59 protein-coding genes (2 of these 59 cut by a window edge) are annotated in these 57,671 nt (G+C 34.2%); 33 read left to right on the plus strand and 26 right to left on the minus strand.

The window, feature by feature from the left end:
• On the minus strand, positions 1-651 hold the start of the coding sequence (locus DDD_RS11470) for a DUF5723 family protein (RefSeq protein ID WP_015363028.1). 786 nt of this gene lie to the left of the window's left edge; 651 of the gene's 1,437 nt are visible here — the first part of the coding sequence; its start codon is at positions 649-651; the stop codon falls past the left edge of the window.
• A 145-nt stretch (positions 652-796) separates the two neighbouring features.
• Between DDD_RS11470 and DDD_RS11475 the strand changes: the two genes are divergently transcribed.
• Positions 797-2,443, plus strand: a complete 1,647-nt coding sequence (locus DDD_RS11475; protein ID WP_015363029.1) for a SulP family inorganic anion transporter — start codon at positions 797-799, stop codon at positions 2,441-2,443.
• Positions 2,444-2,563: 120 nt separating this feature from the next.
• Positions 2,564-4,192: an acyl-CoA carboxylase subunit beta gene (locus tag DDD_RS11480; protein ID WP_015363031.1), complete on the plus strand. Its 1,629-nt coding sequence runs from the start codon at positions 2,564-2,566 to the stop codon at positions 4,190-4,192.
• A 244-nt stretch (positions 4,193-4,436) separates the two neighbouring features.
• Here the strand turns inward: DDD_RS11480 and DDD_RS11485 are convergent, their stop codons facing one another.
• Entirely contained in the window at positions 4,437-5,903 is a 1,467-nt protein-coding gene (locus DDD_RS11485; protein WP_015363032.1) for a T9SS type A sorting domain-containing protein, read from the minus strand.
• Between the two features lie 93 nt (positions 5,904-5,996).
• Complete coding sequence (locus DDD_RS11490; RefSeq protein WP_015363033.1) at positions 5,997-6,797, minus strand: hypothetical protein; 801 nt, start codon at positions 6,795-6,797, stop codon at positions 5,997-5,999.
• Positions 6,798-6,970: 173 nt separating this feature from the next.
• Between DDD_RS11490 and DDD_RS11495 the strand changes: the two genes are divergently transcribed.
• Genes DDD_RS11495 through DDD_RS11525 form a run of 7 tightly spaced genes read left to right on the plus strand, consistent with a single transcriptional unit; the run spans position 6,971 to position 12,440 of the window.
• Positions 6,971-7,582, plus strand: a complete 612-nt coding sequence (locus DDD_RS11495) for a hypothetical protein (RefSeq protein ID WP_015363034.1) — start codon at positions 6,971-6,973, stop codon at positions 7,580-7,582.
• The gene (locus DDD_RS11500) at positions 7,582-8,208 is read left to right on the plus strand and encodes a hypothetical protein (protein ID WP_015363035.1); all 627 of its coding nucleotides are present in this window, start codon (positions 7,582-7,584) and stop codon (positions 8,206-8,208) included. The genes DDD_RS11495 and DDD_RS11500 overlap by 1 nt, the downstream gene beginning before the upstream one ends.
• A gap of 10 nt (positions 8,209-8,218) precedes the next feature.
• On the plus strand, positions 8,219-8,977 hold the full coding sequence (locus DDD_RS11505) for a sensor histidine kinase (RefSeq protein WP_015363036.1): 759 nt from the start codon (positions 8,219-8,221) through the stop codon (positions 8,975-8,977).
• 16 nt (positions 8,978-8,993) lie between these two features.
• Complete coding sequence (locus DDD_RS11510; protein WP_015363037.1) at positions 8,994-9,659, plus strand: response regulator transcription factor; 666 nt, start codon at positions 8,994-8,996, stop codon at positions 9,657-9,659.
• A 3-nt stretch (positions 9,660-9,662) separates the two neighbouring features.
• A complete protein-coding gene (locus DDD_RS11515) occupies positions 9,663-10,463 on the plus strand; it encodes an alpha/beta hydrolase (protein ID WP_015363038.1) in 801 nt (266 codons plus the stop codon).
• Entirely contained in the window at positions 10,456-10,707 is a 252-nt protein-coding gene (locus DDD_RS11520; RefSeq protein ID WP_015363039.1) for a hypothetical protein, read from the plus strand. The genes DDD_RS11515 and DDD_RS11520 overlap by 8 nt, the downstream gene beginning before the upstream one ends.
• Positions 10,708-10,766: 59 nt before the next feature.
• Entirely contained in the window at positions 10,767-12,440 is a 1,674-nt protein-coding gene (locus DDD_RS11525; protein WP_015363040.1) for a DUF3352 domain-containing protein, read from the plus strand.
• Between the two features lie 351 nt (positions 12,441-12,791).
• On the opposite strand, the gene DDD_RS18020 is transcribed toward DDD_RS11525, so the two are convergent.
• The 4 genes from DDD_RS18020 to DDD_RS11540 form a co-directional block, all read right to left on the minus strand.
• Positions 12,792-12,956: a hypothetical protein gene (locus DDD_RS18020; RefSeq protein ID WP_015363041.1), complete on the minus strand. Its 165-nt coding sequence runs from the start codon at positions 12,954-12,956 to the stop codon at positions 12,792-12,794.
• Positions 12,944-13,645, minus strand: coding sequence for an ABC transporter ATP-binding protein (locus DDD_RS11530; RefSeq protein WP_015363042.1), 702 nt, complete (start codon positions 13,643-13,645; stop codon positions 12,944-12,946). The genes DDD_RS18020 and DDD_RS11530 overlap by 13 nt, the downstream gene beginning before the upstream one ends.
• A 253-nt stretch (positions 13,646-13,898) precedes the next feature.
• Entirely contained in the window at positions 13,899-14,675 is a 777-nt protein-coding gene (locus DDD_RS11535; RefSeq protein ID WP_015363043.1) for an O-methyltransferase, read from the minus strand.
• 36 nt (positions 14,676-14,711) lie between these two features.
• A complete protein-coding gene (locus DDD_RS11540) occupies positions 14,712-15,467 on the minus strand; it encodes a thioredoxin family protein (protein WP_015363044.1) in 756 nt (251 codons plus the stop codon).
• Positions 15,468-16,036: 569 nt separating this feature from the next.
• Here DDD_RS11540 and mazG point away from each other — a divergent pair.
• Genes mazG through DDD_RS11555 form a run of 3 tightly spaced genes read left to right on the plus strand, consistent with a single transcriptional unit; the run spans position 16,037 to position 18,241 of the window.
• Positions 16,037-16,810: a nucleoside triphosphate pyrophosphohydrolase gene (mazG, locus tag DDD_RS11545; protein ID WP_015363046.1), complete on the plus strand. Its 774-nt coding sequence runs from the start codon at positions 16,037-16,039 to the stop codon at positions 16,808-16,810.
• Between the two features lies 1 nt (position 16,811).
• On the plus strand, positions 16,812-17,591 hold the full coding sequence (locus DDD_RS11550; RefSeq protein ID WP_015363047.1) for a hypothetical protein: 780 nt from the start codon (positions 16,812-16,814) through the stop codon (positions 17,589-17,591).
• A gap of 50 nt (positions 17,592-17,641) precedes the next feature.
• The gene (locus DDD_RS11555) at positions 17,642-18,241 is read left to right on the plus strand and encodes a hypothetical protein (protein ID WP_015363048.1); all 600 of its coding nucleotides are present in this window, start codon (positions 17,642-17,644) and stop codon (positions 18,239-18,241) included.
• Between the two features lie 23 nt (positions 18,242-18,264).
• On the opposite strand, the gene DDD_RS11560 is transcribed toward DDD_RS11555, so the two are convergent.
• Both DDD_RS11560 and DDD_RS17295 read right to left on the minus strand, forming a co-directional pair.
• The gene (locus tag DDD_RS11560; RefSeq protein WP_015363049.1) at positions 18,265-19,038 is read right to left on the minus strand and encodes a class I SAM-dependent methyltransferase; all 774 of its coding nucleotides are present in this window, start codon (positions 19,036-19,038) and stop codon (positions 18,265-18,267) included.
• A 110-nt stretch (positions 19,039-19,148) separates the two neighbouring features.
• Positions 19,149-19,319, minus strand: a complete 171-nt coding sequence (locus tag DDD_RS17295) for a YqaE/Pmp3 family membrane protein (protein WP_052329266.1) — start codon at positions 19,317-19,319, stop codon at positions 19,149-19,151.
• A 283-nt stretch (positions 19,320-19,602) separates the two neighbouring features.
• On the opposite strand from DDD_RS17295, the gene DDD_RS11565 reads away from it, so the two are divergent.
• Positions 19,603-20,304, plus strand: coding sequence for a hypothetical protein (locus tag DDD_RS11565; RefSeq protein ID WP_015363052.1), 702 nt, complete (start codon positions 19,603-19,605; stop codon positions 20,302-20,304).
• Positions 20,305-20,383: 79 nt separating this feature from the next.
• On the opposite strand, the gene DDD_RS11570 is transcribed toward DDD_RS11565, so the two are convergent.
• The 7 genes from DDD_RS11570 to DDD_RS11600 all read right to left on the minus strand — a co-directional run bounded on the left by DDD_RS11570 (position 20,384) and on the right by DDD_RS11600 (position 25,219).
• On the minus strand, positions 20,384-20,950 hold the full coding sequence (locus tag DDD_RS11570; RefSeq protein ID WP_236613376.1) for a hypothetical protein: 567 nt from the start codon (positions 20,948-20,950) through the stop codon (positions 20,384-20,386).
• A 44-nt stretch (positions 20,951-20,994) separates the two neighbouring features.
• Positions 20,995-21,150 carry a YqaE/Pmp3 family membrane protein gene (locus DDD_RS11575; RefSeq protein ID WP_015363054.1) on the minus strand — a complete coding sequence of 52 codons (156 nt, stop codon included), beginning with the start codon at positions 21,148-21,150 and terminating at the stop codon, positions 20,995-20,997.
• A gap of 261 nt (positions 21,151-21,411) precedes the next feature.
• Entirely contained in the window at positions 21,412-22,752 is a 1,341-nt protein-coding gene (gene purB / locus DDD_RS11580) for an adenylosuccinate lyase (RefSeq protein ID WP_015363055.1), read from the minus strand.
• A gap of 56 nt (positions 22,753-22,808) precedes the next feature.
• The gene (locus DDD_RS11585) at positions 22,809-23,369 is read right to left on the minus strand and encodes a hypothetical protein (RefSeq protein WP_015363056.1); all 561 of its coding nucleotides are present in this window, start codon (positions 23,367-23,369) and stop codon (positions 22,809-22,811) included.
• A gap of 31 nt (positions 23,370-23,400) precedes the next feature.
• Positions 23,401-23,871 carry a hypothetical protein gene (locus tag DDD_RS11590; RefSeq protein WP_015363057.1) on the minus strand — a complete coding sequence of 157 codons (471 nt, stop codon included), beginning with the start codon at positions 23,869-23,871 and terminating at the stop codon, positions 23,401-23,403.
• A 35-nt stretch (positions 23,872-23,906) separates the two neighbouring features.
• Positions 23,907-24,539 carry a hypothetical protein gene (locus DDD_RS11595; protein WP_015363058.1) on the minus strand — a complete coding sequence of 211 codons (633 nt, stop codon included), beginning with the start codon at positions 24,537-24,539 and terminating at the stop codon, positions 23,907-23,909.
• A gap of 2 nt (positions 24,540-24,541) precedes the next feature.
• Positions 24,542-25,219 carry an SIR2 family NAD-dependent protein deacylase gene (locus tag DDD_RS11600; RefSeq protein ID WP_015363059.1) on the minus strand — a complete coding sequence of 226 codons (678 nt, stop codon included), beginning with the start codon at positions 25,217-25,219 and terminating at the stop codon, positions 24,542-24,544.
• Positions 25,220-25,417: 198 nt separating this feature from the next.
• On the opposite strand from DDD_RS11600, the gene pheT reads away from it, so the two are divergent.
• From pheT to DDD_RS11630, 6 genes are all read left to right on the plus strand, one after another.
• Entirely contained in the window at positions 25,418-27,841 is a 2,424-nt protein-coding gene (gene pheT / locus DDD_RS11605; RefSeq protein ID WP_041567125.1) for a phenylalanine--tRNA ligase subunit beta, read from the plus strand.
• 63 nt (positions 27,842-27,904) lie between these two features.
• The gene (locus DDD_RS11610; protein ID WP_015363061.1) at positions 27,905-28,321 is read left to right on the plus strand and encodes a hypothetical protein; all 417 of its coding nucleotides are present in this window, start codon (positions 27,905-27,907) and stop codon (positions 28,319-28,321) included.
• A gap of 147 nt (positions 28,322-28,468) precedes the next feature.
• The gene (locus DDD_RS11615) at positions 28,469-29,188 is read left to right on the plus strand and encodes a hypothetical protein (RefSeq protein ID WP_015363063.1); all 720 of its coding nucleotides are present in this window, start codon (positions 28,469-28,471) and stop codon (positions 29,186-29,188) included.
• Between the two features lie 145 nt (positions 29,189-29,333).
• The gene (locus DDD_RS11620) at positions 29,334-29,516 is read left to right on the plus strand and encodes a hypothetical protein (protein ID WP_015363064.1); all 183 of its coding nucleotides are present in this window, start codon (positions 29,334-29,336) and stop codon (positions 29,514-29,516) included.
• Between the two features lie 93 nt (positions 29,517-29,609).
• A complete protein-coding gene (locus DDD_RS11625) occupies positions 29,610-29,804 on the plus strand; it encodes a hypothetical protein (protein ID WP_015363065.1) in 195 nt (64 codons plus the stop codon).
• Positions 29,797-29,985, plus strand: a complete 189-nt coding sequence (locus DDD_RS11630; protein WP_015363066.1) for a hypothetical protein — start codon at positions 29,797-29,799, stop codon at positions 29,983-29,985. Before DDD_RS11625 ends, DDD_RS11630 begins: the two co-directional genes overlap by 8 nt.
• 180 nt (positions 29,986-30,165) lie before the next feature.
• Here DDD_RS11630 and ribH read toward each other — a convergent pair whose 3' ends face one another.
• Together ribH and DDD_RS11640 are read right to left on the minus strand one after the other, a co-directional pair.
• On the minus strand, positions 30,166-30,687 hold the full coding sequence (ribH, locus tag DDD_RS11635; protein ID WP_015363067.1) for a 6,7-dimethyl-8-ribityllumazine synthase: 522 nt from the start codon (positions 30,685-30,687) through the stop codon (positions 30,166-30,168).
• Between the two features lie 6 nt (positions 30,688-30,693).
• Positions 30,694-31,485: a tetratricopeptide repeat protein gene (locus tag DDD_RS11640; RefSeq protein ID WP_015363068.1), complete on the minus strand. Its 792-nt coding sequence runs from the start codon at positions 31,483-31,485 to the stop codon at positions 30,694-30,696.
• A 185-nt stretch (positions 31,486-31,670) separates the two neighbouring features.
• Between DDD_RS11640 and recF the strand changes: the two genes are divergently transcribed.
• Genes recF through DDD_RS11660 form a run of 4 tightly spaced genes read left to right on the plus strand, consistent with a single transcriptional unit; the run spans position 31,671 to position 33,993 of the window.
• Complete coding sequence (gene recF / locus DDD_RS11645; protein WP_015363069.1) at positions 31,671-32,750, plus strand: DNA replication/repair protein RecF; 1,080 nt, start codon at positions 31,671-31,673, stop codon at positions 32,748-32,750.
• The gene (locus DDD_RS11650) at positions 32,747-33,292 is read left to right on the plus strand and encodes a hypothetical protein (RefSeq protein ID WP_015363071.1); all 546 of its coding nucleotides are present in this window, start codon (positions 32,747-32,749) and stop codon (positions 33,290-33,292) included. Before recF ends, DDD_RS11650 begins: the two co-directional genes overlap by 4 nt.
• A gap of 4 nt (positions 33,293-33,296) precedes the next feature.
• Positions 33,297-33,707, plus strand: a complete 411-nt coding sequence (locus DDD_RS11655) for a lipocalin-like domain-containing protein (RefSeq protein WP_015363072.1) — start codon at positions 33,297-33,299, stop codon at positions 33,705-33,707.
• Positions 33,694-33,993: a DUF721 domain-containing protein gene (locus tag DDD_RS11660; protein WP_015363073.1), complete on the plus strand. Its 300-nt coding sequence runs from the start codon at positions 33,694-33,696 to the stop codon at positions 33,991-33,993. The genes DDD_RS11655 and DDD_RS11660 overlap by 14 nt, the downstream gene beginning before the upstream one ends.
• A 36-nt stretch (positions 33,994-34,029) precedes the next feature.
• Here the strand turns inward: DDD_RS11660 and DDD_RS11665 are convergent, their stop codons facing one another.
• On the minus strand, positions 34,030-38,436 hold the full coding sequence (locus DDD_RS11665) for a translocation/assembly module TamB domain-containing protein (protein ID WP_201764095.1): 4,407 nt from the start codon (positions 38,434-38,436) through the stop codon (positions 34,030-34,032).
• A gap of 92 nt (positions 38,437-38,528) precedes the next feature.
• Here DDD_RS11665 and tsaD point away from each other — a divergent pair, with 92 nt between their 5' ends.
• Together tsaD and DDD_RS11675 are read left to right on the plus strand one after the other, a co-directional pair.
• Positions 38,529-39,548, plus strand: coding sequence for a tRNA (adenosine(37)-N6)-threonylcarbamoyltransferase complex transferase subunit TsaD (gene tsaD / locus DDD_RS11670; RefSeq protein ID WP_015363075.1), 1,020 nt, complete (start codon positions 38,529-38,531; stop codon positions 39,546-39,548).
• Entirely contained in the window at positions 39,548-40,255 is a 708-nt protein-coding gene (locus tag DDD_RS11675) for a 16S rRNA (uracil(1498)-N(3))-methyltransferase (protein ID WP_015363076.1), read from the plus strand. The genes tsaD and DDD_RS11675 overlap by 1 nt, the downstream gene beginning before the upstream one ends.
• Positions 40,256-40,314: 59 nt before the next feature.
• On the opposite strand, the gene DDD_RS17875 is transcribed toward DDD_RS11675, so the two are convergent.
• Positions 40,315-40,509, minus strand: coding sequence for a hypothetical protein (locus DDD_RS17875; protein WP_111474723.1), 195 nt, complete (start codon positions 40,507-40,509; stop codon positions 40,315-40,317).
• A gap of 130 nt (positions 40,510-40,639) precedes the next feature.
• On the opposite strand from DDD_RS17875, the gene DDD_RS11680 reads away from it, so the two are divergent.
• The 4 genes from DDD_RS11680 to DDD_RS11695 all read left to right on the plus strand — a co-directional run bounded on the left by DDD_RS11680 (position 40,640) and on the right by DDD_RS11695 (position 45,331).
• Positions 40,640-41,281, plus strand: a complete 642-nt coding sequence (locus DDD_RS11680) for a DUF4159 domain-containing protein (RefSeq protein WP_015363078.1) — start codon at positions 40,640-40,642, stop codon at positions 41,279-41,281.
• Between the two features lie 8 nt (positions 41,282-41,289).
• On the plus strand, positions 41,290-42,390 hold the full coding sequence (locus DDD_RS11685; protein ID WP_015363079.1) for an AI-2E family transporter: 1,101 nt from the start codon (positions 41,290-41,292) through the stop codon (positions 42,388-42,390).
• Positions 42,391-43,560, plus strand: a complete 1,170-nt coding sequence (locus tag DDD_RS11690) for a THUMP-like domain-containing protein (protein WP_015363080.1) — start codon at positions 42,391-42,393, stop codon at positions 43,558-43,560. It abuts the gene before it with no gap.
• A 133-nt stretch (positions 43,561-43,693) separates the two neighbouring features.
• Positions 43,694-45,331, plus strand: coding sequence for an ABC-F family ATP-binding cassette domain-containing protein (locus tag DDD_RS11695; RefSeq protein WP_015363081.1), 1,638 nt, complete (start codon positions 43,694-43,696; stop codon positions 45,329-45,331).
• 56 nt (positions 45,332-45,387) lie between these two features.
• On the opposite strand, the gene DDD_RS11700 is transcribed toward DDD_RS11695, so the two are convergent.
• Entirely contained in the window at positions 45,388-46,191 is an 804-nt protein-coding gene (locus tag DDD_RS11700; RefSeq protein ID WP_015363082.1) for a lysophospholipid acyltransferase family protein, read from the minus strand.
• Between the two features lie 63 nt (positions 46,192-46,254).
• On the minus strand, positions 46,255-46,896 hold the full coding sequence (locus tag DDD_RS11705) for an NUDIX hydrolase (protein ID WP_041567127.1): 642 nt from the start codon (positions 46,894-46,896) through the stop codon (positions 46,255-46,257).
• Between DDD_RS11705 and DDD_RS11710 the strand changes: the two genes are divergently transcribed.
• Positions 46,887-47,612, plus strand: a complete 726-nt coding sequence (locus DDD_RS11710; RefSeq protein ID WP_015363083.1) for a peptidylprolyl isomerase — start codon at positions 46,887-46,889, stop codon at positions 47,610-47,612. The two genes, DDD_RS11705 and DDD_RS11710, sit on opposite strands and share 10 nt — an antisense overlap.
• A gap of 120 nt (positions 47,613-47,732) precedes the next feature.
• Here the strand turns inward: DDD_RS11710 and DDD_RS11715 are convergent, their stop codons facing one another.
• From DDD_RS11715 to DDD_RS11725, 3 genes are all read right to left on the minus strand, one after another.
• Positions 47,733-48,791 carry a 3-oxoacyl-ACP synthase III family protein gene (locus tag DDD_RS11715; protein ID WP_015363085.1) on the minus strand — a complete coding sequence of 353 codons (1,059 nt, stop codon included), beginning with the start codon at positions 48,789-48,791 and terminating at the stop codon, positions 47,733-47,735.
• A gap of 686 nt (positions 48,792-49,477) precedes the next feature.
• Positions 49,478-49,627, minus strand: coding sequence for a DUF5989 family protein (locus DDD_RS18245; protein ID WP_015363087.1), 150 nt, complete (start codon positions 49,625-49,627; stop codon positions 49,478-49,480).
• The gene (locus DDD_RS11725) at positions 49,627-51,489 is read right to left on the minus strand and encodes a carbamoyltransferase family protein (protein ID WP_015363088.1); all 1,863 of its coding nucleotides are present in this window, start codon (positions 51,487-51,489) and stop codon (positions 49,627-49,629) included. The genes DDD_RS18245 and DDD_RS11725 overlap by 1 nt, the downstream gene beginning before the upstream one ends.
• A 249-nt stretch (positions 51,490-51,738) precedes the next feature.
• Between DDD_RS11725 and DDD_RS11730 the strand changes: the two genes are divergently transcribed.
• The 3 genes from DDD_RS11730 to DDD_RS11740 are packed head-to-tail and all read left to right on the plus strand — an operon-like array spanning position 51,739 to position 56,433.
• Positions 51,739-52,767 (plus strand): SGNH/GDSL hydrolase family protein, encoded by a 1,029-nt coding sequence (locus tag DDD_RS11730; protein ID WP_148285390.1) that lies wholly within the window; start codon positions 51,739-51,741, stop codon positions 52,765-52,767.
• The gene (locus DDD_RS11735; protein ID WP_015363091.1) at positions 52,760-54,973 is read left to right on the plus strand and encodes an efflux RND transporter permease subunit; all 2,214 of its coding nucleotides are present in this window, start codon (positions 52,760-52,762) and stop codon (positions 54,971-54,973) included. Before DDD_RS11730 ends, DDD_RS11735 begins: the two co-directional genes overlap by 8 nt.
• The gene (locus DDD_RS11740) at positions 54,973-56,433 is read left to right on the plus strand and encodes a cellulose synthase family protein (protein ID WP_015363092.1); all 1,461 of its coding nucleotides are present in this window, start codon (positions 54,973-54,975) and stop codon (positions 56,431-56,433) included. The genes DDD_RS11735 and DDD_RS11740 overlap by 1 nt, the downstream gene beginning before the upstream one ends.
• Here the strand turns inward: DDD_RS11740 and DDD_RS11745 are convergent.
• A protein-coding gene (locus tag DDD_RS11745; RefSeq protein ID WP_015363093.1) for a T9SS type A sorting domain-containing protein crosses the window boundary here: on the minus strand, positions 56,430-57,671 show its 3' portion. It continues 345 nt past the right edge of the window; only the last 1,242 of its 1,587 coding nucleotides appear in the window; the start codon falls outside the window, past its right edge — the gene reads right to left on this strand; it ends in the stop codon at positions 56,430-56,432. The two genes, DDD_RS11740 and DDD_RS11745, sit on opposite strands and share 4 nt — an antisense overlap.

The following is a 57,671-nucleotide window of genomic DNA, read 5'->3' on the forward strand; positions in this document are numbered from 1 at the left end:
GGTAATAGAATCTCCTGCAGAATCATAACTTCCATCTATACGATCAGAATTAAAAAATACCGCGCCCGCTCCTTGAAGATACTTAAGAGTAATACCACCTTTTAAAAAGTGATTTTTTCCATTAACTAAAACCACTCCATAAGTGAGCCCAGCTTCTGTCCAGGCGTGGATTGTCCCATTAAGGTTTTCCATATCAATATTGATATCTTTATCAAAGGCATCATCATCAGCAATAGTTTCATATAAAGAACCATTGATCCTATTAATATTCATAAACGCTCTTACTCTAGTGGTTATTCCTATCGCATGTCTAGGAGCTAGGTTAAACATGAATGACGGTCCTAACGCATCTACATTTAAATATAAGTTGTTAGCCTGGCTAGGAAATGTCACACTGTCGTCATCAAAATCAAAGCCGTCAGGATTGTCAATGAGGTTAGATAAATTGATGCCGAAATAGTCGGTGGTTACCGTACTGCCTAAAGTCAGGATATTAATATCTGCCTTAAAACGGCTGTCTACAACATTTGCTGGGTTGTAAGTAAGACTGTTGATTCCTGAAAAATTATCTAATTCTAAACCAGAAAAAGACTGTCCAGAGATATTTTGAATGGTAATGCAGCAAATAAATAAGTACACATAAGTTTTCATAAAATTTAGTAGTTGATTGATTATCAAATTTATAAAATTTAATATAATGTTAAAATACCCCTTATTGGGTATTTAAAACAATACAGACAAGTAAATAATTTTCATCATTAAAAACGTACTTTTGCACGCTTTAAAATCAAGCACTATGAGTAAGCTATTTAACAATTTTGTGGGTAATCTAAAGAACGATCTTTTATCTGGTCTCACTGTTGCGTTAGCATTAGTTCCAGAAGCAGTGGCTTTTGCATTTGTCGCAGGTATTGACCCTATGGTTGGTCTTTACGGTGCCTTCATGATGGGGCTTATTACATCATTATTCGGCGGTAGACCTGGAATGATATCTGGTGCTACTGGAGCAATGGCTGTAGTAATGGTTCATATGATTGCGGTAGGAAACGAAGTAGGAAATGAGCTTGCCCAGCCTATCGAAAATCTAGGGCTACAATGGCTATTCATAACGCTTTTAATCGTAGGAGCCATACAGATCTCGGCAGGATTATTCAAGTTAGGTAAGTTTGTAAGGTTGATTCCTCATCCAGTAATGATGGGGTTTGTAAATGGTCTTGCGATCGTTATATTTTTAGCTCAATTAGGATTATTTCCACAAATTAGTGAGATGGGAATGTTTGAACAAAACACCACCTTTTGGGATGATTTGTTTGCAAATACTGCTTTTTGGACGATGTCAGCATTTGTGTTACTTACCATGGCGATTATGTTTTTCTTACCTAAGTTGACTAAGGCTATCCCATCAGCTCTTGTAGCTATTGTTGTAGTTGCTGCTATAACTATTTCTTTGGGAATCGATGTGGATACGGTAGGGAGTTTTCTTAAGTCTAAAGGAGGCGCAGATGCAACTTTAGAAGGAAGTTTACCGACGTTTCAATATCAAATCTTTAGTCTGATAGAGACTATTAAAGGAAACTGGATGCTCATATTAGGAAGTGCAGTAACACTCGCAGCTGTAGGCTTGATCGAGTCTTTGATGACCTTAAATCTTGTTGATGATCTTACTGAAACTCGTGGAAGTGGTAATCGTGAATGTGTTGCTCAAGGAGCCGGGAATATGATCAATGGCCTCTTTGGAGGAATGGGTGGATGTGCCATGATCGGTCAGTCTATAATTAATGTAAATTCTGGTGGTCGTGGTCGACTTTCTGGAGTTGTCGCGTCTGTTGCATTGTTGCTATTCATACTTTTTGGAGCTCCTGTAATTGAGCAAATACCTATTGCGGCTCTCGTAGGAGTAATGTTCATGGTAGTTATTGGAACATTTGCTTGGAGCAGTTTTAGAATTATCAATAAAGTACCTGTTTCTGATATCATCGTTTTAATAAGTGTGAGTGCCATAACAGTGATTGCAGATCTTGCTATAGCCGTTGTTACCGGTGTTATAATGAGCGCACTAATCTTTGCGTGGAACAGTGCAAAACGCATTAGAGCTCGCAAAAGCTTTAAAGAAGATGGTACTAAAGTTTATGAAATTTGGGGACCGTTATTTTTTGGTTCGGTAACAGACTTTAATAATAAATTTGATCCTAAAAGTGATCCCGATATGATAGAAATAGATTTTATTGAGTCGAGAGTACAAGATCATTCTGGGATTGAAGCATTGAGAGGCGTCGCAAATAAATATTTGGATTTAGGAAAAAAGATTAAGCTTACTCATTTAAGTCCAGAATGTAAAGAATTATTGATGCGCAATAATCCAGAATTTGATACCATTATAGAGAGTAGTATAGAAGATCCACGTTATCATATTGCTACAGATTTAATGGATGCAGAGGTATAGTTTTAACACCATTCACTTTCAATTCTAAAAGGACTTTTTTGTTTCCGCTTTCGCGAAAGCGGAACAATTCACATTTCTCTAACATCAAAAATCCCTATTTTTGAGCAAACAACTCAATCGATGGATTTAGACTTCAATAAAAACGAAGATCACAATAAAATGCTGCTTTCTGACCTTAAAAGAAAGCTGGCCAAAGTTTCTTTAGGCGGTGGTAAAAAACGTATAGAAAAGCATCATGCAAAAGGTAAGTTAACCGCTCGAGAGCGTATTGATTATTTACTAGATAATGCTGAAGATGCCATAGAGATAGGCGCATTTGCTGGTGAAGGAATGTATGAAGAACATGGCGGCTGTCCTAGCGGTGGTGTAGTTGTTAAAATAGGATACGTTCAAGGAAGACAGGTGATAGTAGTGGCAAATGATGCCACTGTAAAAGCTGGAGCATGGTTTCCTATCACGGGAAAGAAAAATTTGCGTGCACAAGAAATCTCTATAGAGAATAGATTGCCTATTATTTACCTTGTAGATAGTGCAGGAGTTTACCTTCCTATGCAAGACGAGATTTTCCCAGACAAAGAACATTTCGGTCGCATATTTAGAAATAACGCAGTAATGAGCAGTATGGGAATTACTCAAATTGCAGCTGTAATGGGAAGTTGTGTTGCTGGAGGTGCTTATTTACCTATTATGAGCGATGAAGCTCTTATAGTGGATAAAACAGGAAGTATTTTTCTTGCTGGTTCTTACTTAGTAAAAGCAGCAATAGGAGAAAGTATAGATAATGAGACTTTAGGTGGCGCTACAACACATTGCGAGATAAGCGGTGTGACAGATTATAAAGCCAAAGATGATAAAGATGCTCTTGATAAAATCAAAAAAATATTTGATAAAATAGGAGATAGCGATAAAGCAGGTTTTAATAGAGTAGAGGCAAAAAAGCCAGCACTTGATCCTGATGAACTTTTTGGAGCGCTTCCTAGAGAGCGCAATGCACAATATGATATGATGGAATTGATCAATCGTATGGTGGACGAAGATACCTTTGAAGCATATAAAGATGGTTATGGTCAGACGATAATCACTGGATATGCACGCATGGACGGTTGGGCTGTCGGTATTGTAGCAAATCAACGTAAGATCGTGAAGACTAAAAAAGGTGAAATGCAATTTGGCGGAGTGATTTATAGCGATAGTGCCGATAAAGCAACTCGATTTATAGCCAACTGTAACCAGAAGAAGATTCCGCTGGTATTTTTACAAGATGTAACTGGTTTTATGGTAGGATCTAAGTCAGAACATGGAGGTATTATTAAGGATGGAGCAAAAATGGTAAACGCGGTTTCTAACTCTGTGGTTCCTAAATTTACAGTGGTCATAGGAAATAGCTATGGCGCAGGAAATTATGCGATGTGCGGTAAAGCTTATGATCCACGATTAATTTTTGCTTGGCCTAGTGCAGAGCTTGCTGTAATGAGTGGGAATAGTGCTGCAAAAGTATTAATGCAAATAGAAAAAGCGAGTCTGGAAAAGTCTGGAAAGAAACTGACTGAAGAAGAAGAAAAAGAATTGTTTGCCAAAACGAAAGATCGTTATGATGAACAAGTTTCTCCTTACTACGCAGCATCAAGAATCTGGACTGATGCCATTATTGATCCACGAGATACCAGAAAATGGATTTCTATGGGAATAGAAGCTGCAAATCATGCTCCTATTACAAAAGATTTTAACCTAGGTGTGATACAGACTTAAAAAAATAAAAACAAAACTAAAGTTAAAATCAAGTTTTGAACTCGAACTTGAAATATGAAATTTTGAATCCCTGACCGCTAGCGATTAGGGATTTTGTTTTAATGTGTCATGCCGCTGCATAGCGGCACCGGCTTGAATTAAAGTGAATGATTTTAATGATCATACATCACCATATTTTGATACAACAAAAACCTCTTAATTTCATTACAGAAAAAAGAGGCTTCTTCATTAAATAAAAGAAAGTCTAATTTTTAATCACTTTTCTAGTAAGCACATCTCCATCTATGGAAGTCAGCTTGATGAGGTAGATTCCTTGGCTAAATCTTTCTAAGTTGATTTTATCTACATGATATTTTGAACTAAACAACCTTTTTCCTGATAGGTCAAAAAATTCCATGCTTTGCAATTCTTCTTGGGACTCAATAAATAGATTAGAATGTGTTGGATTAGGATATAATTTGATGTTTTCAAATAACAAACTACTATTGGACAATATGGATGTAATATCATAATTTTCGACAAAAGGGTTTCTAAATTCACGACCAATACTAATATTTCTTCCATTTGATGAAATATCGATTCCACTTCCAAAAAACAAATTGGATTGAATTATGCTTGGGTCCATTTTTACCAATTCCGTCCATGAGTTATTTTGGAATTGAAAAATCTTTACATAGCCTACCTGAGTAAAACCATTTGTGTCAGCAACGTCAGCTGAAACTACTACAATTTGCCCATCTCCAGATATCGCTACTTGCTGTCCAAATCGATCACCATCGTTGTCTCCTTCGATAGTTTGACCTTTTTGGATATATTGTTGGTTAGTGGCAGCCCATTGGTAAACCTTTGCATGTCCATGTTTTAGGTTTGTAACACTGTGATTAGCCGACCTTGCAGCTATTATTATTGTACTACCATCACTTGAAAGATCTAAGTCGTCACCAAAATAGTATATGAAACTTTCTCCAACTAAATCATTTCCTCTTTGATCCCATGTATTTGCCAAGTTATTCCATGAAAATATTTTCACACTACCAACATTTGATTGATCAAGATAAGCACCGATGGCAATCGTGTTACCATCATCTGAGAATGACATGGCATCTCCAAAACGATCACCAGATTGGTTTCCTTGTAATAATTGACCTACTTGATTCCAGTCGTTCATAACATTATCCCATTCAAATATTCTTACTGATCCCGTACTTACTGGAAAATTATTAGATGCTGCAACCGCTATCCTATTTCCATCTCCAGAGATAGCAGTATCGGCTAGATTATTGGCATTATTTCCTATAAATGAAGAACCTTTTTGCGTCCAGTTATTCATTACTGCATCCCATTCAAAAACCTCTGTTCTTCCAGAGTTTTCCGATCCTATTATTATAACCATTCCATCACCAGAAAACCCAATACTACTGCCAAATGCACCACCATTTACTTGGCCCAAGATATCGTTACCCCTTTTGATCCAAGATGATGATGTCTGGTCAAAATCATAAATGCGCACCAAGCCAGTAAAATTATTTATTCCTGGTCCTGAAATTGCAACAGAAAGACCATCATCACTTAACTCTATTTGCCTTCCAAATTGATTTACAGAATTTTCCATACTTGAAATAGTATTACCTAGTTGTACTTGTGCTTGCAAAACAATTACGTTAAACAAGAGTATAGCAGCGCTAGTCCATGTGAGAATAGTTGTTTTCATGATAGTTGAGATTTGAGTTACAAATTAATATTGAAAAGTATGGGAATGTTATCGGCGAAAACATACCCTTTAATGTGGATGTTTTGAAACAGACTATTTACCAGATTTAGAATCGCTTTGAGAAGCATTTCCTGTGAACGCAATATTCAAACCTATTCCTACCCAAGGCTTTCTGTCATAAATCCACTTTGCTTTATTATCAGCCGTTGATATATGATCCCAACCTACATAAGTTCCTAGATTTACATTTTTTGCTATTCCCACTAAAATTCCAATAGTAGGTGTAATTGCGGCTGGTGACAATGCTTCAACAGTTTCGAAATCACCTATTGATCCTAAATTACTATTTTCGGGATTAAGATTAACTTTTGTTATACTTATTCCTCCTGAAATATCAATGTAACTGTATTGGTTATATCTGCTTAAACTAAATCTAGCAACTAGACTGGCTCCTAGGGATAAATTTGAGTCAAACTCAAATACTCCATCAGAATTTCTTAATCTTATAGGTACAGAATATGTTCCAAATTTAAAACCTCTAAACTTATTATAATAGGTGGATGTCAGATTTTTGAAACGTTCATTTTTTATTTTAAATATCCTAGTGTTACCGCTCGAATCTTCATTATAGGTAGCATGCATATCTGAGGTAGCTGTATAATTCCAATATGAGAAATAAGTATAATCTTCATCTTTATGTAAGACAGTTATTCTTGATTTTTTGATTATTTCAAAATTAGATGGCATAGTTCCATTAAGGATTTTAACTTTTTTAGGTATTAATTGTTTATCCAAGTTTCTTGTGAAATAGAAATTGTTACCTGCTTTAATTTCTTGTGCACTTATTAGCAATCCATTAAATAATAAAAGAAATAGAATAATTTTAGTTTTCATAGCAATAAGTTTTAAACAATTGAACACCACAAACTTAAAACCACATCACGAACCTATTTCAAGGACTTATCCTAAAACAAAAAAGGAAAACCCTATCAAAAAATAGGAAAAACCCTAAAGGATTGTAAATAAGATGTTTTAGTTTTAGGGTCTAACTTTAAAACTTTTTTGAAATGCCACATGTTTATCATACTGAACCTGTTGTATTGGATGGTATCACAGTCAATTCTGTCGAGGTAACTTCTGATACTGGCAGTGAATCTTTGAAAACAGATATAGGACACCTATCGGATCAACAACAAATTCAATTTTTAAATGAATGTAATTTGCACAATATGCATTTGCGAAATACTCGTAAAGGTCACTCCCTTATTACACATGAACATAATTATTATGAAGTTGAAACAGTTTTGAAAGAAATATCTATCTCTGAGTTGGTAGATTCACGTCCTTTTTCTTACGGTACTTGGGTGAAATTTGATTTTAATGGCAATACAATTAAATTCGATCCAGTGGAGTTCACTGGTAAAGAAAAATTTAATGTTCACGAACTTCTAGATGACAATATCTGCTATTATTCCATTCCATTTTTGTTCGCCATTAAAAATTATTTTGGATCACAGTGTAGTTTAGAGTTTAAAGTGTTGCCTAATCATTCACTTTCATTTAAGGTTATTAATACCGAAAAGCAAGATGAGAGGTTAGGATTGATTTATAATTTCTCGTATGATCCGCCTAATGGAAACTTATTGCTTATAGGTAATGGTAATACTGTAGTGCAATAATGATTCAGAAAATCACCTTTACAACAATCCTTGTAGTAGCCACATTTATAGTGGCTACTATCTTTTTGCGTAGGGGCAAGCTATATTTATACTTATATGGGATTATAGCATTAAATTTTTTATCTGAAATATTAGCTTTTATAGCTACCGTTACTCAGAAATTTTCATTCGTTTCTGTTTATAATTTGAATTTTATCTTTCAGCCTTTACTGTGGTTATTATTATTGGGGTATATTCTGAAGAGCCGCAAGAAAGCAAAGATTCTTGCTATTTCATTTTTAACTTTTGGCTTACTTAATATTTCATTTTATGAACAAATGGATTTAAATGAAAACACTCTTTTATTAGGTTCATTCTTGTATTTAGGTTTTTTTATATGGGGACATTTTAAATTAATTAAAGATGAAGTTCTCAATTATTTTAACTCAAATCGATTTATATTAGTATCAGCTCCGATAATATTATTCTTTGGTATAAGTATATTATTTGCTTTTGGAGATAGTGGTCTTAGGTCAACACCTATGTTGGGAAAATCACTTTACTATTATATTCAGTTCATATCAAACTTCATTTTTTATTCCCTTCTCATCCTCTACATCATAAAATCCAGAAACGAAGAAAAATAACAACTAACCCATGACTAACATAGCCATAGGAATTATCATCACTTTCCTCTTCGTCTGTATGGCGATACTTTTTTGTGCGATCCTTATAAAAGTTTATGTTGCCAAAATCAAAAAGTACAACCAGCTCCTTTTTGAAAAACAACTCGAGCAACAAAAAGCGGTAAGTCGCGCGGTACTAGAAACTCAGGAAGAAACATTAAATAACATAGCACTAGACCTTCATGACGACGCTGGACAACGACTTACGTACTTGAATTTACAATTAGAGCAATTAAAACTGAAGCAACCAGAAATGAATTCAACTATTGCGCCTATATCTAAAACAGTTAATGATCTTGCTATTAATTTAAGAGATTTGAGCCATTCCGTGACGTCTAACTCTTTGGTGAATTCCAGTCTATTCAGCGTTTTTGAAAAAGAATTGCTTAGAATTAATAAACTAGGAGTAGTAACTTGTCATCTAGAAATCATAGAAAAGAAAGCTTTTTCTTTTACTCTGGAAGAAAAAATCATTCATTATCGTATTTTTCAAGAAGTAATCAATAATATGCTCAAACACTCTAGAGCAACTACTTTTACTATCAATGTGATCCAGCCTGATCGACCTATTTTCAAATACTTAGATAATGGCCAAGGTTTTAATAGCTCTCAAGAAATGAATTCTAATGGATTACACAATCTTCAATTACGTTGTGAATTGATTGATTATAATTGTGATATTTCGTCGGTCATTAATGAAGGATCGACTATCCAAATTTCTAAGAAATAAAAGGTAAATTTCACTCATGGGAAAGAAGATCAGTTTAGGAATTATTGATGACCATGATATTGTACGCAAAGGAATCAAAGAATTGTTGCATAATATGGGTGATTTTGAAGTAATAGAAGAACATGCAAATGGAGTTGCTTTTTTAAATAATATGCCAGAAAAATCTAAACTTCCTGATCTATATCTATTGGATTATTCTATGCCCATGATGAATGGTATTGAAGTATTAAAAGAAGTGAAAAAAATAGCGCCAGATGCTAAATTTTTATTACTCACTCAGCACCTTGATGATCCTTTAAAAGTTAATGCTTATGATAACGGTGCAAGAGGTTTTTTAAATAAAACTTGTACCGCTCAACAATTGGATTCTTCCATAAAAAATGTAGTACGTACCGGTTATGATAATTTTGATGAGATTTTAAAACTGTTACGCAACAAAAATTCTCTCAAAGAATTAAATGATAAACAACAATACGATCTTACAGATCGCGAGTTGCAGTTATTAGAACTCGTTTGTCATGAAAATGAATACACGTATCAACAAATTGCAGATCAGATGAACCTTTCTATAAAATCGGTAGACGCTTGTAGAGCACAACTATTTCAAAAAATAGGAGTGAAGTCTAAAGTGGGATTGGTACTTTATTCTTTTCATCATAAACTTACCCAACCTTTTAATTAAAATATGCTCCTCAAAAAACTCCTCAAAACCATACTTATAATCGCAATCGGAGGTTACCTGGTAATTTGCGGCTTGCTGTATTTTTATCAGGAAAGTTTATTATTCTTTCCAGAAAAGTTAGAAAAAGACTTTCAATTTGAGTTCAAACATAAATTTGTAGAAAGAGATATTGTAACTAGTACTGGTCACTCCATTAATACATTATTGTTTCCACAGGAGAATGCGAAAGGCGTTATTCTTTATCTTCATGGTAACGGCGGTAGTTTAAAATCTGTGGGAAATGTGTCCGAGCATTTTTTACCTTTAGGCTATGATGTATTTATGGTCGATTATGCAGGTTATGGTAAAAGTAGTGATGAAATAACCCAACAAGAAGAATGGTTTGAAGACATGCAATTCATTTATGATGATTTAAAAAACAGCTATTCTGAAGATGAAATTGTCATAATAGGCTATTCCATAGGAACCGGAGTTGCTTCTTATCTAGCTTCTCAAAATAATCCGGCGCAGCTCATTCTACATGCACCATACTACAGCATGACAGACATGATGCAACGCAATTACCCTATCATACCTACGTTTATCTTAAGATATGAGCTTGCAACAAATGAATATTTGAAAAAAGTCAATGCTCCTGTTTATTTATTTCATGGTGATAAGGATAAAGTGATTCCAGTAGAATCATCGGTAATGTTAAGTGAGGAATTTAATTTACCGTTTACTAAATTAGAGAACCAAGGACACGGAAATATGGCTGCAAATAGGACAGCTTTAGCACAATTAAATGCGATTTTAAATGATTAGAAAAAAGTACCTCTATTTTGCTTTATTGATTGTGATGGTTGTATTGATTTATAAAGTCATTGCCTTTTTCACTCTTCAAGAAGATAGAATTAATGCCACATATTTAATTCCCCAAGATGCGGTCTTTTTTATTGAGATGGACGATCCTTTGCGCAATATGAATACGCTGGCCGAAAGCGAAATATGGGATCATCTACAAACTAATGAGACCATCCATAAAATGAGTGCAAACTCAATGCGCTAGACACCATTTTTCAGTCCAAAACAGATCTTTTTGAAATCATCGGTAATAGAGATGTCTTTATGAGCGCTCATATGATTAAAAGAGATGACTACGCTTTTTTGTATGTCGTAGACATGGAAAAACTCTCTAGATTTGAATTTATTAAAAGCAATATCAACCAACTGGTAAACAAGAATTTTGATGTTACTAAACGCATTTACAATGAGGTAGAGATAACGGAGATTACAGATAAAAGCACCTACGAAATTCTATCTCTTGCTTTTATAGAAAACCAAATGGTTGCCAGCTACACGCATACTCTGGTTGAAAAAAGCATTGATGAATTTCTGTCTCCAGTAATAGGCCGTGATTTACAGTTCTTGGAAATCCAGCGAGAGGTAAAACAGCAAGATCTATTTAGGTTTTATCTCAATCACAAATACCTAACTGATTATTATAAAGCATTTTCTAATGAAAATAGCGCTATCGTTGAGCTGTTTGAGGAGCATTTTAACTTCTCTGGTTTTCATATAGATGTAGATTCTGACCGATTGTTAAATGCAAATGGTTATTCTAATGGTGATCAAACGGCCCAAAGTTTAATCACTGCTCTTAATGATTCAGGAACCAGTAAGGTAACGGTTAGTGAGATTTTGCCGCAGGAAACAGTTTTGTTTTTAAGTTTTGGATTTGATGAGTTTTCAGAACTGCATGGTAATTTTTATGACTTACTAGAAAGTCAAAATCCTAGTTTATTTAATGAATACAAACAAGGGAGAAAAAAAATAGAAGATCTGGTTGAAATCGATCTAGAGCGTGACTTTTATTCTTGGATGGATGATGAACTCGCTTTCGCGAAAGCGGACTCAAAAAACATATCTGAAAAAGAAGGAATTGCCGTAATCTTAAAAGCCAAAAATGCAGACGATGCCATCGAGCGGCTAAAGTTTGTCGAGCAACAAATTGCTGAGAACACGCCAGTAAAATTTAAAGAAGTAGACTACAGAGGTTACAAAATCAATTACTTAGATTTAAAAGGCTTTTTTAAATTGATCGCCGGCTCTTTGTTTGACGCTATAGAAAAACCTTACTATACGGTCATCGATGATTTTGTAGTATTTAGTAATTCGCCTAAGACGTTAAAGTTATTTATAGACGCTCAAGAAACCGAAAAAACCCTTGTTGAGGATGAATATTACAACTATTTCAAAGATGAATTTAGCTCAGAAAGCAATGTGTTTTTATACGTAGACACTAATAAATTGATAGACGCATCTGCAAAATATTTGACTTCATCTTCCAGGGAAGAGTTAGAGTTAAATAAAACCTTTTTCTCACAATTTACCCAAATTGGATTGGAATTAACAGCACAAGAATCTGTTTTTGAATCTAAGGCAATGATTCACTATGATAAAGATTACGATCATGAAGCCTTGCAGCAAGAGGAACGAACAAAAGACCTACCACTTGATTTTGTAACTATAAGAAAAGAAGAAATAAGTAAGGAAACTGTTTTTGATATACCGCCTATTTTCCCAGATGATTTTACAGCCAATTTTTATGAGCAAAAGTATACTAATGGAAAGATCAAAATGAAGGTGTATTTAAAAGATGGCATTCCAGATGGTCGTTATAAGGAATATTATTTTGATGGCCAGCTTAAGATCTCAGGTCGCTTTGATGAAGGAGAAAAAGATGGTAAGTGGAAAGCCTACTTAAGAAACGGTAAACTGTATCACAAAGAGCGATTTTGATCTAAAATCCCAGAAATTTTCTTGAGAAATTATTAGGGATCTCTTAGAACCTTTTCTCATTCCAAAATATTTGGAAAGATATTTTTAATAAATATGGAAGAGCTAATTACATCCTTATCACTATTAAAATGAAAACTAACGAAGTGAGTTTCTAAGGTTTTCCCCTTGGGGAAATGTAAGACCAGTACTTAGCTTGCCGAAGTGGAGTTATTTAGGTTTTCCCCTTTGGGGAAATGTAAGACCTGTACTGAGCTCGAAGTGAGTTTCTAAGGTTTTCCCCTTTGGGGAAATGTCCGGCAGGACAATGGGGCTTGCACAAGAGTAAAACTCACAAACTCACAAACTCAAATACTACTTCCTTTCCTCACGTTTTTCCTGAATGCGCTGTTTAAAATTACGTCTTTTACGATCTTTAATACTTCCTTGTTTACTTCTATTCCAAAACAGAAATACGACAAATGCGAGCAATACGCCGCCTATATAAATCCAGTCTTTGTAGTCACTTAAGGTTTCCATGGTCTATTTCTTGTGTCTGTTTCAATTATTCCATCACGCAATCTTATCACGCGATGCGCATGTTCTGCTATTTCTTCTTCGTGAGTTACTAATATGACTGTATTACCGTCGGCATGGATTTTATCAAAAAGTGCCATGATTTCTACTCCAGTTTTAGAGTCTAAATTTCCCGTAGGTTCATCGGCAAGTATGATGGATGGATTGTTGACTAATGCTCTTCCTACGGCAACACGCTGTCGTTGTCCACCAGAAAGTTGGTTGGGCTGGTGATCCATTCTATCAGCAAGTCCTACGCTTGTTAAGACTTCTTCAGCACGAGCCTTGCGATCTTTCTTTGATTTACCTGCATAAATCATAGGTAATGCCACATTATCTAGCGCTGTAGTTCTCGGTAAAAGATTGAATGTCTGGAAAACAAAACCTATCTCTGTGTTTCTAATTTCGGCGAGTTGATCATCACTCAAGCTAGAAACATCAGTTCCATTGAGTTTATAACTTCCTGCAGTAGGCGTGTCCAGACATCCTAAAAGATTCATCAAAGTAGATTTTCCAGAACCAGAAGGTCCCATAAAAGCAATATAATCACCTTTTTTTATGTCCAGGTCTATTCCTTTCAAAACATGAACGGTTTCAGAACCTAGTTTAAAATCACGTATAATATTGCGTACTTCGATGACATTTTCACTCATGGAACTAAATTAAGAATTTTAGATTTACGAGTATGACGCCTCAAAGCTTTTTTAGTTACAGATTTTGGATAAAAGTAAAAGTAAAAATAAAATCAAAATAACTTCAATTTCAATGTCGCTTTCAAATTCAACAAGAAAACCTATCGTTTTAAGTTTGGGAAAAGATTTTGTAATCTAAACTTAAACTTAAACTTAAACTTAAACTTAAACTTAAATTTAAAACAACTTCAACTTCAATTTCGAGTTCGAGTTCTTACAGCTTTACGTAAAAACGTTCTTGAGATTGCTCTTTTCTGAAAAAAACCAGTCCAAAATCAAAACAATCTACACTAGCCGTGACTTTAGAATGTTTACAAATCTCATTCCACACACGTGTCATATCTGTAGACCAGTAGATGTCGTCAAAAACCACCACAGAGTCATTGTGCACGTGAGCTAGAATACTTTCAAAATAAGTAATAGTCGCATCTCCATCATGGTGACCATCTATATAAATAAGATCATAATCTTTTTCTTCTTTATGCTGAGATAGAAAATCTTTAAAAGTGGAACAAATGAGTGCTACATTTTGAATGCTATTCTCTTGTAGTTGTCGCCTAGCAAACTCATAAACTTCAGGACTTCCTTCCACACTAGTGATTTGAGCTTGTGGTCGTGAAACAGCCATCGCATGTGTAGCAACGCCTAGCGATGTTCCTAATTCTAGCACATGATTTACCTCAAAATAGGCGCACAATCTGTACAATAGACGCGTGTCCTTTTCGGTACTGCAATTGTGTCTTAGGATTTCGTTAACCTTTCGCTCATTAGTTTTAAAAACTTTGCTGCCAGCACCATGGTCTTCAATTTTAAGAATGACGTTTGATGCGGCTACGCTTTCGCGAAAGCGAGATAACAACTCATAACTTTCCTTTACAGAGTCATCTCGTAAACATTTCTTCTCCAGCTGAAAAATAAATGGTGAATGAATCCCATGCAAGTGAAAAGACTTGATGAGGTGCGAGAAATAGGCAAATACTAGATGAAACAAAGCTCAAATTTAATAACTACAAAGATGCTGTTTAATTTATGAATCGGCTTTAATTTGTTCCATAAGTTGCTCGATAATTGCCGTAGATTCACCTTCTTGAGAAGCTAGTTTTTTAGCTTTTTTGGCAGTTTTTAATGCTTGCTTTAAATCACCTAATTTATGTAGCAAATGTGCTTTAGTTTCTAGATTAGACACATAAGTTTCTAATTCTATCGACCTATTAATGAGAACAAGAGCACATTTGAGGTCCGTTTGATCTTCAAGGTTTTGGTAAATTTTCCAAGCTAGCTCATTCAATTGATGACTGCCATACCACAAAGTTTCTAAATTCTTTTTTGTGAGTTTTTCATGAGCACCTTCTGCTATTTCATATTTAGAAGGTTTGCCTTTGTAAGCGAGTAGATCACCAGATACGGTCATTTTATCGTGACGCTCTATAAGTTTTACCATTTCGGCACGGCGCATGGTGCTACCGCTTTGTCCTAGTTTGCGACCATTTTTAATGAAAAAGTAAGTAGGTATAGAGTTGACTTGTAAAATATCATCACTCAAATTATCATCAGTATTCATTTTATAGATAGTGACGTCTAGAGTTTCATCATTTGCAATGGACTCGATAGTAGGAGCCATGGCACGACATGGTCCACACCATGGAGCTGTGAAGTAAAGTACTTTAATCTGGTCATCTTGAACCATTACGGTTTCTTCCATCGTGGCATCGGTCACATATTCTTGAGCCGTAATAGTGCTAGAAAGTAAAAGTGAAAAAGTAATTATAAATAGAATGCGCATATAGAGATTTTTGTTCTTGAACTAACTAATTTTATGCCAGTATTATTGTTTTGGTGTTCTGCTTTCTATTTATATTCTAAAATAGAAGTTTATCTTGAGGAAGCTCAAGGCGAAAGCGAGATCATAAATAGCAACACGAATATAAAACTCAAAAATCACAAAACAATTCTGGATGAATACAGTTTATTTATTGTCAGCTAGTTTTTACCAGAATGTTATTGATAAAAAGGAAGTTACATTGGTTTAAGTGGCCTAAGAAAATAACACGTGAAAAATGAAGGGAAGCGTAGGGTTAAGCAAAAATCTTACTATCTAAGAATGTATAATTTGTAGGATATTGATAACAATCAAATCATTTTTTAATGTTGATAAACCTTCTTTTTGCGCCGTAGCGAGCAAAATTTTTAGTGTTAGGTTCTTAAGCCTTGATTTTTTTGTTTCGTTTTTTGATCAAGCAAAAAATGAAAGAGTAATTAGAATTAATTTAATGCCTGTTTTTATGAATAGCTAGTTTAATAACTGTTAATAATTTTAATAATCATTATCTAAATTCAAAGAAAAACGAATAAATGAACAACAGAAAAGAACAGCTTGCCGCAATAGATCGATTATTAACCATTATGGATGAATTGCGAGAGCAATGCCCGTGGGACCGCAAGCAAACGCTGGAATCTTTGCGTCATCTCACTATAGAAGAAACCTACGAATTAGGCGATGCAATTCTAGACAAGGACATGGAAGAAATTCCTAAGGAACTGGGCGATTTATTGTTGCATATTGTTTTCTATGCAAAAATAGGATCTGAGACTGGTGATTTTGATATTGCAAGTGTTGCCAATGGTATTTGTGATAAATTGATCTCGCGTCATCCCCATATTTATGGTGACGTAAAAGTAAAAGATGAAGAAGAGGTAAAAGCTAACTGGGAGGCGCTGAAACTTAAAGAAGGGAAAAAAAGCGTGCTAGAAGGAGTTCCTAAATCCTTACCAGCGCTGGTGAAAAGTTCGCGAATTCAAGATAAAGTGGCAGGCGTAGGTTTTGACTGGGAAAAGCCAGAGCAAGTAAAAGAAAAGCTAGAAGAAGAGCTGGCAGAATTGCAAGTAGAAGTGGACTCTGGAGACAAGGACAAGATCGAGGCCGAATTTGGTGATGTACTTTTCTCTCTTGTCAATTACGGCAAGCATCTAGGCGTGAATCCAGAAGATGCACTGGAAAGAACAAATAAAAAATTTATCAAGCGTTTTCAATATCTGGAATCTAAAGCTAAAGAAATAGGGAAGGAGCTGCGCGATATGACACTGTCAGAAATGGATGTGTTTTGGGAAGAGGCAAAGAAGGTGTAGTATGAGTAAGGTTAATGATAAATCTTTAAAACAAAAGATTCTTTCTTTTCTTGAGATCAAGGAAGGTTTGATAAAGAGTATTTCAGGAAGGAGTTATTTGGATTATGCAGTAAATGTTTTTTATGTTTTAGCCTTGATAATACCAGCATTTATTTACGGTTTTGAGATAGTTGAAAGTCATTATGTAGAGTTAGGCTTTGGAATTTATTTCAGTTCGATAATTTTATGGATTCTTTTCAGAAAATATATTTTGTTTGATGATGAAATTGAAATGGATTCTATTGAAAGCGGTACCTATGAAGATCTATCGTTTACTGAGGAAAAGTTGCCTTACATTAGGATTTTATCTTTTATAGGAGCCTTTATAATTATAGGTCTAGCCGTTTTTATTATATCGCATGAAAGTTATGAATTTGAAACGCTACATATATTCTTTTACTTAATTGCTGCAAAATGGTGCCTTTACCTATTTATAAATGCTTATTATAAAGTAACTACAGATACCAAAATATTTAAAATTGAATCAGACAGGTTGAGAATTTCTTATGATAAAGCAGAAAAATATGTTCTATTGAAAGAACTCAAACAAATAAAAATTGCTGGAACTCATCTTTCGTTTTTCCCGATGGAAGGAAAGATAGAAATGCTCAACGATTTTGAACTAGACGAGAAAGAACAATTACAGATAAAAGGATTTTTAAATGAACACATGCCTGAAATTTCAGTGTCTATCTATGAAACTAGGCTAGAAATTTTCAAGGATAATAAGCAAGAAAACTAATGTGGAATTCTAATCAATTTTTGAAGTCTGATTATAAGAGCATTAAACTAATGCTATTCACTATAACTTTGGTCATCTTATACATCGTGGTGCGCAATCTAGATTTTTTTAAAGAACACAAAGAGGTGTGCTTTTCAATAGTGATTATTGCTTATTTTATATATCACATTTTTATCAAATGGAATAACACTGAGAGCATAAATATAGATTTGCCTGGAAATAAAAAACAGTTCAATATTTTTAATTACTTTATTGTTATTGTAGGTATTTACAGCATTTTTAATGATGATTTGAATAATTCCATTCCTTCTTGGAGTTTCAAGAATTTTTTAGTCTATTTAATTATTGCGCTTTTAATATCAATATTCTTGTATTTATATGTAGATGATTCCTTTGAAAAAAGAGTTGTAATCATAAAGAATGATCGACTTTATTTTCAAGAATCCACGGCTACTTATGCAGCTCCTATAAAAGAATTTCAAAAGATAAAAATCAGCTATAATAAGATTTCTGCAATAGCAAAAGATGGTCGTAGAGACCGTTTGGGTGGATACAAAATGACTGATGGAGATATACTGAATCTTATTGCTTTTTTACGTGAACATACGCCTGATATTGAGCTGGATGTACGTTATGAGAAGATCGATTGATCTTGCTATAGCTTTAAAAGCATTTAAATTTTCTTACGGCAAACGTAAATCTGTTTTTCAGATTCATTGTTAAAATTACTTTCTTTGAAGTCACCAAACTTTTGGTCTATTGCAAAACCGTTTTGTTCTAAATAATAATCTAGCTCCTGAGGAAAATACATTCTCATGTCTAGATTCTGAATAGAATCAAATTGTCCATCGATAAAATAATGCCACTGGATACGATTAATTTGAGAAGCGCTTTCATAATTCATGTTCTGTTCAATGCGTATGGTCCTGCCGTCATCAGTCTGATATTGCGTCAGTACTGATTGATCTTTTTGAGCCTCAACGATGTAGTTTAAATTTGGATTGTAACAATCTAGTAAAAACAAGCCTCCTTTTTTGAGATGTTTCTGTACTACTTGAAAAGTTGATATCAAATCTTCATTTTTATACAAATGATGAATAGAATTGAAAGGAATAAATATAAGATCAAATTTTTCTTGTAGACTCAATGAGCGTACATCTGCATTTATAAATTTGATTTTTAAATCTTTTTGTTTTGCCTTATTAGAACCTTCGGCGAGCATAGTAGAAGTAAAATCTACGCCGGTTATATGATAACCATCTTCTGCCAGTGGAATGGTGAGCCTGCCTGTACCACAGCACAACTCTAAAATATGAGAGTTCTCTTTTTTTGGCATCCACTTCCTATAAAATTCTAAATCATCAAGACTTGAATTCATAGCATCATAGATACTTGCGTCGTAGATAAGATCTCCTACTTCGTATCCAGCCGATTTACCTTTTACCATAAAAATATAGTTTGATTACCTTAAAATTTATGGAAAGATAATCAAACTTAAAATTCAGCCTATTGTTTCTAATAAATTATGTAGAATGATTAAATAGTTGGAAGACAATTTTATAAAATTCCGTTTTTCTGAGAAGTGATATAAAAAGCATGTATTATTCCTGGAATAAATAACATCATAGTAAATAATATATTTATTGCAAGGTCATTATCAAATCCTCTTTTACGGAAAACACTTATAGGCGGCGCGAGAATATTCAAAAATATGGTTAACTTTTTCATTGCTTTTTCCTACAAACATATACTTTGTTCACCTTTATTAATATTAAATCTATCTTAAAGCAAACATATATCGACGTATGACATAGTTTCATCTATTAAAAAGCGCATTAAGCGTTAAATATATGTACTTTTATTTGACACAGTCTTGATAAATTTATTTTCAGAAAGTGTTTTAACCATTAAATTATTAAGGTATTTTCCTAAATCAAAATCGTCAATCTTTTTTCTTAACTTTTCTAACAATTAATTAGACTCTATATTTACTCTACTCTAAAATACTCTGATGATGAAACGAATTTTACTTATTTTCTTGATTGTTTCTGCCATGTATACTCAAGCGCAAATTGTTATAACTCCTAATCCGGTAGATATCAATTCGGGCTTAGTGACTATAACCTACGGCTCTAATAATGATTACACCATTTTTGACCCTATGAGTAACCCTAATCTGCTGCTTTATACTGGTTTTGATACTGATGCAGACCCAACCACATGGGACTATCATGATGATTTTAATGATACCAGTACTTTTATACCTTTTAATTTTGACGCAACGGCAAACGCTTATGTCGCTCAGATTGATGTAGCTGGTAGAATGTATCAAGAAGAACCTAATCTCAATATGGTAAATTTACCACAAGGAATTACCGTAAATGACTGGTACTTTATAATCATTACAACAGATTTAAGTAGACAAAGTGCCGATTTGAAAGGCTCTGATTATGGATGGCAACCTGCAACTCTTAGTAATAATACTTTTGAAAAAGAAGAGTTTAAGGTAACAGCGGTAAGCGATAAACTTTTCTTTAATACTGCAGATTACTACTCGGTAAAAACCTATAACCTACAAGGGCAATTAGTTCAAGATATTAATAGAAGATACGTGGAAAATCAAATAGACATGAGTTTACTTCCAGAAAACCAATTGTATATTTCTAAAATAACTTCAGCTTTAGGAACGTTAACTATCAAACACATACATTAATTTCAAGTATGAACACATAAAAAAGACCGATGAAGAAATTCATCGGTCTTACTTTTTCAAAGCTATTTAATTGACATTTTTAGTCAGAATAAATCACTCGCGCTTCTTTTACTGTAGCGCTTAGGTCATTCATGCTGGCTACGTACTTATTATTGTTGTTAAAAACTCTGTCAGGACGTTCTCCCACAACAATATATTCTACATCTAATGCAGGAGCATTAATATCGATTTGGTCTTGTTTACGGATGGTTTTCCCGTCTAGATCAGTATCTTCTTTCTCCAAAGTTGCAATAACATATAATTTATTTTTTGTTGCTCGCACCTCTTGAATTTCTAAATCGGCGTCTGTTCCGCTGATCTCAGTTTCTACCATTAAAGTTCTTTCAGACTTCTCTCCTGGCATATCGATGTCAAGAACTGGTACTTCTACCTCTTCTTCTTCCATGACTACCACTAATTTTGGAACCTCTACCATTCTGGTCGTAGTCTTTACGTCTACATCCATCCAGTCTACATCATATTCTGGTAATTCACCAGCTTCAGTAGTTACATCTACATCCACTTCTGGCATTTCTCCTTTTTCTGTTTTTTTAATATCACAACTTGCTAATAAAGCTACAAGTGCTACTATTGATAATAATCTCATCTTCATAATTCAGTCTTTTTAGTGTTAATTTAATTTATTGGTTTTTACTTTGCCGTCACATAAAATGCGTGGATCACTCCTGGGATAAAAAAGATCAATGTCAAAATCAAATTGATCACAAAATCTTTACCTATACCTTTTGCAAGAGCCACACCTAATGGCGGAATAAAAATGTTTAGTATAATCGTTAAAATGCTCATATCTGTTAATTTTATAACCACAAATTTAAAAGCTTTTAGGAGTAGCTTACTTAATATTTAATCAATTGATGTATAATTAGCACTTACTACTGTTATTTAACAAAAATTATCTAAAATAAAACGCCTTTTTACTAAAAAAGTTAAATTTATTATTTTAAAAAGAAACTGTTTTATTGTTCCGCTTTCGCGAAAGCGAGAACTAAAAAAGCTCCTAATTACTATAATTAAGAGCTTGTTCTAAATTAAATAAGGATCAGTGGCTTAAATCCCTGTAAACGTGCTAGGTGTAATAACTCGCATTTCTTTCTTGATATCTTCGCTCACATCTAGTGTTTCAATGAAGGTTGCGATGCTCTCGCCAGTTATCTTTTCATTAGTACGAGTGAGTTCTTTTAAGGCTTCGTATGGATTTGGGTAGGCTTCACGACGCAAGATGGTTTGAATTGCTTCTGCAACTACGGCCCAATTATTCTCTAGGTCTTGTGCTATTTTAGACTTATTCAGTAATAATTTACCTAAGCCTTTTAACGTTGCTTTAAAAGCAATAACTGTATGAGCCAGAGGAACACCTACATTTCTTAAAACTGTGGAGTCGGTAAGATCTCGTTGAAGTCTTGAAATAGGGAGCTTTGCAGCCAGATGCTCAAACAACGCATTTGCGATTCCTAAATTTCCTTCAGAATTTTCAAAATCAATAGGATTTACTTTATGCGGCATTGCACTAGAACCTATCTCGCCTGCCTTTATTTTTTGCTTGAAATAGTCCATTGAAATATAGGTCCATATATCTCTGTCTAAATCGACTAGTATGGTATTGATTCTTTTTAAATTATCAAAAAGAGAAGCCATGTGATCATAATGCTCAATTTGAGTAGTTGGAAAACTATGCTTTAATCCTAAACGATTTTCTACAAAGTCTTCACCAAATTTCTGCCAGTTGACCTCTGGAAATGCCACGTGATGTGCATTGTAATTTCCTGTGGCACCACCAAATTTTGCTGCGTGCTGCACTTGTTCGAGCATATTCATTTGCTCTTCTATACGAACAACAAAAACATAAAACTCTTTTCCTAAACGAGTAGGAGAAGCCGGCTGACCGTGCGTACGAGCTAGAAGAGGTATGTCTTTCCATTCTTTAGAAAGTCTGTGCAATTCATCTCGTACAGCTTCTAATTCTGGCAGGTACACATTTTCTATCGCATCTTTTATAGAAAGTGGAATAGCTGTATTGTTGATGTCTTGGGAAGTCAGTCCAAAATGTATAAACTCTTTATGAGCCGCTAATCCTAACTTATCAAATTGTTCTTTTAGGAAATATTCTACCGCTTTTACATCGTGATTAGTAACTTTTTCTATGTCCTTAATCGCTTGCGCATCTTTATCAGTAAACTTGCGGTACAAATCTTTTAATTGTTCCTGAGTTTCTTCAGTTAAAGGTTGTAGTTGCTTGATTCCGCTTTCGCTTAAAGCGATAAAATATTCCACTTCTACAAGAACGCGATAACGTATCAACGCAGACTCAGAAAAATAATTAGCAAGGGATTCGACTTTAGAACGATAACGTCCGTCGATGGGAGAAATAGCTTGTAAAGCAGTAGGCATAAGTTCTAACTTTAAAGCGTGTAAAAATACGGTTTTAAAAGTTCAAATCCTTTTAATTAGGATTCTAATTTTGCTAAGATCTTCCGTGCACTAGATTTAAATCCGTTGCCATAATCTTCTTGAAGTTTTTGTTGCAAAATGGGAATTAATTCAGGGTAGATCCAGTCAAATTCTTTACCAAATTCAAACAAACTGTAAACTGAAAAAGCCATGTTTGCCGTTTTATTAGTAGCAATCAACTCTTGAAAACAGCCTTCTACCATTTTTTCTCGCATCGAGAAAGATAGAATTTCTTGAATAGGATGCGGTTTTTTACTGTAGAAATTTTTAGAACAAATACTACTAATTTTTCCTAAGGAGCGCATGCCAGAGGAATTTAAAGGCTGTACATATAATTCACAAATAGCATCCATATGAGGATAACAATACTCTTCATGAAGTAAAAAAGACTGTTCTAGACACCAGCAAGCTTGATGAGAAACTGCACTCTCGGGATGACAGAGGTCAATTAGCTCAGACAGTAAATTCTCGTGAACCGCTACTTTACCTAGTCGTACACGGTCTTTTTTATAGGCTTTGAGCTGTAGGAGTTCTTCTTTTAAATCTTGCGGTGTCATGTGCCAGCTATTTCTAAGGCTATAATTTTGTCTAGTTGCTTGTTGTACTAGCTCTCACACAGCCATCGATTTTGTCACCATTATCAGCACAAATCCATGTGCCGTCAACAAGCTCTCCTTTAAATTCAGAGCCACAATTAATGCAGGTAACAGTTTCTTTAGGCAGTTGAAAGCCATCTTTGAAGGAAGAGATGACTTTACCAGAAAAGGCATTTGAATTAGAAGTAGATGCTACAAGAATCAAATAATCTTCGTTAGAAGAATTGTCTCGTATGGTTTCAATTTTAAGCTCTTTTATTTCTTGCTCATAGGAAGCATCTTTGGTGCTTGCTCTAGTGATAGTTTCGTTCCAGTCTTTTTTTAATTCTTCCATCGTAATTTCATTCCCTTCATGATTGTAGAAAGAAATCGATTCTAGGTCTGAATAATCTTTAGTGTGCGTATCGCATCCTGTAAATAAAACACATAAAAAACTAAAAATGGTTACTGCTAAATATTTCATAATCAATATGTATCGTTGAATTTAAGGAATTTTGTTTAGTTATCAAAGATAAGCCTTTGAACTTCTTTTTCCATACCCATCATATAATCACCACCTGTAATTATATGATATACTTTATTATTTTTCAATACCAGAACAGAAGGAGACTTCCATTCTACGCTTAAGTGCCATTGCATAGGATACTGCTGTTTTAATCCATACAATTTGTTGAAGCTTTGACTCGCTATAGAATCGTTTTTGAAAATATATTCATGAATTCTACCTCTATACTTGGTATCACTATTTTTAGGATAATCGCTTTTAAGAAAAACGGAATTTTGTTTGATTATTTTTGAATCTACTGATTTGAGACGTATTAGTATGCTATCGGAAATTGTGGTACTTGTTGATCTATCGTAAATCATTCCGTTTACTTTGTTTTTATACCAATAACTAGAATCTATGGATGTTATAAATGCATATTTAGAGCCTAACAGTTGCACTGAATAAGTAGGTAAGTTCGATTTAGTATAATCAATTATTTTAGTTTTTTCCTTCTCAATGGCTTGGTTCAAACTCTTTTCTTTTTGTTCTTGACTAATCGTATTTTGTGGATATTCAAGGTTTTTAGAGCCATTTTTACAGCTAAGTAAAAATAAGCTGAACAAGAATAGGGTTGTGAATTTCATATTCAAAAACTTAATAAATCAGCTACCATTTGAACTCCTTTACCGGCTTTCTCTTTTATAACATTCAATCTCCCAGCAGATTCTAAACTAGGTGCTGGATCAACAAAATAAATAGGAGCGTGACTAGGTGCAAAATCTTTTAATCCTGCTGCTGGATAGACTTGCATCGAGGTTCCTACTATCAGCAACACATCGGCTTTTGATACTATTTCAATAGCTTGCTCCATAGCGGGAACCTCTTCACCGAACCATACTATATGCGGGCGTAATTGCGATCCATCCTTACTCAAATCTCCTAAATTGATATCATCTTCCCATTCCAGAATTTCGTTGCTGTTTTTAGAACTTCTAGCTTTTTTGAGCTCTCCATGTAGGTGAATTACATTTGAAGAACCTGCACGCTCATGTAGGTCGTCTACATTTTGTGTAATCACGTCCACATGGAAATTACGTTCTAATCCAGCTATACAAAAATGCGCTTCATTAGGATCAACGTCCTTAAGTTGCGCACGCCTTTTATTATAAAAATCAAGGACAAGAGCTGGATTTGCGGCATAACCTTCTGGAGAAGCAACTTCCATTATATCATGTCCTTCCCAAAGCCCGCCTGCATCTCTAAAGGTTGCGATACCACTTTCGGCACTGACACCAGCACCTGTCAATACAACTAGATTTTTCATTTCTATATTTTACGTTTAAAAGTAGTAGATTTTAAATAAACTGAGAAAGTTTTTAGCCGATTCCGCTCTGCAGCGGAACGACAGGGCGGAATGTGTTCTAAGATTTACTGTAAACTTAAATTGAGGTTTGTGGTGGTTCCGCTTTCGCGAAAGCGTGCATATAACTATCTTTACCGTCCTCAAAAAAGCAGGGTTTTTATGAAAGTTTCTTATAACTGGATCAAGCAATTTATAAATATTTCAGGTGAGTTAGATGAGCATACCGCTCTATTGACATCTTTAGGTCTTGAAGTGGAAGGCGTTGAAAAATTTGAAAGTGTCAAAGGTGGATTAGATGGTATTGTAGTAGGATATGTAGAGTCCTGTGAGCAGCATTCTAATGCTGATAAATTAAAACTAACTAAGGTAAACATAGGAACAGAAACAGTTCAAATAGTTTGTGGTGCGCCTAACGTTGCTGCTGGTCAAAAGGTGCCTGTTGCCACTATAGGAACTACGTTATATGACGATAAAGGAGAAGCCTGGAAGATTAAAAAAGGAAAAATACGTGGTGAAGAAAGTCACGGAATGATCTGTGCCGAAGACGAGTTAGGTCTAGGAACTTCTCATGATGGAATCATGGTGCTGGACTCTAACTTAGAAATAGGAATACCGCTTAAAGATGTAGTTGAGATCGAGGAAGATCATGTTATCGAGATAGGACTAACACCTAATCGAGCTGACGCGATGTCTCACATGGGTGTTGCCAGAGATTTACGTGCTGGTCTTGCCGTAAATGAAGATCCTGTAGAATTTATTACACCATCGGTAAGTAGTTTTCATGTAGAAAGCCGTTCTGCTCGTGTGGATATTGAGGTGGAGAAACCTGAACTTGCACCTCGTTATTGTGGTGTATCGCTTACTGGAATTAAAGTGGCAGAATCACCAGAATGGATTAAAAACAGATTAAAAGCTATAGGGCTTGCACCTAAGAATAATGTGGTAGATGTTACAAATTACGTCATGCACGAATTAGGACAACCTTTGCACGCTTTTGATTTGGCTAAAGTTTCTGGAAATAAAATCATTGTAAAAACCTTAGAAAAAGATACTCCATTTACCACTTTAGATGGTGAGCAACATAAATTGCATGAAGATGATTTAATGATTTGTGATGCAGAAAAACCATTGTGTATTGCTGGTGTATACGGTGGAGAGAATAGTGGTGTGACTGATGGAACGACGTCTATTTTTCTTGAAAGCGCCTATTTTAACCCAGTAAGTGTGCGTAAAACGGCAAAGCGTCACGGATTTAATACTGATGCTTCTTTTAGATTTGAGCGTGGCATCGATCCTAATATTACTGAGTATGCTTTAAAACGTGCAGCGTTACTTATTCAAGAAACGGCTGGCGGTGATATTTCTAGTGATATTACAGATGTATATTCTCAAAAAATTGAAGATCAACAAGTATTTCTTCCTTTTGCTAAAGTAAATTCATTAATAGGGCAGGAGATACCTAAAGAAGAGATCAAGAGCATATTAAGAAGTTTAGATATTAACGTCAATAATGTTACAGAATCAGGCTTGGGACTTACGATTCCGGCATATAGGAATGACGTAACAAGACCAGCTGATGTTATTGAAGAAATTCTGAGAGTATATGGTTATGATCGTATAGAAAGCTCTTCTAAATTAAATGCAACCATAGCTAAGTCTTCAAAATTAGAGAACAATAGATTACAGAATATTGTGGCGCAACAGCTGGTAGGTCAGGGATTTGTTGAGATGATGGCAAACAGCCTGACATCTGAAAAAAATCACACGCTTACGGATCATATTTCTCCAAAAAACGAAGTGCGCATGCTCAATCCTTTAAGCAGTGATCTTGCGGTAATGCGACAGAGTTTGATTTATGGAGGTCTAGAAGCTATTGCTCATAATTTAAACAGGAAGCAAGAAAATTTGCGATTGTTTGAATTTGGTAATACTTATCATCAATACCAAGAAAGACAGTTTACAGAAAATAAACACTTAAGTGTATTAACTGCTGGTAACACAAGTGAACCTAGCTGGAATAGTACTTCTCATCCAGCTGATTTCTTCTATTTAAAAGGAGCAGTTATTGCTGTTTTAAAACGATTAGGAATCCATAAAATAAACGAAAAGCCTACAAAACTTGATTTCCTAAGTGAAGGAATTGCATTAAACAGTGGTGCAAAAATTGCTGATATCGGAGTAGTAAAAAAGAAAGTTGCTAAGCATTTTGGTGTAGAGGTAACTGTACATTTTGCTAACATTTACTGGGATGAGATATTAAAAATGGTTTCTAAAGAGCATGTTCCTGTTACAGAAATTCCAAAATTCCCAGAGGTAAGTAGGGATTTTGCACTATTAGTGGATCAATCTGTTAGTTTTAAAGAATTGAGAGAAATTGCCTTAAATTCTGAAAAGAAGATTTTAAAATCGGTACAATTATTTGATGTTTATGAAGGTAGTAAGTTGCCTAAAGGTAAAAAATCCTATGCGTTGAACTTTACGTTACAAGACTCAAATAAAACGCTAACTGATAAGCAAATTGATAAAACGATGAATAAAATACAGCAGCAGTTAGAAAATCAAGCTGGTGCGGTGTTGAGGTAGATAATAGATATGTTTTTATCTAAGATTTTAAGCTTTTTTGATCTAGCATATAAAGAGAAAACTATGATAAAACGAGATGCAACTTCACGTAGCATCATGGAATCTTTGGCAACCAGTTCTTTTTACACAGGAGAAGTTACTTTATATGAAGGGTATTTCTTGCCTAAAAATAAATATCCAAACAATTGTAAAATATGCTTGACAACTTCTAATGATGATTTTTATGTCGTTAGTAACGATAATAAATTCATACCATTTAGATATTCTTGGGGATTTTTATTATTGATCACTTCTTTATTTTCTGTCATTCATATTATTAATGGTAATCCTTTTTTAATTGTGGTCATCCCTAGCTTTTTTTGGTTGGTGTCAAGAATTACTCGATTCTTTTTAAAGAATGACGTTCAACTTTTCTTAGAGCGTTATTACTATTTAAAGAATGAGTATTATAAAAACTCATTAGATCCTAATAGATATTAATTGATTTTATTTTCCGCTTTCGCGAAAGCGAAAAAATTAACAGCTCATCTCTGAAATAATAAAGCTTCTCTTACGACATAGGGATTAAGGAGTTTGATATTTATAGGCAACTTCTTATTTTTAACAAGTTCAAATCAAGAATTTATTATGTGGAATCGCACCAATATTGAAGACAAGCTCAAAAAATCTAAGGCTAAAGCATTTAAAGAGACTGACATTTTAGATCAAGTTGCAGCCATTTTAAAAGAAGAAGATCGTAAGGAAGATGAGATCATGCTTCGTATGAAGAGCCCACAGAAGCCTACTCCTCGCAATCATTTTAATATTGATTTATTAGAGACAGACCGCATTTATCATGTAGACCAAATTAAAGATATTTGTATTACATACAGATTGCGATTTCTAGACACCAAATATTTCAAGAATGAGATTCCTTATGAAGCTTTGATGAAAATCAAAGAAATGGAAAAAGAGCACGATATCACCATGCGTGGTTTTAAAATTGTAGCTCCTTCTAAAATGTTCAAACTAGAAAATGCAGATGACCCATTACTTTTTGCTCCTATAGGAAACGGTTATTTTTATTTAATCCACAAGTGGGGAAATGATTTGACTCCTTTTAGAAAAATATGGGCGTGGAGTTTTAAAAGTTTTGAAAATTTAATATTCTCAACGGTAATCGTTAGTTTACTTGCAGCATATTTAATCCCTAATGGTTTATTTGCAAAAAATCCTACAGGTGTGGAATTCTTATTGATTTTCTTCTTTACGTTTAAATCAATTGCAAGTATGGTGTTGTATTATTCTTTTGCGGCAGGTAAAAACTTCAATACCGCGATATGGAATTCAAAATATTTTAATGCGTAATTGATTCCCCTAAATTATCGTATTGTTTAAAATGCTCCTCGCTTTTAGTGGAGCATTTTTTATTTGGCTCTTATTTTCACGTTTAACATACTTAATGTAAAATGCGTAACTTTATAGCAGTTGATATTTAATTACACTACAAACCATGAAGGAAGGAAAAAAATGGTATAACGATGTTATTATGGTAGGTTCTCTTCTATTTATAATTCCGCCAGTTGGGATTTATGGTATTTATAAGAGCGAGACAATTCCTAGACTATGGAAAAACACTGTTTATAGCTCGTTGATAATTGTAGCAGTTATTTTCTTGCTCGTTTACCTATTTTAAGTCTCTTATATTCCATACCTCATCACAAGGTTACTATCTTAAAACTTTAGCCAGCTGTAATATTTCAATTATCTTTGTTTTTTAAAATTTGTTATGGCAGTAAGAAAAAGAAATCCTATTCTAGGTGGTATTATGGCGGCGGCATTTATCGGTTTTGGTGGTTATAGACTGTATGAACGTTTTGTCGCTGGAGCAGCAATAGAAACTTGGAAGATTATCCTCTCGGTTGCATTTATAGTTTACGGCTTGTTTATCGTTTATACTTTATTTACACAAAAAGATGCCTGAAGACAATCCTAACAAACGCACTTATACCTTGGTTCTCTCTATAGCTTTTATAGGAATAGGAGCATGGAAATTATACGAGCGTTTTTATCAAGAAGGAGAAGTAGAGACCTATCAATGGATTCTTGCTGCAGGTCTTCTAGCTTTAGGAATTTACCAATTAATAGGATTGAGAAAGAAGTGATTACTAAGCCTACAGTTTAAAATTCAAGTTACTTCATTATTCCAATAAATTATCTTACTAGGATTCAATATACTACATAAAAAAATCGGCTATCAAAATAATTATTTTGATAGCCGATTTTTTTATTTTAACTACTAACTACTAACTACTAACTACTAACTACTAACTACTAACTACTAACTAAAATCCTTGCTTAATCGCTGCCATTTTAATCGCTGCAACGGCCGCTTCACTTCCTTTATTTCCATGAACGCCACCACTACGAGCGACAGATTGTGCATGAGTATCATCAGTTAAGACACAAAATATGACAGGAACTTTAGATTTATTAAGATTAAGATCTTTTATACCGCTAGTAACTCCTTGACATACAAAATCAAAGTGAGCTGTTTCTCCTCGTATCACATTACCTATGGCAATAATAGCGTCTAGGCCTTTACGTAATTTACTATTCTTTGTAGGATAGCTGGAGTATTGCATGTTCTTACAGCCATAAATCAACTCAAATGATCCAGGTACATCCATACGGAAGATGCGCTCCTTATCTACACCGCAATCCAATAAAGTTTGATGTGCTCCTTTAAAAAGGTTTTCAGTAATATCTTCATTCCATTCCGATACTACGATTCCTATACGCATATCACTAGCGTCTGGAAGACTGTCTTTATCGTAATGCGATAAATCTTTACCTGCGGTAGCCATACGGTTTTAGTTAGAAGCTGCTCTTGCTTGTCCTAAAAGAACTTGAGCAGTTTTATATTCTGCAGCATCAGGATAATTTTCTTCAATTCTTTCTAAAGCAGTTATAGCTGTAGAAGTATCTCCAGTAGTAAGAGCAACTTGTCCTGCTTTTAATAGATACTTAGGAGTAGAAAATTCATTTGTATTTGAATTTGCAGCATCCATATAATGAGCGATCGCATCACCTGGCTGTCCAGCTTGTACAAGCGCATCACCTATCCCAGCTTGTGCAATAGCGTTTAAAACAGAATCTCCACCGTCAAACTTCTCTAGGTATTCAATTGCTTTTTGAAGTTGGTCACCACCTATATTAAGGTAAGCCATACCAGCTTGATAGTTTGCTAGGTTACCAGCATCAGTGCCAGCATATTCTTCAGCAATCTGGATCAATCCATATTTTCCATTAGCACCTTCTAAAGCAAGAGTATATAAAGAATCTTTCTCTTTTCCAGTAGAATTTAAAGCAAGGTCGTAGTATTTGTTTGCTTCATTAGATTCAGCAACAGCCTCCATTTGCTTAGGCTCCATTACAAACTGGTTGTACAACCACGCACCTAAAGCAGCAACAATGATAATACCTACCACGATCACGATAGCTTTTTGGTTTTTCTCTAGCCATTGCTCTGTTTTATTAGCACCTTCATCAAGGGTACTAAAAACCTCAGCGGTTGTAGATTCAGAATCATCAAAAAGTTCGTCGTTGTCTTCCTTTTCTGGTTTCGTTTTCGGTTTGTATCCTCTTTTGTTATAAGTTGCCATAATTGTCTTTAATTGAACGCGCAAAAATATAATTTTTATCTATATATAAAAACAGGTTAAAGCTTTATTCTCTGCCTTTTCTTAGGTTAAATTTGTAAAAGTTATAAAATGCTGGTGGTTGTACCGCTTTCGCGAAAGCGAGATCAACACAATCATCACTTAAACAATAGGTTACAGTCATTTCTATGAAGCTCGATTCCATAAGTCTTATCAATTATAAAAGCTTCTCATCTGCCGAATTTGAGTTTGATGAGAAGATTAATTGCTTTGTAGGCAACAATGGAGTAGGAAAAACGAACGTGCTGGACGCCATTTATCACCTTGCTTTTGCAAAAAGCTATTTTAATCCGATTACGGTGCAAAATATCAAGCACGACGAGGACTTTTTTGTTGTGAATGGTAATTTTATTAAAAATGACCTGGAGGAAAAAATAGTAGTAAGTGCAAAAAAAGGAGTCAAACGTGTATTAAAACGCAACGGTAAGATTTATGATAAAATTAGTGATCACATAGGGTTGATTCCACTAGTTATAATTTCTCCAGCAGACCGTGATTTGATTACCGAAGGAAGCGATACCAGGCGTAAATTTCTAGATGGTGTGATCTCTTTAAGTAACTCTGTTTATTTAAACAAATTGATTACTTACAATAAGTTGTTGCAACAACGTAATGCATTGCTGAAGTACTTTTACATCAATCGTACTTTTGATAGCGATGGACTTGCCGTTTATGATGAGCAACTGGCAGACTTAGGAGGTTCTATACATGAGACTCGAACGGCGTTTCTACAATCTTTCACGCCCATATTTAGAAAATACTATCAGCAAATTTCTCGTACCGAAGAAGTAGTAGATATTTTCTACAAAGCTGATTTTACAAATGAAGATCCTACACAGGTTTTAAAGAATGCACGTCAAAAGGATTTGCAATTACAGTACACGAGCGTAGGAACTCATAAAGATGACCTGTTATTCTTGCTTAATGATCACCCTGTAAAAAAATATGGTAGTCAAGGCCAGCAAAAAAGTTTTTTGACAGCATTAAAATTGGCACAATTTGAATTTATAAAGCAAGAAAGTGGTACGGTGCCTATTTTGCTTCTGGATGATATTTTTGATAAATTAGATGCTTCTCGAGTGGCGCAAATTATTAATATGGTGAATGACGAGCAATTCGGTCAGTTATTCATAAGCGATACCCATCCAGAACGAACAGAAGAGGTGATCAAACAAACGGAGCAATCTTATAAGATATTTAAGTTATGAGGTTTATCGTTTTTTTAATTGTAAGTATTCTTCTATTGATCAGTTGCGAACAAAATGATTCGTACGATTATTTACCTAAAGATTTAAGAGCGTTTGCGAAGGATGCTAAGCTAGTTGAGTCTTGGGATTTAACGGAAAATTTAGATCGTGTTATCACAATTAATTTATATAAGAACGATAATTATGAGTTAAAGAAATATGTTGTAGACTATGATATTGATAATAATTATAAATTTAATAATCAGTTAATTGTCAAAGGTGATTCTGTTTATTTCTATCGATCTTCTGGGTACTCTAAACTTCATGAGAAATCTCCAAGAGAAAAAAAATCATATATTTTGCTAGAGATTAATAAAGACTTTACAAATACAACTAATCTCGGTGTTTGGGAAAAAGAGACATACTTTGGAGGTTTAGAGAAGCTGATTAGTGCTAAAGTATCTCTAGATTCCTCTTCATTTGAAAAGAGAGGAATTTCAAAAAATGATTACTTATTAGCGAAGAGTGAGCTCGAGTTCATTAACTCTTCAATTTTAAAATAAAGAAATGAAAAAAATCATCTATTTAATTCTCGTGTCAGTTGTTATCTCTTGTACCAGTAATGAAGATAAAATAAAGGCCGTAGAAGGATACTGGAATATTGAGCAGGTTTTAATGCCTGACGGAAGTGAACGAGAATTTCCTTTTTCTAACCACATGGATCATTTTGAAATAGATGGTTACAAAGGAGTCAAAAATAGAGTAAGCCCAACTTATGATGGTGGTTTTATAAGCTATGGTAATCCTATTTATTTTGAGTGGGAAGAGAAAGACGGCGATTTACGGCTTACCTTTCAAGAAGGAGAAGCATCCTACAAACAAACAGTTGAAAAAGCTACTAAAGAAACGCTAGTACTTTTACATGAAAATGGAACGCGTTATACTTATAAAACATATACTCCTAATGAGGAACAATAAAAAAGAAGATTTTGTGCGCATGAGTGATGTTTTGAGTGATTTTAAAGCTCAAGATAAACTGCAGAAGGGTTTCCAGAAAGTGGATGTAGAAACAGCCTGGAAAGAGGTGATGGGCGCAGGTGTCACCAATTATACAACACAAGTTAAATTTACTACTGGAACACTTTTTATAAGTCTTTCCTCATCTGTATTGAGACAAGAATTACTTTACGGTAGAGCAAAAATTATTAAAAACCTAAACGATCATTTAGGAAGAGAGATGATCGAAAAGTTGGTGTTGAGGTAACTATTATTAAATTTACCGTAAGAGTACTTTTAAGGGTTAATTAGCATAAGGTTTGCTATCAACTTCCTCGCTGGACTTAAAATCTCTTTCTTTTACCATTTCCTTTTTAAATATACGCTCGTAGAGTTCTTTCAAGCTATTAAAATTGATTCGGTATTGTAGTCCTAAACCTTGTGTATAATCTTCTTGCTGTCCTAATTGTTGTAAGGTGTTTTCTCTATTAAATAACTTTAATCTTAATGTCCCATCTTCATTAATTAAAAATTCAATTTCTACATTACCTATTACCGCTCGTTCACTAGCACTAGTAGACCCTACTGGAACACCTAGTTTACCATTGATCAAAACACGATCTGTTATTTGAGTACTTAAGGTAATTCCAAATCGATCAGAACGTTGTAAGTCAGAGTTAGGATTGCGCTCTGAAGCTTCATAACTCACTCCAAAATTAAATTTGCTGTCTTCGCGACTTACAAGGTCGTTAACGATTCCTGTAACGCTTTCTACTACATTACCGGTCACGGCATTTTGACCAATGCTGTTGGGATTATAAAAGGAACCAGTGGCTACTAATGATAAGGCTTGTAACTGTCTTTGAGACCTATCTTCTAACCTGTACTGCAACTCAGAGCTCACTACAGAGTTGGTGTTAGGAAATCTTATTTGAAACTCTGGATCAAAGAAACTAAGATCACCTTGTAATTTAGTTAGTACTTCTACTGGTACTTGTGCATTAAGATTAGGGTTATCTAAAAGAATAGAAGGATTGGCACTCGTTTTATAAACGGCTTCTACATCTATATTTGCATTTGTAGGATCGCCATTCCAGTCCATTGTCCCGCCTGGTTCAATGATAAAATTCTTGTTCACGATACCAGCATATTTGAAATTGTAATATCCTTCGGTTACTATAAAATCACCATTCATGATAAATTTACCGTTGGTATTTATTTCAAGAAGTAAGTTACCTACACCGCTACCGTGTAAATAACTACCATTTGTTGGGTCTACGGTAATTTCTACTTCTGCAACAGGAGTGACCTCTAGTTCAAATCTTAATTCAAGACCGTTTACTTCTTTGGTGATGATTTTTTCACCAGAAATACGTGCTTTTTTTTCTTCTGGACTGAGAAAGTAAATCGCAGTGGTATCACCCAGAGATTCACCATCATTAATAGGCACTTTAAAAATAGTGTCTTCGCCAGTTATGGCAATAACGTTAATGAATAATTCATCTATAGGACCAGTAATAGTAGCTTGTCCATCTATAAAAGCGGTTCCATAATACAATGCGTCTGGCGTGAGCTCGGTATCGAGAGCTAATAATCTATCGGACTCTATTTTCAAATCCATATCCCAAAAACCAAAGTTTTTGTGATTGATAGCACCTGACAAAACTCCTTGGGTCTTGTATTTAGTATCAGTTAAGGAGATATTATTAAAGTCAAACGAGGTAGATGTAATCCCTATTTCTGAATTGTTTTGAATGTTAAAGTCGGTATTTAAATAAGGAACTCTAAGTCCAGCTTGTTTAAGCTTTAAGGAGCCATTTATTTCGGGAGCTGTTAAGGAGCCAGTGATGGAGGCTCTACCTGAAGTTAAGCCTCTAATTCTATCGAGCACTTCTCCTCCTAGCGGACTTAAAGCAATCAGGTTAAAATCTTTGAAAATTGCATTTACGTCTATTTGGCTTGTCTCACCTTGAGTATTTATGGTTCCATTTGCAGAGAACGATTTCAAGTCATCATCTTTAAGTTGTGCATTTACGTCATAAAGACTGAGGTCTTCATTACCGATCACAGATAAGTCAAAGTCACCTAAAGGTGTCTCATTTACTTCAAAACCTTTTACTGTAAACTCACTAGAAGGAGCATATTTTCCATCGGTCTGGTCTAAGGATAAATAACCATCTATATGTCCTTTTAACTTTAAACTATCTATAGGTGATGTAAGGCTTGACACTCTTACGTTCTCAAAATTTAAATTGAGATTCTTAGTGTCTTTTCCAGAAACAGAACCTCCTAGAGTAATAAATTCCTCTTGATGTCTGGCAACAAGGCTATCCAATTGAAATGTTTTGAAATCGTGATCAAACTTCAGTTTTACATTATCATCTTTTTTATTGAGGAACCACTTCTTACCTTGAAAGACAATGTCACTTTTTTTAATTCCTACTACCGACTGATTCTCATTATTAACAGTGTGATAAAAGCTTAAATTAAATTGATCTGTCTCTCGAGATGAGCTGTTAAATTTTGTTCTAAAAAGTAGTGTGTCTTTATTAGTAACATTTATGAGTTGAAAATTATTGATGTCATAGGTGCCGTTTTTTACATTGTCTATTTTAATAAAAGTATTGAAAAGCGGATTTTGGTTATTTATTTGAACATTTACCTTATCTAGTTCTACATCATAAACCTTAATTTCAGGCGATCTAAATGTCATTCTAAACTGAGCCTCATTACTTGCTACTTGACCTTTTAAAATTGTGTTTTCGCCTAGAGCGATATCTGGAAATACTAAATCTACTATTTTGTCATAAATCTTAAATTCATAATCTAAGTATTGATCTTTTGTAATACTTTTTGATTGGTAATTTGTATAAACATTCCCGATACTGTTTTTAAATAGTTCTGGGATTTCAGAAATAATAAAAACTCCAGAAAGTTCTCCTTCAATTATATCGGTACTGTTTATGGAAATATAATGTTCCTCATTTTTAAAACTAGATACAATACTGAAGTCATCAAAAACATAATCATTATTTTCATTCTTATAGCTGGCATCTTTGATATTGATGGTTCCTACGGCATTATCTAGCGAGGTTCCTTTCATATTCATAACAATATCTCCTTTGAGAATAGCTATGGAATCTCTTTTAAATAGGTTTGTTTTATGTAAATCTGCGTATTCAATATTTGCTTTAAAGTCATATGTATTGACAGCTTCAGTAAGATCTGCAAGTCCATCAAAATCCATTTTAAGATTGGGATCGTTTACAGAAACGACTCCATTAAAAATGGGTTTTTTAAAGATTCCATTTACTTTGATATTACGATAGGTATAATCATTATAAGTAAGTTGTGCGACTCTTCCTTTTAAAGTAGCATTTGCTTTGTCTGGATTAAAACCTCTACCATTGACATCTAAGTCCAGCGTTACATTTCCTAATTCTTTTACTCCAATTAAAGAGCCTATATTTACTTTTTGAAGCTTGACATTACCTTTGTAAAAGATGTTACCACTCTGAATATCATTGAGGACTAAATTTGAGCTAAAATTACCTTTACGAGAGCTTCCAGAAAGTCGAGTGACTAATGTATTTGCGTCCACACTTGCATATCCGTTTGCTTTTACGGTTCCTAGTTGGTTCAATTCATAAGGTAAGTTGTTACCAAGAATATTAGGCAAAAACTTTTTCAAGTCTGTATTGCTCACTTGTAGATTATTGAAATCACCTTCAATAAAAAACTCTTCTTCGTTTTCAATAAGATTTTTGAAATGCATCTCACCATCAATAGTAATATCGTTAAGTGTAGTTGCATAAAGATTTTCAACTATAAAATCATTGAGCGGTCCTTTCATGTGACCATTTAAAAGTACCTTATCATTTTCCACAATTTCATCATAGAACTTTCTAAGTTCATTAGTGGAAAGATCAGCTTCTTTGATATTAAAGTCCCATTCTACTTTTTTAATAAAATCAGCAAAGTCTTCTCGATTGTATTTTAGTTTTAAATCACCTTGTAGGGAAGAGCCTGCAGTATTAATGATCAATTCATTTGCGGTTATTTGAGAAGGCGTATAGGAGAAATCAGCGGTAAGGTTTTTGATTTTTAAAATTTTATTTCCATTCACGTCAGGTTTCATAACGCCAGTGTACATATCAAAATCGGCATTTTCAATTACTGCGTATATATTAGAACCTTCGATTTTAAGACCATCAGACTCTAAATTAAAATTTGTTGCTACAAATGTTTCTGGATACCTTAGGTTTTCATCGATGATGCTTATGCGAGAGTTGGTAATATTTAAATCTCCTGTGGTCAATACAAAAGGCTCTGTAGAAGTGCTAGAACCACTACCAAATTTATTTATAAACTCATTTAAATTATCGCTTGCCTCTCCTTCATATCTTTTCATATTAAGATATAATCCATCAATAGAAGTACTTCCTAAGTCTGGTTTACCAGCAAATAAATCTCCAAAACCTAAAATCGAAGTGCGTAGCTCGTCAAAATAAATGATCGTATCCTTATGATCGTCAAGGGCAAGAGATTCTTTCAGAATAACATCTCCAGAAAATGAAATATCTACCGCTTTAATCTCAATATTTGTATTGTAATCCTCATTGAGTTGGGAAGTTAAATACTGAGCAGTAGCTGTTTGAACTTTAGGAAATGAAAAGGTAACTACTAAAATTATAAATAATAATAGCAGCACGAGCAACGCTCTGAATAGTATTTTTATGAACCTCTTAATCACATATCGTTTACCTTTGCAAAGATTACCAATTTTTATGCCTTAAAAGCTTAATGGAGACACAAATTTCATACATACTTGCAATTGAATCATCCTGCGATGATACTGCTTGTGCGGTATTAAAAAATGATGAAGTATTATCTAATGTGGTTGCAGGTCAGGAGATTCATGAAAAATATGGTGGTGTAGTGCCAGAGTTAGCTTCTAGAGCACATCAGTCGCATATCGTTCCTGTCGTGGATCAAGCCTTAAAAGAAGCTGGAATTAAAAAAGAAGAACTAAGCGCTATTTCTTTCACCAGAGGACCTGGATTAATGGGTAGTTTATTAGTAGGAACTAGTTTTGCAAAATCATTAGCTTTAGCTCTGGATATACCTTTAATAGACGTGCACCACATGCACGGTCATATTCTAGCTCATTTCATTGATAGTAATGACCAGCCAAAACCAGAATTTCCATTCCTTGCAGTGACCATAAGTGGCGGCCACACGCAAATTGTAAAGGTTACAGACTTTCATGAAATGGAAGTGATAGGAACTACTCAAGACGACGCAATAGGTGAGGCCTTTGATAAAAGTGGTAAAATTTTAGGTCTTGGCTATCCAGCAGGTCCACAAATTGATAAATTAGCAAAAAGTGGTGACCCTTTAAAATTCCCTTTTCCTGTTCCTAAAGCACCTGAGCTTAATTATAGCTTCAGTGGTTTTAAAACAGCCGTATTGTATTTCATACAGCGCGAAGTAAAAAAGCAACCTGATTTTATCGAGAAAAATTTAAATGATATTTGTGCAAGTATTCAGCATACGTTGATTAAGATTTTATTTCAAAAAATTGAAAAAGCAATTCTTCAAACTGGTATAAAAACGGTAGCAATAGGTGGTGGCGTTAGTGCAAATTCAGGAATCCGTTCTAAGCTCCATTCTTATAAAAACCATGGGTGGAGTGTTTTTATTCCGCCTTTTGAATACACGACCGATAATGCGGCAATGATAGGAATATCAGCTTACTATAAATTTAAAGCGGGATATTCTGTTGGAATGGAAACCACTGCTGCTCCTAGAATCCAGATGTAATGCAGTTATTTTATTTTAAAGAAGTTGATACGAGCACACAGTTACTGGAACTTGATAAAGAGCAGTCCAGACATATGACTAAGGTTCTTCGTAAGAAAGTAGGTGATCAGGTTCACATTACTGACGGTAAGGGAAATCTTTATGATGGAAAAATAAGTCTAGTCACTAGCAATAAATGCCATATAGATATCGCTTTCGCGAAAGCGTACCCAAAGCCATTTCCTAGACTACACATAGCCATTGCTCCGACAAAAATGAACGATCGCATGGAATGGTTTTTAGAAAAAGCTACTGAAATGGGAATTCAAAAAATTACACCATTATTATGTGATCATAGTGAACGTAAGAAAATTAATGTGGCCCGCTTTGAAAAGATTTTGATAAGTGCTTTGCAGCAAAGTTATCAATTTCATCTTCCTGTATTAGAAGAATTAACTTCTTCACAAGACTTTATCAAAAGGAAAATAGAAGGTAAAAAATGTGTTGCCCACTGTGAAGAAACTGAAAAAATACAGCTTGCTAATTTTATTGAAACCAAAGCAGATTTCACGGTAATCATCGGTCCAGAAGGTGATTTTTCTAATCGCGAGATTGAACTAGCCATAAAAAACGGATTCCAACCTACAAGTTTGGGAGAAAAACGCTTGCGTACAGAAACCGCTGGTGTTTACACCGCAGCAATTTTTAATAGTAAAATTGAAAGTTAAAAGGTCAAACTTAAAACAGGTATCTATCATTAAATACCTGTTTTGAGTTTATCTTAATTCTATTGACTTAATTGATCATTATAAATAGTAGAACTAGATGCATCCAAGTCCTTTTTCAAAACTTTGGTATTCTTTTCAGAACTGGAGTTAGTGGATTGGGAATTGTTTTCATGATGCTGAAAAGCAAGTATGCTAAAAGCAAATAATAAACTTAAGATAGACATTGCTGCCTTTTGGGATGTTGTAATTTTCATAATTAGGGGGATTATGATGAACTCAAATATAAAAATATAACGTTAGCAAAACGATAAAATTGCATTTTTTTAACTCAAATTCTATTAACAGTAATTGATAATGATCCAGAAGTTTGTAATTTGCTCCCATATGAGAAACATAATTTATTTAATTGCTCTACTTTTCATAAGTGTAGGTAATTCTCAACAACTAGCTGTACTTAAGTATGATGGAGGCGGAGACTGGTATTCTAATCCTACTGCAGTACCTAACCTCATAGCATACTGCAATGATAATTTAGGAACTAATCTAGAGGAAGAAGTGGCTACCGTGGAGGCGAGTAGTGTTGATATCTTTCAATACCCATTCATACATATGACTGGTCATGGTAATGTAGTATTTAATACAGCTGATATTGAAAACATTAGAAATTACCTGTTAAGTGGTGGCTTTTTACATATCGATGATAATTATGGTATGGAGCCTTACCTTAATAAAGAGCTTATCAAGTTATTTCCTCAAAAAGAACTTGTAGAACTACCAGCTACTCATCCTATTTTTAATATCTACGCAAAGTTTCCAAAAGGTTTGCCTAAAATTCATGAGCACGAAGGAAAACGACCTCAAGCAAAAGGCTTGTTTCATGAAGGACGACTAGTTTTGCTTTTTACTTATGAGAGTGACTTAGGTGATGGTTGGGAAAGTCCAGAAGTACATAACGATCCACCAGAGGTGCGCAAGAAAGCTTTAGACATGGGCGCAAATATTATTAAATACGTTTTTACTAACTAGGGTTCTATATGAGTAAAGCCATCCATTCTAAGTCCATCACGTATGGTATTTTAAGAGCCTTAGGAATTATTCTGGGAATATTTATACTAATTTGGTTTCTATGGGAGATTCAATCTGTTCTTGCATACATAGGTATTGCTGCAGTAGTTTCTTTAATAGGTAGGCCTATCGTTTTACTATTAAGAGATAAACTAAGATTTCCTAATACGCTTGCGGTTATAATAACTTTGGTTTTTCTATTTTTAATTATCATTGGCGCATTTCTCATGATCATACCTGTTATAACCGAACAGAGTGAGAACTTTGATCAAATCAAATGGGAAGAGGTAGAAGAAAATGTAGAAGTTTTAAATGAGCAAATAAGCGATTACTTTGGAATTGAGCGTATTAATATTTTAGAGAGAATTCAAAAGACACCGTATTATAAAGACTTTAATTTGGATTTAATACCTCAATTTGTCAATAGCTTCTTTGGTACATTGGGAAGTTTTGCGATAGGTTTATTTTCTATACTTTTTATTGCTTTTTTCTTACTCAAAGACAGTCGATTGCTTTTAGAAGGAGTGCTTGTTTTTTCTAAAAAGGGAAGTGAAGGTCAGTTTTTGAGAGCTTTTACAAAAATTAAGCAATTGCTTTCTAGATATTTTATAGGTCTTGTATTTCAAGTACTTATACTATTTGTGCTTTACAGTATAATTTTACTAATTGTAGGAGTAGAAAATGCACTGATCATTGCATTTTTCTGTGCACTTCTCAACTTAGTTCCTTATTTGGGTCCAGCCATAGGTTACTTATTAATGTCTGCTTTTGTTATTAGTGATAATCTTGGTTCAGATTTTTCAGCCGTGATTTTACCTGAATTAATAATCGTATTTATAGGTTATGGAATAGTCCAGACCATTGATAATTTTTTAAATCAACCGTTGATTTTTGGAAAAAGTGTTAAATCACATCCATTAGAGATATTTATCGTGATACTTATTGCTGGAATCGTTTTTGGAGTCCTAGGTCTGGTACTAGCCGTTCCTACTTATACTGCTATAAAGGTGATCTCAAAGGAATTCTTGAGCGAATATAAAATTGTAAAGAAACTGACTCAAAACTTATAAATGAATCAGGCTGTTATCACAACAGAAATAGATGATTATCTCAGGGCGCATTTAAATGAAAGTGCCGCTTCATTCATGTTGAAAAAGCATCCTTTTGAACAGGTTTCTAATAAAGAGCTTACACAACAATTAGTAGGCTTGCAAAAAGCTAAAACAAAGTTCCCATCTCTTTTTTCAAATCATAAAATTATTTATCCTCCTAAAGTAAATCTGGAGCAAACAAGTTCTGAAATTACCGCTCAATATAAATCGCAGCTGTTTCCTTGCGATAAAATGATTGATCTCACTGGCGGTTTTGGTATTGATGTTTCCGCTTTCGCGAAAGCGTGCCCAGCAACAACACATATAGAACTCAACAGCTCTTTACAGCAATATGCGCTGCAGTTGTTTAAAGCACAAGAACTTGCCACGAAATCTTATTCCTGCGACGGAATCGAATTTTTACAAAAATCAACAGAATTATTTGATCTCTTATTTATTGATCCCAGCAGAAAGACCGCATCTCATTCCAAAGCTATCTTGCTGGAAGATTATGAACCTAATGTGGTAAAACACCTAGATCTTTTGTTGGTAAAAGGAAAACTAGTAATGATTAAGACATCGCCCATGCTAGATCTTACAGCTGGTTTTAAAGAGCTTAAGTATGTCAACGCGGTTCATGTGGTTGCAGTTAAAAACGAGGTGAAAGAGTTGTTATGGATCTTGAGTAAAGAACAAGTCGCACAACCAGAAATATGTTGTGTGAATTTAAATACAGAACAGCCTGTATTTAAAACACAATGGAATAGGGAAGGAGTAATGAGTTATTCAAAACCTAGAAAATACCTTTATGAACCTAATGCAGCGATTATGAAATCGCAACAATTTCCAGCCTTAGTAGAAGAGTATCAATTATATAAACTAGATCATGATGCACATTTGTTTACATCTGATAATTTGGTGGATTTTCCAGGCAGAGTATTTGAAATAGAAAATACGATAGAAAACAAACCAAAATTAATTAAAAGGCTTTATGCCAAAACTGCTAAAGGAATTGTGACTCGTAATAACAAGGAGTCTGTTGCTCAATTGCGGAAGAAATATCAATTCAAAGAGCATGAAAAACACTATTTGTTTTTTACAAGTTCTGAGGAATTAGGTGCGATTGTTATTGAGGCTAGCAAATTGTAGATATCCGTATTCGACAATATTTGTAAATGAATATAGACAACCTTCTTTCAATTATCTATTCAAAGACTCCAAGACTCAAAAACTCTTCACTCACGTACTTTTCCCTTATTTTTGCCAGCTTTAAAATAACTTTATGATTACAGTAGATCAACTTGCGGTAGAATTTAGTGGTACCACATTATTTAGTGATGTTTCCTTTGTGATAAACCCTACAGATAAAATTGCCTTAATGGGTAAAAACGGTGCGGGAAAATCTACTATGATGAAGATCATTGCTGGTGAGCAAACTGCTACTAGAGGAAACGTGCGAGCTCCTAAGGATGTAGTCATAGCCTATTTACCACAGCATTTACTTACCGAAGATGATTGTACCGTTTTTGATGAAGCTGCCAAAGCGTTTAAGCAGGTGTTTTCTATGAAAGAGGAAATGGACCGTCTCAACAATGAATTAACGACTAGAACTGATTATGAAAGCGATGAGTATATGGCGATCATTGAAAAAGTGACCGAGCTAGGTGAAAAGTTCTATGCTCTAGAAGACGTCAATTATGATGCTGAGGTAGAAAAAGCTCTCAAAGGCTTAGGTTTCAAACAAGAAGATTTTACAAGACAAACCAGCGAATTTAGCGGTGGATGGCGCATGCGCATTGAACTCGCTAAAATATTGCTTCAAAAACCTGATTTAATATTACTCGATGAGCCTACAAATCATATTGATATAGAATCTGTAATATGGTTAGAAGATTTTTTAGTTAATAAAGCAAATGCTGTCATGGTGATCTCACATGATAGAGCATTCATTGACAATATTACAAATCGTACCGTTGAGGTAACCATGGGACGTATTTATGATTATAAAGCAAACTACACGCATTATCTAGAATTAAGAAAAGACCGCAGAGCCCATCAAATTAAAGCTTATCAAGAACAGCAAAAGTTCATAGCCGACAATATGGCTTTTATTGAAAGGTTTAAAGGAACTTATTCAAAGACTAATCAAGTTTCTTCTCGGGAACGAATGCTGGAAAAACTGCAGATTATCGAGATTGATGAAGTAGATACAAGTGCTTTAAAATTACGTTTTCCACCATCGCCTAGATCTGGTGATTATCCAGTTACAGTTCAAGATGTTTCTAAATCTTATGACAATCATGTAGTGTTTAAAAATGCTAACATGTCTATTTCTAGAGGCGAGAAAGTTTCATTTGTAGGTCGTAACGGTGAAGGAAAGTCCACCATGATTAAAGCCATTCTTGGAGAAATAGAGGTAGAAGGAACTTGCCAGTTAGGACACAATGTAAAAGTGGGATACTTTGCGCAAAATCAGGCTGCGTTATTAGATAAGGATTTGACTATTTTTCAAACGGTAGATGAAGTAGCAGAAGGTGAAATCCGCACCCAAATTAAAAATATTCTAGGTCGCTTCATGTTTAGTGGTGATGATCTTGATAAGAAAGTAAGCGTGCTGTCTGGTGGAGAAAAAACAAGATTAGCAATGGTAAAGTTACTTCTAGAACCAGTTAATCTTTTGATTCTTGATGAACCTACAAATCACTTGGACTTAAAATCAAAAGATGTTCTTAAAGAAGCACTTTCTACATATGATGGTACTTTAATTCTCGTTTCTCACGACCGCGATTTTCTTCAAGGATTATCAGAAAAAGTTTTTGAATTTAAAGAGCAACGAGTAATCGAGCATTTTGAAACCATCGACGCTTTTTTAGAACGCAACAGAATTAAAAGTATAGCAGATATTAATTTGAAATCGTAAGTGGCGCAATGATATCAACTAATGCTTAATATCTCGTCAGGCAGAATGATGAATTTCTAATATTCCCACTTACGCATTTTATTAAGCTCTTCTTGAGCTTCTATTTCTTCTACTGGAATTACTTTTAAGAAAGAAGGATGCTGTTCTATCGCAAACTCTATTTGTTCTACGATTTTCTCAACGCTATCATTATCGTAATCGATTTCTAGCGGTTCTTTAATGACCATAGATTGAAGGATATTACGTTTTTTAATACGTAAACCTTTCTTATCAAAACTCCTACGAAAACCATCAATAACTACAGGTACAACTATAGGTTTGTACTGCTTAATGATATGTGCAGTTCCTTTTCTAATAGGTTTAAATGGCTTCGTGGTTCCTTGTGGGAATGTTATAACCCAACCATCATCTAATGCGATTCCTATATTTTTTGTGTCGTCTGGATTTACAGCTCGATTTACTTCTTCTCCCTTTGCCCGCCAGGTTCTTTCTACAGTGATAGCTCCAGCATAAGCAAAGATCTTTGGTAGTAAACCACTTTGCATTGTTTCTTTAGCAGCAACGTAATACACGTTAAGTTTTGGATTCCAGAGGTAGCCTACATTTTTAATACTGTCATCACGACCTTTTAAGGAAGCATTAAAAACATGAAACATGCTCACCACATCTGCAAAGTACGTTTGATGATTAGATACAAATAAAACTCCAGTCTCTGGTAGGTCTCTTATGATCTCACTACCTTCTATTTCCATCTCGTTAAAGCCTCTATATCTTCTATGAGATAAGACACCAGCGATACGTATAAGCCATTTTTTTAAAAATAAAATATGACCGAAAGGATTTTCTTTAAATAATCCCATGTAGTTTTTAGTTTTGGGGAATTACAAATATAACCATAGCTGCTCAAATTACCACGCTCAGGCTCACTCTGCTTGAAGAAAATAGTCTTTAATTTCTTGTAACATCATGGCAGTTGCGCCCCAAACCATCACATCGCCAAAATAGAAACACGGTACGCTCACTTCTTTCATGTAGCTCGTTGATAGGACCGTTTTACTCACGTTGTTGTCTTCCAGTAATTCTGACAGTTCTATTTCTATGATCGATTTTACTTCGCTGGGTTGAGCTTTGAATTGTAGTTCCGCTTTCGCGAAAGCAAGATAAGGATAAACCATATAGTTACTAGGAGGAATGTACAAAGAGGTTAATGAAGTGATCAGGTGCTGCTGCTCCATGGAAATACCTATTTCTTCTTCTGTTTCTCTCAAAGCAGTAACGCTATTATCGGTATCGGTTTTTTCTTTTCTGCCGCCAGGAAAAGCGATCTGGCCACTATGCTTTCCTTTGGTATGAGCTCGCTCGATCAACACAAAATGCGGAATGTCATTTTTAGGATAGACCAGCATCATCACAGACGCCTCTTTATGGTTTCTTGCCTTCATAGCAGTGCGGCGCATTTCATCTAGACGTTCTACTGCAGCCATTTTAAGCTGAGATTCTAGCCCAGGAAGCGGTAAATTCTTTAGCTTTGAAATTCTATTTAAAAATTCCTGAAATGAAGTCACGTTTTTTGATTTTCTTGCCTTTGTTAGCACTCTTATCGTGTAAAGATACTCCACAAATTCAAAATAATGAGCCAGAGGAAAAAGCAGATACTGTAGTAAGAAAGACTAGAGAGCAGCGCATTCTTGAAAAAACCTATAAAAGACAACTGTCTGCAGATGGTGATACACTTCTAGCTTACATCCCGCAAGATAGCGTCGTTCCTTTCTTTACAAGATATGGGAAGGAAAACCCAGAAACCAAAGTAAGACTAATAACGTCCTACGGTAATATTGAAATGGAGTTATTTGAAGAGACACCGCTGTATCGGGCTAGTTTTATTTACCTCACTAAAAATGGATATTTCAATGGTACGTTTATCCATCGTGTAGTAGAGGATTTTGTAGTACAAGGTGGGAATAGTGATGAAAAGTTACCTTCTTTAAAACGTGCTAGTGCTGGAAATTATAAACTAGCACCTCATTTCATACCTGGAATTGTTCATGGACGAGGCTCATTGAGTAGTGCCAAACAATGGGAGAACAACCCAGAAGACTGGCATAATCCATTTGACTTTTTCATTACTTTAAGTAGATCACCTCATCTAGACGGTGAGCATACTGTTTTTGGAAAAGTAATAAAAGGAATTCACATCGCAGATGAGATTGCCCGAGTTCCAAGAGACGAAAGCGACTGGCCTAAAGAAGATATTTTTATAGACATGGAAGTCATTGAATAGCTTTAAAATGAACGGTTTAAAACGATCTGAAAAAAAGCTTAAATGTCACTGAATTTAAGGTGGATTGAATTTGGTTAAAGAGTTTCACCTAATCACCTAATCACCTAATCACCTAATCACCTAATACCTGTAGACTATCGCATTGATATTCATTCCAGCACCTACACTGGCAAACATAACTACATCTCCTTTTTCTACTTTATGCTGTGGCATTTGATTTCTTACCACTAGATCCATAACTGTAGGAACCGTAGCGACAGAGCTGTTACCAAATTTGTGAATGATCATTGGCATGATATCCTTCGGTACTTCCATGTCATAAAGCTTGTAGAAGCGCTCAACGATAGCTTCGTCCATTTTCTCATTTGCCTGATGAATAAAGATTTTTTTCAAATCTTTAATGTCTACTCCAGCTTGATCCATGGCGGCTTTCATCCCTTCTGGAACTTTAGAGAGAGCAAAATTATAAATGCGACGCCCGTACATTTTTATATACTGCGTTTTATCTTGTAATTCTTTATTATAAGAAGTTTCATTAAAAATAAAGAACGCCTCTTCTTCGGTAAATGTAGCAGTTGACTGTCCTAATATTCCATGATCATTATGACTAGGTTCTATAATTACAGCACCTGCACCGTCAGAGTAAATCATAGAATCCCTATCGTGTGGATCTACAACTCTAGATAAAGCTTCAGCACCAATGACAAGTACTTTTTTTGCCAGTCCTGACTTTATGAAAGAGTCTGCCTGAGTGACTCCTAAAATCCAACCTGGACAACCGAAGAGTACATCATAGGCCACACATTTAGGACTTTTAATACCCAGTTTATTTTTGACACGGCTGGCTAGACTAGGAACCATGTCGCTAGATCCACCATCTGGTTTTACATCACCATAATTGTGGGCAACGATAATAAAGTCTATTGTTTCAGGATCGCAATTTGCATCTGCTATTGCTTTTTTTGCTGCAAGTGTTGCGATATCGCTGGTAAGCAGATCATCGCTCATGTACCTGCGTTCTTCTATTCCAGTTATTGCTACAAACTTTTTGATAATGGTAGCGTTATCACTTCCGAAAGAGCTTCCATCATTATTTAAGAATTCATGATCCATGAACTCCTCATTTTTTCTCACAACATCAGGAATGTGACTTCCTACTCCGGTAATTTTTGCTCTCATGCAACTTCTTTTCAATCTTAGGGATAACAAAAAAAGTGATTTATGTGATTCATTCCTAATATTTAACAACCGAATATGATCTAGTTTTTAAATCTTTAAGAATCATCTAATGAATTGTTTAGTTTATTGTGAATTATATAATGCAATGAATAATAAAATGAAAGATTTACCTATTATTTTATAAAACGTCCTTCATAATTATGATACAGGTAAATAATTCTAGAACCGTAAATCAGTCGCCGTTTTTTACAAATAATTTTCACTTGATATTAAAACTGCTTGGTTACTAAAAATAGTGTTACTTAATAAAGTAGCACTCACCACAATTTTTTAAAGGACTCTTTGCTAAAGGTTTTATCGACAGATTTAAAATTTGTCGAAAGAGGCTTTTTGAGTTTTAAATTATCCTGTTTTGAAAATAACTTAGATAACACAGAAAAAGGAGTAAGGACGAGATAGAAAAAGGGTATCAAAAACAAAAAACTAATTATGGTTCCTAGATACGACAAAACTCTTTTCATCAAGGCATCTACTAGAATACTAAATTTAGAAATGCTAAGTGCTAAAAAAGAAATCACCAGTATTACATACGGAAGTGCTTGATATCCTTTTAAAATATAAATTAAAGTAAGGCCGAAAACCATTCCAATGATGGTAAGGTATGGAGATTTCTCTTTTTTTAACATCTAAAATAAGCTGTATATAAATGGAGAGATAGCGCTAGAACTTCCTATAGCAAATAAAACCGAAATAAATACTAATATAATAACGATAGGGCTGAGCCAGTATTTTTTACGCTCTTTTAAAAATAGAAATATATCTTTTAAAAACTCCATTAGTCCAGTTCAAAATTAGAAGTAGTATTCATTTCTGCTTGCCAGTAAATTTGTTTTTCTTTTAAATATACGTGATTTTGTAATATAAGAATATCCATTTCAGTATTCATAAAACATTGATAGGCTTCTTGAGGACGGCACACTATGGGTTCTCCTCGTACATTAAAGCTCGTATTAATGACCACACTAGATCCAGTAATTTTTTTAAATTCATTTAATAATCCCCAAAATTTAGGATTCTGTTTCTTATTCACTGTTTGAACTCTAGAGGAAAAATCAACATGAGTTGTAGCTTGTAAATTACTTCTTTTAGTATATAATCGTTCGAGTAAGGATAAGTTGTAATAACTATCTACGTCTTGAAGATTGATATGTTCTTTTTTTAATTGAGATACCTTAAGCATATATGGTGAAGGTTGATCCATACCAAAATAGAATCCTGAATCTTCTTCTAACACTGAAGGAGCAAAAGGTCTAAATGCTTCTCTCTTTTTGATTTTTAAATTTAGCTTTTTTTGCATTTCAAATCCATTAGGATTTGCTAGAATACTTCTATTACCTAATGACCGAGGTCCAAATTCCATGCGGTCTTGAAACCAACCGACTACCTTGTCTTCAGATAGGTATTTTGCTGTGATCCTTAGAAGATCTTCAAGCGGTAATTGATTAGAAACAGCTTGTAAGGCAATATTCATTTTGTGAATCTCATCGTTTGAAAAAATAGGTCCTAAATAAGTTCCTTTCATTATATCGAACTCTGGTAAAAACCGTTTGTTTTTAAAACAGAGTTGATCTATTGCCAGAGCAGCTCCTAATGAACCACCAGCATCTCCTGCTGCTGGCTGAATCCATATGTTTTCAAAGAGCTGTAACTTTTCTAACTTGCCATTTGCAACACAATTCAATGCAACTCCACCAGCAAGACATAAATTATTAGAATTTGTCAAGCGTTTTGCCTCTGTAGCCATTTTAATAACAACCTTTTCTGTTATATGTTGAATGGCCAAAGCAAAATTAGCATGTGATTGGTTGATTTGATCCGTTTCATTTCTTTTAGAAAAACCAAATAGATTTTCCCATTTCTTTTCTGGGATCATTTTTAAAGTTGTAGAATAACTAAAATATTTTTGATTTAACCATAAAGAACCATCTTCATAAATATGAATGACATGCTCATATAGTAAATTTTCAAAGTGAGATGTTTGTTCGTCATTTGGATTGCCGTAAGGTGCGAGCCCCATTAGCTTATATTCTCCAGAGTTTACTTTAAATCCTAAAAAATAAGTTACCGCGCTGTAAAATAAACCTATAGAATGTGGATACTCTAGTTCCTTAATGAATTTTATACCATCATTATCTCCGTAGCCTATGGAGGCAGTGGTCCATTCTCCGACTCCATCTATTGTTAAAATTGCGGCTTCTTCAAACTTAGAGGTGTAAAATGTACTTGCAGCATGAGATAAATGATGCTCGGTAAATAATAGGGGAATTGATTTATATTTCTTACTTCCTAACTGCTTTAAGGATTTTCTTAAAGATTTTTTTAAAAACAACTTTTCATGCAGCCAGAGCGGTATTACTTTTAAAAAGGAGCCAATTCCTTTTGGGGCAAAAGTGAAATAGGTTTCTAATAAACGCTCAAATTTGAGAAAAGGTTTATCATAGAAAACAATTGCATCTATTTGATTAATAGATATTTGAGCTTCTTTTAAACAATAAGAAATTGATTGAAATGGAAAGCTCGCGTCATTTTTTATTCTAGAAAAACGCTCTTCTTGAACTGCTGCAATAATTTCTCCATCGACCAGTATTGATGCCGCTGCATCGTGATAAAAAGCAGATATCCCTAATATAATTTGCACGAGTGTGAATCATTGATGTGAACTAGTAAATATATAGTAATAATTGGTATCAATTCCGCTTTCGCGAAAGCGGAACACGTATCCACAATGAAAATCATATCTATGTAATGAATATAGATTATTAGCCTTGTCGTGTACTCTTAGGAAGTGGTGCTTTAAACACAATTTATCATATTTTTAAAAAAAGGTATTTTAACACTTTAGAAAACAACCAATAACTAAATGCTTCCAGCTGTAAAAAATAAAATTTTGGGAATCTCAAAGCAGAAAATTCTTTGGGTACTGTATATTATTATATTATTACCTATCTGTCTGGAGATTTCTTTAAGAATACTCAATGCAAAACCCTATGTGCAACAAGATTATCATATTTCTTCAACTCCCGAAGAACCATTTATTGCTGACGATTCATTAGGAATTGTTTTAAAAACAGGTACATACGATATTACTCTTAATCATAAACTGACTTTTACTTCTACACATCAAGAAAACCAAACTAGAAGAGTCGCATTCAAAGAGGAGCGACAAATTGATTCAGAAAAAATAGCGGTTTTAGGCTGCTCATTTACTTACGGTTATGGTGTTAATGATGAAGAACATTTTACATCGCTATTACAAAAACGTCATCCAAATTTTGACTTTGTTAATTATGGAGTTATAGGGTACGGTACAACACACGGATATTTGCAGCTCAAAAAGTGGGATGAGAATAATGAAGTCCCTAAGATGGTTATCTTAAATTTTGCAACAGACCATTTTAATAGAAATGTTTTGTCTAGTTCTTACAGAAGAGCTTTGAGTATAGGTTTTAATAGATCTTTAGGTAATACCAATCAATTGATGAATGATGCTAGATATCCGGTGACTTTAAATTCTAAATTAGAAATAAGTCATGTAAAATGGAATGAGATGTATGAAGACTGGATGGGAAGAAGCGTTTTTTCCAGTATAAACTTTATTCAAACTAAAAGTGATGAAATAAATGATCTAGCAAACCAGCCTGTCGAAATAACCTATTCTTTGATTAAAGAAATGAAAACGATATGTGATAAGAACAATGCTAAATTTATAGTTAGTTTTTTAGATGAAAATGAGCAAAGTAAAACTTTAAAAGAAAGACTTACAAACTTAGGAATTACTATGGTTGATGTTGATTTTGACTTCCAAAATAAAAAAATGATCAACTACCCTTACGATAATCATCCTAACGCGTTAGGTCACAAAATGATTGCCGATAAGATTGATGAGCGACTTGAACTAATTGTTATAAATGAATAAGACGGCATTATATGCTTTACTCGTTACCTTCATAGCTCTAGGAATATGGAGTTCTAATCATCTTACCTATAATTATACCGTTGATCCATTAGTTTTTGGAACGGAAAGTCAAAAAGACCAGTTTAAGAAATATCAAAATGCTTTTGAAAGTGATAGAGAAGCAGTCACAATAGGCTTGAAATCTTCAAAGAAATTTACCGAATACTCACATTTTTTAAAGGTTCAGGAAATAACTCTTGCTCTCAATAGCCTATCTGGTGTGGAAGAAGTGGTTAGCTTAGAAAGTATAAAACTACCTGCGCTTAATGGTTTTAGAATAGATTATTCTAACGTTCTTTCCTTAGAAAACGAATTTTCTTTTAATGAAGACTACAGATACTTAAATGAGTATCAAGACATCACAGAGAAATTTCTTTCAACTGATCGTAAAGCTATTAGTTTTTATGTGTATTTACATAACGAGAATCAGGAAGCATCAATTGACTCTATCAAAAACATACTCAAGGCAAGTCCATTTGATGAATACCATATTTTAGGAAGTCCTGTATTTGAATCTGAAGGTGATACCGTACTGAAGAAGGAAACTATTTTGATAACCTTATTAGGAATATTTCTTTTGTTATTAAGTATGGCATGGCTTACTCGAAGTGTGCGTAAGATTTTTCTAACCTTACTTTTTACAGCTTTTAATGTTTGTGTTACCATAGTTTTTATGAAGGTTTGTAATTTTGAAATTACTTCCTTTACTACTATTGTTCCTATTGTAATCGCAATCCTATCTTTTACAGATATTACTCATATTCTATATCATTATGAGCTTCTAGCTGTTAATGATCTATCAATACAAAAAATACGGAAACAGCTATTTAAGAAGATAGGTTTTCCATTGTTGCTTACCTCTTTATCCAACCTTTTTGGATTTGCGATTTTCTTTTTTAATGATAGTGTAGATCAAATTACAGACCTTGCCATTGTTGCTTCTTTTGGAATTTTATTTGCCTATGTATCATCACGTTTACTTTTGCCGACTCTGCTGGATTATAAAGCAAACATTTCATCTAATCAGAAAACTGTTTTTATAGATATGGTAATTCTTGGTTTTGTAACTTTTGCAAGCAAACATTATAAGAAAATTGTATCTGGTTGTACCATTCTTTTTATTTTTTTGGGACTTTATGTTTTTATGAAGGCAGAAATTGACATGCACTATTATGAGAAGGACAATACCTCATTAGCAATTAATAGGGCATGTGCATTCTATGATCAAAATTTTCAAGGAATTAGGGATATAGAGGTTGTTTTAAATACAAGTCAGAACAGTGTCTTTGATGCTGCAACTATTAAAAAAATCGATGACATAGAACAATATTTGACAAATCAATATGGTTGCAAATCAGTATATAGTGTGAATACGATAATTAAAAGGTATAACCGTTTTAAAAATAATGGAGCTGTCAACTTCTATAGACTTCCTAAAAATGTTACTTCAAAATTTATAAGTAATTTAAATAGCGATGCAGAACAACTGAACCTTTATAATGTGCTTTCAATAGATGAAAGTATGACGAGAGTCATAGGTAGTATTCCCGACATCGGTACTCATGATGCTTTACTTAAAAACGAGGAGCTTACTAATTTTCTATCTCAGATGAATGCGCCAAACATGGAGGTCTATATCAATGGTAAGGCTTACATTTTTGACCAAAATGTATTTAAAATTTCAAAATTTGTGATGATATGTTTATTGATAGGTATCTTGTTTGTAGGTATCTTAGTAACTATACTATTTCAATCCTTTTGGATGGGAATGATCACCGTGGTGTCCAATGTATTGCCTTTATTATTTGGAGTTACTGTTATGAGTTTATTGAATGTTCCATTAAACCCTAGTTCTATATTTATTTTGACGTTATTATTTGGAATAGCATTAGACGATTCTATTTATTTACTGACTCATCTTAATGACTCAAAACGTAAAAGAGCATCCACAAGAATACAGCTGATAAAAAGTTTAAAAGCAAACAGCTCACCTTTATTGATTACTAGTGTTGTATTAAGTATCATGTTTTTATCCTTAACCATTTCAAGTTATGATTCTTTATTGAATTTTGGTTTGATTATTTCTTCAGGGCTTATTTTCGCTTTTATTTCAGATATGCTTTTAATCCCTTCTTTATTATTTCTAAGAATCAATCAGAACTCATAATGATAGCAAACGGCATTTTTTATTTATGGGTAACTTTAAATGCATTACTCTTTTTCTATATATGTGTAGAAATCGTTTTGTTGCTATTTGCTTTGACTGCTAAAAAACAAAACAAACAAATTGCATTAAAAAGTTATCCTAAAGTAACCATACAACTTCCTGTTTATAATGAAAAATATGTCGTCGAGCGACTTATTGATGCTGTATGTAAAATAGATTACCCACAAGAATTATTAGAGATTCATCTATTAGATGATTCTACTGATGAAACCTCATCTCTAGCATTGTTAAAAATGAAGTTTTATCAGGATTTAGGGATTGATATTAAACATATACAAAGAGCCGATAGAGTAGGTTTCAAAGCCGGCGCTCTTGATTATAGTATGGGAATTTGTAAGGGTGAATTCATTGCTATTTTTGATGCCGACTTCATTCCTAGTGTAGATTTTTTAAAGCAAACTTTACCTCATTTCAATTCAGAATGTATTGGTGTTGTACAAACTCGATGGAGTCATATCAATGAAAACTTTTCCTTTTTGACAAGAGCACAAGCTATTATGCTTAACACTCATTTTTCTATTGAACATTTAGGGCGCACGTCTAGCGGCGCTTTTATCAACTTTAACGGCACTGCAGGTATCTGGAGAAAATTATGTATTGAAGACACTGGAGGCTGGCAAGCAGACACACTAACAGAAGATCTAGATTTGAGCTTCAGAGCACAAATGAAAGGATGGAAATTTAATTATTTGTTTGATGTTGAATCTCCAGCCGAGTTACCTATTACTGTAGACGCTTATAAAACACAACAATACAGATGGTCTAAGGGTGCTGCGGAATGCGTGAGGAAAAATATTAAAAACTTATGGTTGTCTCCAGTTGGTCTATGGCAAAAAATAGCAGGTAGCGTTCACTTATTCAACTCCTCCATATTTATAATTGTATTTTTTTTAGTAATGACCAGCCCCATAGTATTTTGGATGGGTAAGGAGAATCAAATCACCTCTGTAAATCTTGAACTTATATCCTACTTAAGTTTATTTATTACATGTTTTATAACCATCATTTTTTTCGCGGGACACCTAATCGTCGTAAATTCTAAATGGAAAGCAGCACTTTTGTTTTGGCCTAATTTTTATGCCTACTTGGCACTTAGTGTCGGCATTTCCTTTTACATGGTAATAGGAGTTATTGAAGGCTACGCAGGTAAGGTTTCAGAATTTGTACGGACACCTAAGTTTAATTTGAACAAAACAGACTCAAAAATATTAAAAAAAGAGTATTCATTTAAGAACAAGTTAAACATTAGGCTTTTAGAGTTGTTCATACTATTCTACGGTTGTTTTGTCATTAGTCTAGGAGCTTATTATTTAGATTTTTTCATGATGAATTATGGAGTTGTTATTACATTGGGTTTCACCCTAAAGGTCTTTTTTCCTAAATATATTTTTAAGTTTTAGTTTTGAATAACGACCTTTTTATACAATTTACTGTGAAGTGTTTTTACTTGCAGTATATAAATTCCATTAGAAAAACCATCGGTAGAGATTTGTACTTCGCTAATATTCAAATTATTTGAGGTTTTAAATATTTCTTTTCCTTGCATATCAACAAGTGTTACTTCATGTATTTCTTTACTTTGAATGTTTAAAAGCGAACTTGCAGGATTAGGAAAAACCTTAATTTCCGTTGATTGATCAGAAGATATTTCTTGAAGAGAAAGCACGTTTCCTTGAGTATCTGTTTTTTGAAACCAAATGTTTAAATCACCATGTCTAGGATCACCCCATACGGCATTTACCACATCATTTTCTAATTGTACCGACATAAAATCATTTCCAGAACTCGTTAATATAGGATCATAAGGAATTAACAAACTAGATAACCTAAAGTTAGGCTCAAATTGAGTACTGTTATTAGGCCTATAAGCTGCATAAATTTCAGAATCAGCAGCGTATGTACCATCGCTACCATTTCTTCTATCTCGCCAAGTAATAATTAAATCTCCATCATTATCAAAATCTCCCCAAACAAGATCTTGCATTCTATTGTTTGCAATAGGATCGTCATTTACTCGAGTAGGAGCGCTCCAAGTCGCACCAGCATTAAAAGATTCTGTAATAAAAACGTCCAGATCACCATTTGTAGTTCTTAACCCTACGACTGCAAGATGATTTGAGTTTGCTGGATTACTAAGTAAAAGTCCTGCTTTTTTAGCATCAGGAAAGTTAGTTAAAGGTACTGGGTTTACAATATTGGTGATCGCTTGATGAGAAAAAGTAGCACCAGCATCGCTTGAGCTAACAAGAAGCAATTGCGCAAATAAGCTTTGCGATATCACAAAAGAAGGATAGTTGGCATAAAAAATACCATTACTACTTACTGCTGGTGAAGGCATAGGTAAATTATTAGCGCTTCCAGCCAGCCAGCCTGGTGCATCTAAATAGGAAGTAGAAAAAGTAGTTCCATTATCTGTAGAGATAGATACATATGGATTAAATGGTGCATTAGTACGATTCAAATTCATGCTAGTCACATAAATAGTACCTTGTATACTTCCGTTAGATCGATCAATAGCAATCCATGGTCTATCGATAGGCCATTTTGTTCCATCAAATGTGGTGTCTACAACATTAACAGGATTTCCCCAAGAGAGTCCGCCATCAGTTGATTTTACAAGATAAATGCCTCCGGTAAC

The organism is Nonlabens dokdonensis DSW-6 (genome assembly GCF_000332115.1).
Classification (GTDB): Bacteria; Bacteroidota; Bacteroidia; order Flavobacteriales; family Flavobacteriaceae; genus Nonlabens; species Nonlabens dokdonensis.

What these genes read in the sequence shown, in the direction of transcription:
- DDD_RS11520 (WP_015363039.1), top strand. Translation starts at nt 10,456, where the DNA reads ATGATTAGAAAAAAGTACCTCTATTTTGCTTTATTGATTGTGATGGTT.
- DDD_RS11550 (WP_015363047.1), top strand. Translation starts at nt 16,812, where the DNA reads ATGAGTAAGGTTAATGATAAATCTTTAAAACAAAAGATTCTTTCTTTT.
- DDD_RS11715 (WP_015363085.1), bottom strand. Translation starts at nt 48,791, where the DNA reads ATGAGAGCAAAAATTACCGGAGTAGGAAGTCACATTCCTGATGTTGTG.
- DDD_RS11655 (WP_015363072.1), top strand. Translation starts at nt 33,297, where the DNA reads ATGAAAAAAATCATCTATTTAATTCTCGTGTCAGTTGTTATCTCTTGT.
- tsaD (WP_015363075.1), top strand. Translation starts at nt 38,529, where the DNA reads ATGGAGACACAAATTTCATACATACTTGCAATTGAATCATCCTGCGAT.
- DDD_RS11690 (WP_015363080.1), top strand. Translation starts at nt 42,391, where the DNA reads ATGAATCAGGCTGTTATCACAACAGAAATAGATGATTATCTCAGGGCG.
- DDD_RS11600 (WP_015363059.1), bottom strand. Translation starts at nt 25,219, where the DNA reads ATGAAAAATCTAGTTGTATTGACAGGTGCTGGTGTCAGTGCCGAAAGT.
- DDD_RS11565 (WP_015363052.1), top strand. Translation starts at nt 19,603, where the DNA reads ATGATGAAACGAATTTTACTTATTTTCTTGATTGTTTCTGCCATGTAT.
- DDD_RS11700 (WP_015363082.1), bottom strand. Translation starts at nt 46,191, where the DNA reads ATGGGATTATTTAAAGAAAATCCTTTCGGTCATATTTTATTTTTAAAA.
- DDD_RS11590 (WP_015363057.1), bottom strand. Translation starts at nt 23,871, where the DNA reads ATGAAATATTTAGCAGTAACCATTTTTAGTTTTTTATGTGTTTTATTT.
- DDD_RS17875 (WP_111474723.1), bottom strand. Translation starts at nt 40,509, where the DNA reads ATGAAAATTACAACATCCCAAAAGGCAGCAATGTCTATCTTAAGTTTA.
- DDD_RS11510 (WP_015363037.1), top strand. Translation starts at nt 8,994, where the DNA reads ATGGGAAAGAAGATCAGTTTAGGAATTATTGATGACCATGATATTGTA.
- ribH (WP_015363067.1), bottom strand. Translation starts at nt 30,687, where the DNA reads ATGGCTACCGCAGGTAAAGATTTATCGCATTACGATAAAGACAGTCTT.
- DDD_RS11695 (WP_015363081.1), top strand. Translation starts at nt 43,694, where the DNA reads ATGATTACAGTAGATCAACTTGCGGTAGAATTTAGTGGTACCACATTA.
- DDD_RS11710 (WP_015363083.1), top strand. Translation starts at nt 46,887, where the DNA reads ATGAAGTCACGTTTTTTGATTTTCTTGCCTTTGTTAGCACTCTTATCG.
- DDD_RS11630 (WP_015363066.1), top strand. Translation starts at nt 29,797, where the DNA reads ATGCCTGAAGACAATCCTAACAAACGCACTTATACCTTGGTTCTCTCT.
- DDD_RS11500 (WP_015363035.1), top strand. Translation starts at nt 7,582, where the DNA reads ATGATTCAGAAAATCACCTTTACAACAATCCTTGTAGTAGCCACATTT.
- DDD_RS11505 (WP_015363036.1), top strand. Translation starts at nt 8,219, where the DNA reads ATGACTAACATAGCCATAGGAATTATCATCACTTTCCTCTTCGTCTGT.
- DDD_RS11675 (WP_015363076.1), top strand. Translation starts at nt 39,548, where the DNA reads ATGCAGTTATTTTATTTTAAAGAAGTTGATACGAGCACACAGTTACTG.
- mazG (WP_015363046.1), top strand. Translation starts at nt 16,037, where the DNA reads ATGAACAACAGAAAAGAACAGCTTGCCGCAATAGATCGATTATTAACC.
- DDD_RS11475 (WP_015363029.1), top strand. Translation starts at nt 797, where the DNA reads ATGAGTAAGCTATTTAACAATTTTGTGGGTAATCTAAAGAACGATCTT.
- DDD_RS11560 (WP_015363049.1), bottom strand. Translation starts at nt 19,038, where the DNA reads ATGGTAAAAGGTAAATCGGCTGGATACGAAGTAGGAGATCTTATCTAC.
- recF (WP_015363069.1), top strand. Translation starts at nt 31,671, where the DNA reads ATGAAGCTCGATTCCATAAGTCTTATCAATTATAAAAGCTTCTCATCT.
- DDD_RS11660 (WP_015363073.1), top strand. Translation starts at nt 33,694, where the DNA reads ATGAGGAACAATAAAAAAGAAGATTTTGTGCGCATGAGTGATGTTTTG.
- DDD_RS18245 (WP_015363087.1), bottom strand. Translation starts at nt 49,627, where the DNA reads ATGGAGTTTTTAAAAGATATATTTCTATTTTTAAAAGAGCGTAAAAAA.
- DDD_RS11530 (WP_015363042.1), bottom strand. Translation starts at nt 13,645, where the DNA reads ATGAGTGAAAATGTCATCGAAGTACGCAATATTATACGTGATTTTAAA.
- DDD_RS11570 (WP_236613376.1), bottom strand. Translation starts at nt 20,950, where the DNA reads ATGAGATTATTATCAATAGTAGCACTTGTAGCTTTATTAGCAAGTTGT.
- DDD_RS11610 (WP_015363061.1), top strand. Translation starts at nt 27,905, where the DNA reads ATGATAAAACGAGATGCAACTTCACGTAGCATCATGGAATCTTTGGCA.
- DDD_RS11490 (WP_015363033.1), bottom strand. Translation starts at nt 6,797, where the DNA reads ATGAAAACTAAAATTATTCTATTTCTTTTATTATTTAATGGATTGCTA.
- DDD_RS11575 (WP_015363054.1), bottom strand. Translation starts at nt 21,150, where the DNA reads ATGAGCATTTTAACGATTATACTAAACATTTTTATTCCGCCATTAGGT.
- DDD_RS17295 (WP_052329266.1), bottom strand. Translation starts at nt 19,319, where the DNA reads ATGAAAAAGTTAACCATATTTTTGAATATTCTCGCGCCGCCTATAAGT.
- DDD_RS11480 (WP_015363031.1), top strand. Translation starts at nt 2,564, where the DNA reads ATGGATTTAGACTTCAATAAAAACGAAGATCACAATAAAATGCTGCTT.
- DDD_RS11685 (WP_015363079.1), top strand. Translation starts at nt 41,290, where the DNA reads ATGAGTAAAGCCATCCATTCTAAGTCCATCACGTATGGTATTTTAAGA.
- DDD_RS11515 (WP_015363038.1), top strand. Translation starts at nt 9,663, where the DNA reads ATGCTCCTCAAAAAACTCCTCAAAACCATACTTATAATCGCAATCGGA.
- DDD_RS11555 (WP_015363048.1), top strand. Translation starts at nt 17,642, where the DNA reads ATGCTATTCACTATAACTTTGGTCATCTTATACATCGTGGTGCGCAAT.
- DDD_RS11735 (WP_015363091.1), top strand. Translation starts at nt 52,760, where the DNA reads ATGAATAAGACGGCATTATATGCTTTACTCGTTACCTTCATAGCTCTA.
- DDD_RS11485 (WP_015363032.1), bottom strand. Translation starts at nt 5,903, where the DNA reads ATGAAAACAACTATTCTCACATGGACTAGCGCTGCTATACTCTTGTTT.
- DDD_RS11620 (WP_015363064.1), top strand. Translation starts at nt 29,334, where the DNA reads ATGAAGGAAGGAAAAAAATGGTATAACGATGTTATTATGGTAGGTTCT.
- DDD_RS11495 (WP_015363034.1), top strand. Translation starts at nt 6,971, where the DNA reads ATGCCACATGTTTATCATACTGAACCTGTTGTATTGGATGGTATCACA.
- DDD_RS11650 (WP_015363071.1), top strand. Translation starts at nt 32,747, where the DNA reads ATGAGGTTTATCGTTTTTTTAATTGTAAGTATTCTTCTATTGATCAGT.
- pheT (WP_041567125.1), top strand. Translation starts at nt 25,418, where the DNA reads ATGAAAGTTTCTTATAACTGGATCAAGCAATTTATAAATATTTCAGGT.
- DDD_RS18020 (WP_015363041.1), bottom strand. Translation starts at nt 12,956, where the DNA reads ATGGAAACCTTAAGTGACTACAAAGACTGGATTTATATAGGCGGCGTA.
- DDD_RS11625 (WP_015363065.1), top strand. Translation starts at nt 29,610, where the DNA reads ATGGCAGTAAGAAAAAGAAATCCTATTCTAGGTGGTATTATGGCGGCG.
- DDD_RS11640 (WP_015363068.1), bottom strand. Translation starts at nt 31,485, where the DNA reads ATGGCAACTTATAACAAAAGAGGATACAAACCGAAAACGAAACCAGAA.
- DDD_RS11740 (WP_015363092.1), top strand. Translation starts at nt 54,973, where the DNA reads ATGATAGCAAACGGCATTTTTTATTTATGGGTAACTTTAAATGCATTA.
- DDD_RS11585 (WP_015363056.1), bottom strand. Translation starts at nt 23,369, where the DNA reads ATGACACCGCAAGATTTAAAAGAAGAACTCCTACAGCTCAAAGCCTAT.
- DDD_RS11525 (WP_015363040.1), top strand. Translation starts at nt 10,767, where the DNA reads ATGAGCGCTCATATGATTAAAAGAGATGACTACGCTTTTTTGTATGTC.
- DDD_RS11680 (WP_015363078.1), top strand. Translation starts at nt 40,640, where the DNA reads ATGAGAAACATAATTTATTTAATTGCTCTACTTTTCATAAGTGTAGGT.
- DDD_RS11595 (WP_015363058.1), bottom strand. Translation starts at nt 24,539, where the DNA reads ATGAAATTCACAACCCTATTCTTGTTCAGCTTATTTTTACTTAGCTGT.
- DDD_RS11540 (WP_015363044.1), bottom strand. Translation starts at nt 15,467, where the DNA reads ATGCGCATTCTATTTATAATTACTTTTTCACTTTTACTTTCTAGCACT.
- purB (WP_015363055.1), bottom strand. Translation starts at nt 22,752, where the DNA reads ATGCCTACTGCTTTACAAGCTATTTCTCCCATCGACGGACGTTATCGT.
- DDD_RS11615 (WP_015363063.1), top strand. Translation starts at nt 28,469, where the DNA reads ATGTGGAATCGCACCAATATTGAAGACAAGCTCAAAAAATCTAAGGCT.